General features: G+C 67.2%; 55 protein-coding genes and 2 tRNA genes (2 of these 57 only partly in view). 18 read left to right on the forward strand and 39 right to left on the reverse strand.

What is annotated here, in order from left to right; all coding sequences use genetic code 11:
• The 6 genes from TX76_RS17915 to TX76_RS01085 all read right to left on the reverse strand — a co-directional run.
• Nucleotides 1–626 carry the 5' portion of an ABC transporter ATP-binding protein gene (locus TX76_RS17915; RefSeq protein ID WP_049898430.1) on the reverse strand. Its footprint begins 193 nt before the window's first position, so the window shows 626 of its 819 coding nt (coding positions 1–626); it begins with the start codon at nt 624–626; its stop codon lies beyond the left edge, outside the window.
• Nucleotides 619–1,974, reverse strand: coding sequence for a branched-chain amino acid ABC transporter permease (locus TX76_RS01070; protein ID WP_079890711.1), 1,356 nt, complete (start codon nt 1,972–1,974; stop codon nt 619–621). The genes TX76_RS17915 and TX76_RS01070 overlap by 8 nt, the downstream gene beginning before the upstream one ends.
• Entirely contained in the window at nt 1,971–2,885 is a 915-nt protein-coding gene (locus TX76_RS01075; protein ID WP_049898432.1) for a branched-chain amino acid ABC transporter permease, read from the reverse strand. The genes TX76_RS01070 and TX76_RS01075 overlap by 4 nt, the downstream gene beginning before the upstream one ends.
• Before the next feature lie 9 nt (nt 2,886–2,894).
• Nucleotides 2,895–4,322: an ABC transporter substrate-binding protein gene (locus tag TX76_RS01080; protein ID WP_049898434.1), complete on the reverse strand. Its 1,428-nt coding sequence runs from the start codon at nt 4,320–4,322 to the stop codon at nt 2,895–2,897.
• Nucleotides 4,323–4,722: 400 nt separating this feature from the next.
• On the reverse strand, nt 4,723–4,869 hold the full coding sequence (locus TX76_RS17920; RefSeq protein WP_195155971.1) for a hypothetical protein: 147 nt from the start codon (nt 4,867–4,869) through the stop codon (nt 4,723–4,725).
• A gap of 309 nt (nt 4,870–5,178) precedes the next feature.
• Nucleotides 5,179–6,108, reverse strand: coding sequence for a DUF1028 domain-containing protein (locus TX76_RS01085; protein ID WP_049898435.1), 930 nt, complete (start codon nt 6,106–6,108; stop codon nt 5,179–5,181).
• Between the two features lie 385 nt (nt 6,109–6,493).
• Here TX76_RS01085 and TX76_RS01090 point away from each other — a divergent pair, with 385 nt between their 5' ends.
• Nucleotides 6,494–7,894 carry a hypothetical protein gene (locus TX76_RS01090; protein ID WP_049898436.1) on the forward strand — a complete coding sequence of 467 codons (1,401 nt, stop codon included), beginning with the start codon at nt 6,494–6,496 and terminating at the stop codon, nt 7,892–7,894.
• A 15-nt stretch (nt 7,895–7,909) separates the two neighbouring features.
• On the opposite strand, the gene TX76_RS01095 is transcribed toward TX76_RS01090, so the two are convergent.
• Entirely contained in the window at nt 7,910–8,296 is a 387-nt protein-coding gene (locus tag TX76_RS01095; RefSeq protein WP_049898439.1) for a DUF7528 family protein, read from the reverse strand.
• Between the two features lie 212 nt (nt 8,297–8,508).
• Between TX76_RS01095 and TX76_RS01100 the strand changes: the two genes are divergently transcribed.
• Complete coding sequence (locus tag TX76_RS01100) at nt 8,509–9,243, forward strand: DUF7117 family protein (protein ID WP_049898440.1); 735 nt, start codon at nt 8,509–8,511, stop codon at nt 9,241–9,243.
• A gap of 96 nt (nt 9,244–9,339) precedes the next feature.
• Nucleotides 9,340–10,293 carry a TIGR03557 family F420-dependent LLM class oxidoreductase gene (locus tag TX76_RS01105; RefSeq protein WP_049898578.1) on the forward strand — a complete coding sequence of 318 codons (954 nt, stop codon included), beginning with the start codon at nt 9,340–9,342 and terminating at the stop codon, nt 10,291–10,293.
• 32 nt (nt 10,294–10,325) lie between these two features.
• On the opposite strand, the gene TX76_RS01110 is transcribed toward TX76_RS01105, so the two are convergent.
• From TX76_RS01110 to glyA, 3 genes are all read right to left on the reverse strand, one after another.
• Nucleotides 10,326–10,832 (reverse strand): NUDIX hydrolase, encoded by a 507-nt coding sequence (locus tag TX76_RS01110; RefSeq protein ID WP_049898442.1) that lies wholly within the window; start codon nt 10,830–10,832, stop codon nt 10,326–10,328.
• A complete protein-coding gene (locus TX76_RS01115; RefSeq protein ID WP_049898443.1) occupies nt 10,832–11,770 on the reverse strand; it encodes a tetrahydrofolate dehydrogenase/cyclohydrolase catalytic domain-containing protein in 939 nt (312 codons plus the stop codon). The genes TX76_RS01110 and TX76_RS01115 overlap by 1 nt, the downstream gene beginning before the upstream one ends.
• Nucleotides 11,771–11,832: 62 nt before the next feature.
• Nucleotides 11,833–13,080, reverse strand: a complete 1,248-nt coding sequence (glyA, locus tag TX76_RS01120; protein ID WP_049898445.1) for a serine hydroxymethyltransferase — start codon at nt 13,078–13,080, stop codon at nt 11,833–11,835.
• Between the two features lie 198 nt (nt 13,081–13,278).
• On the opposite strand from glyA, the gene TX76_RS01125 reads away from it, so the two are divergent.
• Entirely contained in the window at nt 13,279–13,836 is a 558-nt protein-coding gene (locus TX76_RS01125) for a hypothetical protein (protein ID WP_049898446.1), read from the forward strand.
• Between the two features lie 34 nt (nt 13,837–13,870).
• Nucleotides 13,871–15,631: a YcaO-like family protein gene (locus tag TX76_RS01130; RefSeq protein WP_049898448.1), complete on the forward strand. Its 1,761-nt coding sequence runs from the start codon at nt 13,871–13,873 to the stop codon at nt 15,629–15,631.
• A 315-nt stretch (nt 15,632–15,946) separates the two neighbouring features.
• On the opposite strand, the gene TX76_RS01135 is transcribed toward TX76_RS01130, so the two are convergent.
• From TX76_RS01135 to TX76_RS01145, 3 genes are all read right to left on the reverse strand, one after another.
• Nucleotides 15,947–17,089, reverse strand: a complete 1,143-nt coding sequence (locus TX76_RS01135) for a DUF63 family protein (protein WP_049898450.1) — start codon at nt 17,087–17,089, stop codon at nt 15,947–15,949.
• A 147-nt stretch (nt 17,090–17,236) separates the two neighbouring features.
• Nucleotides 17,237–17,320: transfer RNA gene (locus tag TX76_RS01140), tRNA-Leu, on the reverse strand.
• Nucleotides 17,321–17,377: 57 nt separating this feature from the next.
• On the reverse strand, nt 17,378–18,034 hold the full coding sequence (locus tag TX76_RS01145) for a sulfite exporter TauE/SafE family protein (RefSeq protein ID WP_049898452.1): 657 nt from the start codon (nt 18,032–18,034) through the stop codon (nt 17,378–17,380).
• Between the two features lie 119 nt (nt 18,035–18,153).
• Between TX76_RS01145 and TX76_RS01150 the strand changes: the two genes are divergently transcribed.
• Nucleotides 18,154–18,678, forward strand: coding sequence for a DUF309 domain-containing protein (locus tag TX76_RS01150; RefSeq protein WP_049898454.1), 525 nt, complete (start codon nt 18,154–18,156; stop codon nt 18,676–18,678).
• Between the two features lie 2 nt (nt 18,679–18,680).
• Here TX76_RS01150 and TX76_RS01155 read toward each other — a convergent pair whose 3' ends face one another.
• Nucleotides 18,681–19,127 carry an NUDIX domain-containing protein gene (locus TX76_RS01155; RefSeq protein WP_049898580.1) on the reverse strand — a complete coding sequence of 149 codons (447 nt, stop codon included), beginning with the start codon at nt 19,125–19,127 and terminating at the stop codon, nt 18,681–18,683.
• Between the two features lie 96 nt (nt 19,128–19,223).
• On the opposite strand from TX76_RS01155, the gene TX76_RS01160 reads away from it, so the two are divergent.
• Entirely contained in the window at nt 19,224–20,066 is an 843-nt protein-coding gene (locus TX76_RS01160; protein WP_049898456.1) for a M14 family metallopeptidase, read from the forward strand.
• On the opposite strand, the gene TX76_RS01165 is transcribed toward TX76_RS01160, so the two are convergent.
• The gene (locus tag TX76_RS01165; protein ID WP_049898458.1) at nt 20,045–20,644 is read right to left on the reverse strand and encodes a cupin domain-containing protein; all 600 of its coding nucleotides are present in this window, start codon (nt 20,642–20,644) and stop codon (nt 20,045–20,047) included. The genes TX76_RS01160 and TX76_RS01165 overlap by 22 nt on opposite strands.
• Nucleotides 20,641–21,090: a UPF0179 family protein gene (locus tag TX76_RS01170; RefSeq protein ID WP_049898460.1), complete on the reverse strand. Its 450-nt coding sequence runs from the start codon at nt 21,088–21,090 to the stop codon at nt 20,641–20,643. The genes TX76_RS01165 and TX76_RS01170 overlap by 4 nt, the downstream gene beginning before the upstream one ends.
• Before the next feature lie 128 nt (nt 21,091–21,218).
• Here TX76_RS01170 and TX76_RS01175 point away from each other — a divergent pair, with 128 nt between their 5' ends.
• Nucleotides 21,219–21,560, forward strand: a complete 342-nt coding sequence (locus tag TX76_RS01175) for a 2Fe-2S iron-sulfur cluster-binding protein (RefSeq protein WP_049898461.1) — start codon at nt 21,219–21,221, stop codon at nt 21,558–21,560.
• 99 nt (nt 21,561–21,659) lie between these two features.
• Here the strand turns inward: TX76_RS01175 and TX76_RS01180 are convergent, their stop codons facing one another.
• The gene (locus TX76_RS01180; protein WP_195155972.1) at nt 21,660–22,073 is read right to left on the reverse strand and encodes a DUF5820 family protein; all 414 of its coding nucleotides are present in this window, start codon (nt 22,071–22,073) and stop codon (nt 21,660–21,662) included.
• Nucleotides 22,074–22,368: 295 nt separating this feature from the next.
• Between TX76_RS01180 and TX76_RS01185 the strand changes: the two genes are divergently transcribed.
• The 4 genes from TX76_RS01185 to TX76_RS01200 are packed head-to-tail and all read left to right on the forward strand — an operon-like array spanning nt 22,369 to nt 30,100.
• Nucleotides 22,369–24,441 carry a PrkA family serine protein kinase gene (locus TX76_RS01185; RefSeq protein ID WP_049898463.1) on the forward strand — a complete coding sequence of 691 codons (2,073 nt, stop codon included), beginning with the start codon at nt 22,369–22,371 and terminating at the stop codon, nt 24,439–24,441.
• Nucleotides 24,441–26,768: a PrkA family serine protein kinase gene (locus TX76_RS01190; RefSeq protein WP_049898465.1), complete on the forward strand. Its 2,328-nt coding sequence runs from the start codon at nt 24,441–24,443 to the stop codon at nt 26,766–26,768. Before TX76_RS01185 ends, TX76_RS01190 begins: the two co-directional genes overlap by 1 nt.
• 1 nt (nt 26,769) lies before the next feature.
• Nucleotides 26,770–28,086, forward strand: coding sequence for a YeaH/YhbH family protein (locus tag TX76_RS01195; RefSeq protein WP_049898467.1), 1,317 nt, complete (start codon nt 26,770–26,772; stop codon nt 28,084–28,086).
• A gap of 22 nt (nt 28,087–28,108) precedes the next feature.
• Nucleotides 28,109–30,100: a SpoVR family protein gene (locus TX76_RS01200; protein WP_049898468.1), complete on the forward strand. Its 1,992-nt coding sequence runs from the start codon at nt 28,109–28,111 to the stop codon at nt 30,098–30,100.
• 74 nt (nt 30,101–30,174) lie between these two features.
• Here the strand turns inward: TX76_RS01200 and TX76_RS01205 are convergent, their stop codons facing one another.
• From TX76_RS01205 to TX76_RS01235, 7 genes are all read right to left on the reverse strand, one after another.
• Entirely contained in the window at nt 30,175–31,602 is a 1,428-nt protein-coding gene (locus tag TX76_RS01205) for an MATE family efflux transporter (protein ID WP_049898470.1), read from the reverse strand.
• Nucleotides 31,599–32,198, reverse strand: coding sequence for a TetR/AcrR family transcriptional regulator (locus TX76_RS01210; RefSeq protein WP_049898471.1), 600 nt, complete (start codon nt 32,196–32,198; stop codon nt 31,599–31,601). The genes TX76_RS01205 and TX76_RS01210 overlap by 4 nt, the downstream gene beginning before the upstream one ends.
• 134 nt (nt 32,199–32,332) lie before the next feature.
• A complete protein-coding gene (locus TX76_RS01215; protein WP_049898473.1) occupies nt 32,333–32,803 on the reverse strand; it encodes a carotenoid biosynthesis protein in 471 nt (156 codons plus the stop codon).
• A gap of 158 nt (nt 32,804–32,961) precedes the next feature.
• The gene (locus tag TX76_RS01220) at nt 32,962–33,156 is read right to left on the reverse strand and encodes a cold-shock protein (protein ID WP_049898476.1); all 195 of its coding nucleotides are present in this window, start codon (nt 33,154–33,156) and stop codon (nt 32,962–32,964) included.
• Between the two features lie 173 nt (nt 33,157–33,329).
• A tRNA-Glu gene (locus TX76_RS01225) sits at nt 33,330–33,435 on the reverse strand.
• A 53-nt stretch (nt 33,436–33,488) separates the two neighbouring features.
• The gene (locus TX76_RS01230; RefSeq protein WP_049898478.1) at nt 33,489–34,208 is read right to left on the reverse strand and encodes an NUMOD3 domain-containing DNA-binding protein; all 720 of its coding nucleotides are present in this window, start codon (nt 34,206–34,208) and stop codon (nt 33,489–33,491) included.
• A gap of 111 nt (nt 34,209–34,319) precedes the next feature.
• The gene (locus TX76_RS01235) at nt 34,320–36,287 is read right to left on the reverse strand and encodes a 3-hydroxyacyl-CoA dehydrogenase/enoyl-CoA hydratase family protein (protein WP_049898480.1); all 1,968 of its coding nucleotides are present in this window, start codon (nt 36,285–36,287) and stop codon (nt 34,320–34,322) included.
• A gap of 165 nt (nt 36,288–36,452) precedes the next feature.
• Between TX76_RS01235 and TX76_RS01240 the strand changes: the two genes are divergently transcribed.
• Complete coding sequence (locus TX76_RS01240) at nt 36,453–37,607, forward strand: acyl-CoA dehydrogenase family protein (RefSeq protein WP_049898482.1); 1,155 nt, start codon at nt 36,453–36,455, stop codon at nt 37,605–37,607.
• Between the two features lie 229 nt (nt 37,608–37,836).
• On the opposite strand, the gene TX76_RS01245 is transcribed toward TX76_RS01240, so the two are convergent.
• Genes TX76_RS01245 through TX76_RS01280 form a run of 8 tightly spaced genes read right to left on the reverse strand, consistent with a single transcriptional unit; the run spans nt 37,837 to nt 42,974 of the window.
• Nucleotides 37,837–38,109, reverse strand: a complete 273-nt coding sequence (locus tag TX76_RS01245) for a DUF7314 family protein (protein WP_049898483.1) — start codon at nt 38,107–38,109, stop codon at nt 37,837–37,839.
• Nucleotides 38,102–38,479, reverse strand: coding sequence for a DUF7315 family membrane protein (locus tag TX76_RS01250; RefSeq protein ID WP_049898485.1), 378 nt, complete (start codon nt 38,477–38,479; stop codon nt 38,102–38,104). The genes TX76_RS01245 and TX76_RS01250 overlap by 8 nt, the downstream gene beginning before the upstream one ends.
• A 3-nt stretch (nt 38,480–38,482) precedes the next feature.
• Nucleotides 38,483–39,295 (reverse strand): cytochrome b family protein, encoded by an 813-nt coding sequence (locus TX76_RS01255; protein ID WP_049898487.1) that lies wholly within the window; start codon nt 39,293–39,295, stop codon nt 38,483–38,485.
• 4 nt (nt 39,296–39,299) lie between these two features.
• Nucleotides 39,300–40,112, reverse strand: a complete 813-nt coding sequence (locus TX76_RS01260) for a cytochrome b (protein ID WP_049898489.1) — start codon at nt 40,110–40,112, stop codon at nt 39,300–39,302.
• Nucleotides 40,113–40,115: 3 nt separating this feature from the next.
• Nucleotides 40,116–41,006 (reverse strand): Rieske (2Fe-2S) protein, encoded by an 891-nt coding sequence (locus TX76_RS01265; RefSeq protein ID WP_195155973.1) that lies wholly within the window; start codon nt 41,004–41,006, stop codon nt 40,116–40,118.
• Between the two features lie 2 nt (nt 41,007–41,008).
• Nucleotides 41,009–41,395: a DUF7318 family protein gene (locus TX76_RS01270; RefSeq protein ID WP_049898490.1), complete on the reverse strand. Its 387-nt coding sequence runs from the start codon at nt 41,393–41,395 to the stop codon at nt 41,009–41,011.
• Nucleotides 41,395–42,024 (reverse strand): plastocyanin/azurin family copper-binding protein, encoded by a 630-nt coding sequence (locus tag TX76_RS01275; protein WP_049898491.1) that lies wholly within the window; start codon nt 42,022–42,024, stop codon nt 41,395–41,397. The genes TX76_RS01270 and TX76_RS01275 overlap by 1 nt, the downstream gene beginning before the upstream one ends.
• A 59-nt stretch (nt 42,025–42,083) precedes the next feature.
• Complete coding sequence (locus tag TX76_RS01280) at nt 42,084–42,974, reverse strand: DUF7319 domain-containing protein (protein WP_049898492.1); 891 nt, start codon at nt 42,972–42,974, stop codon at nt 42,084–42,086.
• A 92-nt stretch (nt 42,975–43,066) separates the two neighbouring features.
• Between TX76_RS01280 and TX76_RS01285 the strand changes: the two genes are divergently transcribed.
• Nucleotides 43,067–43,555, forward strand: coding sequence for a DUF7321 family protein (locus tag TX76_RS01285; protein ID WP_049898494.1), 489 nt, complete (start codon nt 43,067–43,069; stop codon nt 43,553–43,555).
• Nucleotides 43,556–43,745: 190 nt separating this feature from the next.
• Here TX76_RS01285 and nth read toward each other — a convergent pair whose 3' ends face one another.
• A complete protein-coding gene (nth, locus tag TX76_RS01290) occupies nt 43,746–44,429 on the reverse strand; it encodes an endonuclease III (RefSeq protein WP_049898496.1) in 684 nt (227 codons plus the stop codon).
• 80 nt (nt 44,430–44,509) lie between these two features.
• On the reverse strand, nt 44,510–45,139 hold the full coding sequence (locus TX76_RS01295) for a DJ-1/PfpI family protein (protein WP_049898497.1): 630 nt from the start codon (nt 45,137–45,139) through the stop codon (nt 44,510–44,512).
• 370 nt (nt 45,140–45,509) lie between these two features.
• On the opposite strand from TX76_RS01295, the gene mvaD reads away from it, so the two are divergent.
• From mvaD to TX76_RS17925, 3 genes are all read left to right on the forward strand, one after another.
• The gene (gene mvaD, locus TX76_RS01300; RefSeq protein ID WP_049898499.1) at nt 45,510–46,481 is read left to right on the forward strand and encodes a phosphomevalonate decarboxylase MvaD; all 972 of its coding nucleotides are present in this window, start codon (nt 45,510–45,512) and stop codon (nt 46,479–46,481) included.
• 304 nt (nt 46,482–46,785) lie between these two features.
• Entirely contained in the window at nt 46,786–47,928 is a 1,143-nt protein-coding gene (locus TX76_RS01305) for an NAD(P)/FAD-dependent oxidoreductase (RefSeq protein ID WP_049898501.1), read from the forward strand.
• A 191-nt stretch (nt 47,929–48,119) separates the two neighbouring features.
• Complete coding sequence (locus TX76_RS17925; RefSeq protein ID WP_195155974.1) at nt 48,120–48,794, forward strand: hypothetical protein; 675 nt, start codon at nt 48,120–48,122, stop codon at nt 48,792–48,794.
• Between the two features lie 38 nt (nt 48,795–48,832).
• On the opposite strand, the gene TX76_RS01315 is transcribed toward TX76_RS17925, so the two are convergent.
• Nucleotides 48,833–49,609, reverse strand: a complete 777-nt coding sequence (locus tag TX76_RS01315) for an SDR family oxidoreductase (protein WP_049898503.1) — start codon at nt 49,607–49,609, stop codon at nt 48,833–48,835.
• Nucleotides 49,610–49,767: 158 nt separating this feature from the next.
• On the opposite strand from TX76_RS01315, the gene TX76_RS01320 reads away from it, so the two are divergent.
• A complete protein-coding gene (locus TX76_RS01320) occupies nt 49,768–50,985 on the forward strand; it encodes an acyl-CoA dehydrogenase family protein (RefSeq protein ID WP_049898504.1) in 1,218 nt (405 codons plus the stop codon).
• Between the two features lie 63 nt (nt 50,986–51,048).
• Here TX76_RS01320 and TX76_RS01325 read toward each other — a convergent pair whose 3' ends face one another.
• The 4 genes from TX76_RS01325 to TX76_RS01340 form a co-directional block, all read right to left on the reverse strand.
• On the reverse strand, nt 51,049–52,215 hold the full coding sequence (locus TX76_RS01325; protein WP_049898505.1) for a CaiB/BaiF CoA transferase family protein: 1,167 nt from the start codon (nt 52,213–52,215) through the stop codon (nt 51,049–51,051).
• A gap of 55 nt (nt 52,216–52,270) precedes the next feature.
• On the reverse strand, nt 52,271–53,422 hold the full coding sequence (locus TX76_RS01330; RefSeq protein WP_049898507.1) for a thiolase family protein: 1,152 nt from the start codon (nt 53,420–53,422) through the stop codon (nt 52,271–52,273).
• 136 nt (nt 53,423–53,558) lie between these two features.
• Nucleotides 53,559–54,731, reverse strand: a complete 1,173-nt coding sequence (locus TX76_RS01335; protein ID WP_049898508.1) for an acyl-CoA dehydrogenase family protein — start codon at nt 54,729–54,731, stop codon at nt 53,559–53,561.
• 107 nt (nt 54,732–54,838) lie between these two features.
• A protein-coding gene (locus TX76_RS01340; protein ID WP_049898510.1) for a class I adenylate-forming enzyme family protein crosses the window boundary here: on the reverse strand, nt 54,839–55,521 show its 3' end. 964 nt of this gene lie beyond the right edge of the window; 683 of the gene's 1,647 nt are visible here — the last part of the coding sequence; its start codon lies off the right edge, out of view — the gene reads right to left on this strand; it ends in the stop codon at nt 54,839–54,841.

Raw genomic sequence — 55,521 nt, forward strand, 5'->3', positions numbered from 1 at the left:
AGCTCGTTGGCGAGCGTGGGGTTGACGCCGGCGACCGGCTCGTCGAGCAGCAGGATCTCGGGCTCGGCGAGCATCGCGCGGGCGAGCTCGACCAGCTTCAGCTGCCCCCCGGAAAGCTCGGTCGCGGGCTGGGTCGCGAGGTGGCCGATCTCGAACTGTTCGAGGATGCGCTGGGCGTCGGCGAGCGTCGCGCGCTCCTGGTCGGTCACCCGATCCCCGGCGGTGAACAGCGCACGAAAGGACTCGCCGACCTGGGACTGGGCTCCGACCAGCATCGCCTCGCGGACGGTCATCCCCTCCAGCTTCCGTGGCGTCTGAAAGGTCCGAATGAGACCGTGGTCGGCGATCTCGTGGGGCTTGCGGTCGCTCACGTCCGTGCCATCGACCGCCACCGAGCCCCCATCCGCATCGTAGAATCCCGTGACGAGGTTGAACAGCGTCGACTTGCCCGCACCGTTCGGCCCGATCATCCCCGTGATCGTGCCGCGCTCGACGGTAAAGGAGGCGTCGTCGGCGGCCACGAGCCCCCCGAACGTCTTTCGCAGTCCCTCGACGTCGAGAACGACGTCCGACTTCTCGCGGTTCGCGCCGTCGTGGATCGCCCTCGATCCTTCGCTCTCACTCATCGCGGTCGTCCTCCGTACTCCGATCGTCCCCCGTTGCGTGCCGTTCGTCTCCCCCAGCGCTTCGATCGCCTCCCGTCGTGCTCGGCTCGTCCGCCTCCGCGTTCCCCCCGTCCGCCGGGGTTTCGGTCGGATGGGAGCCAGGCGCGGCGCGCCCGCCGGCCGGGGTGTCGTCGTCGAGCGCCGCCGGCCAGATGAGTTCGCGCTGTGGCGGAAGGATACCTTCGGGACGGAACCGCATCACGAGCACGATGAGCAGTCCGATGACGAGCAATCGCGTCGACGCGAAGTTGCCGACCACCGTGGCGTAGGTGGACTCGATCACGCCGAGCGCGCTCGGGAGGTCGACCGGCAGCGTCGCCGGGAAGGCGTTGCCGAGAAATCGGGTGCCTTCCTGGATAGCGACGATGACGAACCCGCCGAAGATCGCACCGCGGTTCGAGCCGCTGCCGCCGAGGATGACCGCGATCCAGACGTAGAAGGTGTTGATCGGTTCGAGGTCGCCGGGGCTCACGAACAGGTTGAGGTGGGTGTAGAACACGCCCGCGAGCGCCATGATCACGCTGCCGAGCACGAACGACTGCATCTTGAACGCGTAGGTGTTCTTCCCGAGCGCCTCCGCGAGGTCCTCGTCCGAGCGGATCGTCCGGAGGACCCGGCCCCACGGCGAGCGATGCACCCGGCGGAGGAGGAGGTAGGTGACGGCGACGAAGATCGTCACGAGCGCCACGTTGAGCGACGACTGCCAGAACGACTGGCCGAGCACGATCGGGCTTCCTGGAATGATTTCGATGCGGATGCCCGGCATCGCCTGGGGGAACGTTTCGAGCACGGGCCACCCCTCGAAGAACCCGGGAATCGATCGAACGCCCGCGCTCCCGTTGGTCCACTCGTTCTGGTTGAGCACGATCAGCCGGACGACCTCCGCGAGGCCGAGCGACGCGATGGCGAGGTAGTCCGCGCGGAGCCGGAGCGTCGGGATCCCGATGAGGACGGCGACGACCGCCGCGAGGGCGAGCCCGACGACGAGCCCGATCAGGGGGTTGAACCCGCCAGCGAGGGGCGAGGAGTCGGCGGTCAACAGTGCGGTTCCGTAGGCTCCGAGCCCGAAGAACGCGGCGACCGAGAAGTTGATCAGTCCCGTGTACCCCCACTGGGCGTTCAGGCCGAATGAAAGCAGCACGTACATCCCGACCAGTCCGAGGAGGTAGAGGAAGTACGCGGGCCCGAGCCCGCCCGAGAACAGTCCGTACAGCAGGAGGAGGGAGACGACGGCGATGAAGCCAGCGACGCCCCGTTCGGCGCGGGTCAGGTCGGCGACGGCGCTCCGTGGCCTGGTGAGTGCGCTCACGTCGCCGCCTCCCCGGCGATCCCGCTGGGACGGACGAGCAACACCGCGACCATGATGACGAACGCGAGCGCGTTCGCGTACTCGATCCCGATCGGGATGCCGACGTCGGTCAACAGCGGGGTGAGCTGATTCACCATGCCGATGAGGAACCCGCCGAGCATCGCCCCATAGACGGAGCCGATGCCGCCGAGGATGACCGCGGCGAACACCACGAGAAGGATGTTGAACCCCATCCGCGGCGAGAGCTGGTTGTAGAGGCCGAGGAAGACCCCACCCGCGCCCGCGAGCCCGGCCCCGATGATCCACGTCCAGAGCTTGACGCGGTTCGTCCGGATGCCGCTCACCCGCGCGAGGTTCGGGTTGTCGGCGGTGGCGCGCATCTTCCGACCGAGGTCGGTGTACTGGAGGAGAACGTGGAGCGTGCCGACGAGGATCGCCGCCGACGCGACGATGGCGACGTCGTGGAGCGTCACCCGGATCCCGTAATCGACGAGCGGGTCGATCGGTCGGAGGATCGGGACCCCGAACTCGGTGAAGTCGGTCCCGAACCCGAGCTGGACGACCGCCCGATAGACGAACGCCACCCCGATCGAGGTGATCAGCATACCGATCGAGCCGGCGTCGAGCGGTTCGTACACCAGCTTGTGGGTGAGGACCGCGACGACCGCGGCGACCGCAACGCCGACCGCCAGCGCGACGAAGAAGCCGAGCGGGAGCCCGAGCACCGCGATCCCCAGGCCGCCGACCGAGCCGAAGGTCACGAGCGCGGCGTAGGCCCCGATCGTCATGGTGTCGCCGTGGGCGAAGTTGGCGAAGTCCGCGATGGAGTACACCAGCGAGAGCCCGATGCTCGCGAGGACGATGATGCTGCTGAACACCAACCCGTTCGCGACGTATTCGAGGACCGACATCGACGGGGATCAGCCCTCGATGGTGCCCGTGGCGACGTACTCGTGGTTTTCGACCGTGAAGATCTGGAGGAACCCCACCGGATCGCCGTTCTCGTCGAAGTCGATCGGCCCGGAGACGCCCTGGTAGTCGATGTCGCTGGCGGAGCCGTCCTCGCCGAGGGCGTTCATCGCCGCCTCGAAGGTGAGGGCCTCCTCGCCCTCCGGGCGGGTCACGTCGCGAACGGTTTCGGAAAGCGCCGCGCCGGTGAACTCCTCGGCGGTCGCGATCGACAGCGCCGCGGTGATCACGCAGTCGTAGGCGTAGGCGGACCACGCGGTCGGCGACGCGTCGTACTCCGACTCGAAGTCCTCGGCGAACGCCTGGTAGTTCTCCTGATCGACCGCCGCCGAGGGGGCCACGATCTTCATTCCGGCGAGGCTCCCCTCGGGCGTGTTGCCGATGACGTCCGATCCCTTGACCGAGTCCGCACCGTAGAACTGCGCCTCGTAGCCGCTCGAGTACGCCTCCTGGGCCATCGACGTGAACTCCGGCTGGTAGGTGATGAACAGCCACGCGTCCGCGCCGGCGTCGGCCATCCCCGAGACGACCGACGAGTACGACGACTGGCCCTGGTCGTGGGACTGGTTGTAGGCGACGTCGCCCTCCCACGCGCTCGTGAACGCGTCGGTGATCCCCTGGCCGTAGTCGTTGTTGATCCACGTGATCGCGACGGAGTCGTAGCCGTCCTCGGCGATGATGTCCGCCAGCGCCGACGACTGGACGCGACCCGTCGGCGACATCCGGAGCAGGCCCGAGAACTCGGACAGATCGGGGCTCGTGGAGTTCTGGCTCAACTGGACCACGTCGGTGCCCTGGATCACCGACTCGTAGATGGCGAGCGACACCCCGGAGCCGACCGCACCGATCACGAACGGGACGCCGTTCTGGTTGACGAGTTTCTGTGCTGCGCTCACGCCCGACTGGGCCTCTGACTGGGAGTCCTCGACGATGATCTCGAGGTCGCGTCCGCCGATGCCGACCTCGTTGACCGCGGCGAGCGCGAGGTCCTTCCCGCGCTCGTTTCGCTGGCCGAACGCCGACAGCGAGCCGGTCTGTGAGTCCACCATGCCGATGGTGTACGGGCCGGAGCCCCCGGCACCGCCATCGCTCTCGTTCCCGGAACTCCCGTCGGTCTCGCCCGCCGCTTCGGTGTCCTCGCCGGTCGCGTTCCCGGCGTCTCCACCCGACCCTTCGCCGGTGCTCGCAGCGGTCGCCGTGTCGCCGCCGGCTCCGCCTTCGGTCTCCGTCGCGGTGTCGGCTCCGCCGCTGTCGTTGCTGTCGTTCCCGTCGCCACCGTCGGTCGTGCTGATGCACCCGGCAGTGAGGGCGAGCCCGGCAGTGCCGGCGAGCTTCAGCAGGTCCCGTCGTTTCGGATCGTATCGGTTCTTTCGTGACATACGAGCTATCGGTTTGGTATGGAGCGTGGTAACGTCTTGTATCTTCCGGGGGTGTCCGGGACACCGCGAACCTGGTGTCGGTCGTGGGGGCCGCGAAGCGTGCTTGCGACTCGTCCGCGACGGATCGTTTCTCTCCCCGTCACCCGAGTCACCGCGCGCCGAACCTGATGTTCATCGACGAACCCGAGAGCCGCCGCTGCTGGGATACCTGTCGCCTCGACTCCGGGGTGGATTCAGCCCCGGCTGATCGGTTCTGTTCGATGGAAAGCGGCCGACGCGGGAGAAAAGCCCACGTCGGCAGCTTGCCGCCCTGAATTGGTCCCCGCTGACGCTTCGGCCCTCCAAGCGAAGCGTCACTCATACCCAACGGTCAGTCACACTTAACGCTATCGGCCGGTGGCTACATGTGCTCCTCTTCGAGCGCCCACCCGAGGGCGCGGCGGTAGTAGGTGAACATCTGCCTGACGCCCTCGTGGTTCATCTCCTCGTCCGCCAGCTCCTCGGCGAGGAACTCGTACTGCTCGCGGATTTCCTCTTCGGAGCGCATACCTCGGTTACGGGCGAGCGCGTCATGAACCTTGACCCGTCGTCGGCAATCCGGATCGGCTGCCGTGGACAGATGTTCCTCTATCGACCGAATTTGATCGTCTTCGGATCGTCCCTATGTGCGGTGGCGCGCGGGAGCGCGTCGAAGACGCGCGACCCATGCGAGGGATGACTGAGCGAGTGAAGCGAGCGAAGGAGTCGGTTGGGGAGGGCGTGGCCTGCAGTCTCTCATTAGAGTCGGGGTCGTCCCGGAAGGGTCGGTACCGTCGCTAGAGACTACAGCGGCGTGTTTAGCCGCCGCCGGAGAATATCACGCCCGTTCGAGTCGCGAGAGTCCGTGCCAGACCGCGTTCACGAGCCTGGTCTCGCCGGAGCCCTCCGCGTCGTCCCAGCCGCGTGCGAGCGCGTCCTCGACGAGGTCAAGCGAGTGGTTCTCGAAGTTGTTCGCGCCCCGAAAGGCTTCGAGCGCCTCGCGGTCGGCGTCGTCGAACGAGCCGTCCGGCGTCGCGCCGTCGAACCCCGCCTGGCCGAGCGCCGCCGCGACCGCCTCGGCGGTTTCGCCGTCGAGGCTTTGGGTCTCGGCGGGCGGCTCGCGTTCGAGCAGCGTGACGTCGTAGAGCCGGAAGACGCGTTCGAGTTCGTCGATTGGACTGTGGTGATCGTCCACCCGGACGTCGATCCAGCGGTCGTTGCCGCCGTCGTAGCCGCCCTCGGGTTTCACGACGGAGAGTGCCGCGCTCTGCTCGCCGCGCTTGTCGCCGCCGGCCTCGTTGCCCGCCTGCAGCGCGGCGATGAGCTTCTCGGGCAGCCCGCCCTCGGTGGTTTCGTAGGTCTCGGCCATCGCTTCGAGCGTGTCGGGGTTTTCGAGGATGTTGCCCTGCACGGTGTAGTTCTCGCCCTGGATGTCGCCCGCGTACGCGAAGCAGTCCTCGCCCGTGAACGCCGCGATCGAGCCGTCCTGGCCGACGACGCCCACCTGACGGTCGGGCGCGTCGTCGTCGGCCTCGGTCAGCCGCTCGACGACCTCGCTCGCGGAGTGGCCCTCGCGCAGGAGATCGAGGCCGTCGGGGCCGTAGGCGACGTTCGCGAAGCTCTGGGTCGCGATCGCGCCCGCGTCGGCGCTCGCGAACGGGACCACCGAGCCCACGCTGACGAACTTCGACTGGACCGCGACGCCCACCGCGTCCTGGTCGGGGTCGCGCGCGACGATCGAGAACGTGCTCGGCCGGGGAGTCGGCATACCACCGCGAGGGGGGCCACCGGCAAAAGCGTTGATTCCACCGCAAAGTCCGCTTCCGAGCGAGGGTGGTCGGCGCGCGGCGGGCGCGTCGTGGTGCGGAGACGCGCCCGCTCGTGCGAGGGATGACTGAGTGGAGTGAGCGAATGCGAACGGAGCGAAGGAATCGGTTGGGGAGGAGCGTGGCGTGGTGCGGAACGGTTGCTGGGAAGGCTACTATCCGCGCGAGTGGAGCGAGCGCGGTTTACCGCGAGCGAACACAGTGAGCGAGCGGGTGTTTTTAGTCCAGGTTTTTGCGACGAGTGGTCGGCGAACGACGTGAGCCGATCCCGAGGAGTAAAAAAGTGGGTCGAAAGCGATTAACCGTCCCCGCGCACACCGCCGATCGATGGTCGGGAGCGTCGACGAGTCGGGATCGCTGTTCTCGGGGCGCGAGCTCCTCGCGATCGCCTGGATCGGGCTCACGACGGTCGTCGCATTGAACGTCATCGTTCGGTGGACGAACGGCGGGCTGATCGACAAGATCCAGGGTGCGACGCCCACCTACTGGCCGATCAGCATCTTCACGTTCCGGCTGGGGCGTCTTCGACCGGCGTGGGCGATCGGGGCGACGGCCGCCGCGATCTTCGTGTTCATGCTGGCGGGCGTGTACTGCTGTCGGCGGAAGAACCGGATCGCGCCGGTCGTCGTGGCGGGGCTCCTCTTGCTCGGTCTCTCGAACCTCGTCCACGGGTTCGATCACGGGTTCGTCGCCCCGCTCGCCACCCGCCAGGGGTACTACCAGCTGGCTCCCACTATTGCGGATCCGCTCGCGTTCGTCGGGAACTACGAGGCGAACCAGCTCTCGTACGTCGTCCACGCGCGAACCCATCCGCCGGGAGCGGTGCTCACGTTCACGCTGCTCGACCGGCTCTTCGGGTCGCGTGCCCTCGTTTCGGCCGCCATCGCGCTCGTCTCGCTGCCCGCCTCCTCGCTCCTGCTCTACCGACTCGTCGGGACGTACTACGACCGCGACGTCGCGTGGTACGTCACCGTTCTTTTCGTGCTTCTGCCCGCGGTGCAGATCTACTTCCTCGCCTCGCTTGACGCGATCATCGCCACGCTGATGCTCGGTGCGGTGTACTTTTTCACGCGCGAATCCCGACTCGCGCTCGTCGGTTCATTCGTCTGTCTGCTTGTCGTCTCGTCTCAGATGTTCCTGTTCGTCTTTCTCTTGCCCGTGCTGGCCGCCATCGCCGTTCGCCGCCGCGAGAAACGCGTCCCGTTCGCCGCGATCGTGCTCGGCCTCGTCGCGTTCTACGCATTCGTCGACGTCGCGCTCGGCTACGACTACCTCCACTCGTTCACGATCGCCTCGAACCAGCAGAACCCCGGCGGGTTCCTGCTGACGGCCAAGCCGGCGTGGTACGTCTACAGTCGGCTGGAGGACGTCGCCGAGCTCGCGCTCTTCTTCACCCCGTTTTGCTGCCTGCTCGCGGCCCGGGGCGCACGGGCGCTCCGGCGGGACGTGCTCGGCCGTGGTGGGTGGCTCCCCGAGAACGCACGCGAGCGCGACCCCCTCGTGATCGCCGGCACCGCGATCGGGTCGTTCGTCGCGCTGCTCGCCGCGGGGGTCTATCACACCGGCGAGACCGCCCGCGGCGCGATGTATCTCTACCCGTTCCTGTTGCTCCCGGTCGCGGCCGCCCTCCGGCGGATCGCCCCCGACGAGCGCGAGCGGTGGCTGCTCGCCGCGGCGGTGTTCGGGCAGTCGCTCCTGATGCAGCTCGTCGGCGGCTATCTCTGGTGAACCTCTCCGGCCGTCTCAACCCGCCTCCTCGGAACCGCGTTTTTCGGCCGTGAGCGGCTGACGAGCGGTGAGGGTGCAGTCGAAGGCGGGGTGTTCGACGACGTGGCGCACGAGCAGGTGCCGACGGCCCCCGGTCACGCCAGGCACGTCGACGTCCGCTGCGGTGAACGTCGCTGGCAGCGTCGCGTACCACTCGCGAAGGTCGGCGAACCCGTCGAACACTTTCCGGTGGCCCGACGAGTCCGCGCCGCGGCGCGAGACCACGTAGCTTCCGTCCGCCCGGTGAGTGCCGACCGTGTGGACGTACTCGCGGCGCTCGGTCAGCGCCTCGCCCAGCGCACCCCGGAGCGCGGCGGCCGCGTCCCTGTCGAGGGAATGTGCCTGCTCGGAGAGCGCGACCACGACCCGCTCGCCGTCGGACCGGACCGATACCTCATCGCCGGAGAATTTCTCGATCAGGAGCGTGGGTACTCCGTGACATACGATCCCTCATCCGGGTGCGTCCATGATAAATCCCCGTGCTCGCGCGGCGTTCGGAGCGTCGTCTCGCGCACGGCCGCCACGCAACGCGACGCGATGGTCCCGTTTTTGGGTCCGGCGGTCGAACGGTGGGTATGCGCATCCGCGGCGAACGGGAGTGCACCGAGTGTGGCGCGCGGTGGTCGTACTACGAGACCGGGAGCGTGAGCTGTCCCGACTGCGGGAGCCTCCGGAGCGTCGGCGTCGACGACCGCACCCGCCACACCGCGACCGCGGGAGCGCTCGACCTCTCGGCGGCGCGCGATCGGCTCGACGCGAGCAGCAACGACGACGCGGACACCCGCGAAGCGGCCGAGAACGCCGCCGAGGCGTGCCGGGAGTTCGTCCGCCAGCACGGGTTCATCGACTCGGGCGAGCTCGCACCGCTCGACGGAACCTATCTCGCGGCGCTCGAACTCCGCTACGTCGCCGAGGAGATCGGTCGCGCGATGCGGACCGACGACGCTGCGGAGCGGTACTTCCTCTCGCTGCTGGGTGGAGCCGACGAGGGCGAGCGCCCGCCGCCCGAGGAGGTCCCCGACTCGCTCCGGACGGCTCGCGGCCTGGCAGCAGCCGACGCAGTGGGGGAGTACCGCCGGGAGGCGGGCACGTATCTCGACGACCACCCCGACCCCGCGGCGAGCGCGGCGTTCGCCAGCCTGGCCGAGCACCGAAAGCGCGTCGCGGCGCTCGACGGCGACGTGGCCCCCGCGACGGCGGAGCGCCTGGTCCGGGCCGCACGCGATCTCGGTCGGTATCTCCGAGAGGACGACGAGGGAGCGCTCGTGACCGCGCGCGACCGGCTCGATCGGCTTCACGACGACGTCTGATACGCGACCCGGCAGGTGTCGGCAACAGCGTTTATTCGCTCGCCGTCGATCGTGCGAACGAATGATCCAGAAACGCACGGTCGGGAGGGACGGATCGTGACGCAGCTCGGCTACACCTTATCGAGCGAGGAATTCGGCCCGAACGAACTAGTGAATCAGGCCGAGCGCGCCGAGGAAGTCGGATTCGACTTCGTTAGCGTCTCGGATCACTACCATCCGTGGCTCGAAGCCCAGGGCGAGTCGCCGTTCGTCTGGAGCTCGCTCGGCGGGATCGCGGCGTCGGTCGAGGAGATCGACGTCGCAGTGGGTGTGACCTGTCCGACGATCAAGACCCACCCGGCGATCATCGCTCAGGCGGTCGCCACGACGGCGGCGATGGTTCCCGAAAAGTTTTACTTCGGCGTCGGCACCGGCGAGCTCCTGAACGAGCACGTGCTCGGCGATCACTGGCCCGAACACCGCGTCAGACTGGAGATGCTCGAAGAGGCCGTCGAGGTAATGAGAGAGCTCTGGACCGGCGAGCAGGTGAGCCACCACGGCGAGCACTACGACGTCCAGAACGCTCGCCTCTTCACCCTCCCCGACGAGATCCCCCCAGTCTGCGTCTCGGCGTTCGGCGAACGTGCCGCACAGGGGGCCGCCGAGTTCGGCGACGGGTTCTGGTCGGTCGGGCCCCAGGACGTCGTTGAGGACTGGGAGGACGCGGGCGGCGAGGGGCCCCGGCTCACGCAGCTCCACGCCTGCGTCGCCGACAGCGAGGACGCGGCGGTCGCGACCGCCCACGAGCAGTGGGCGAACTCCGGGCTCCCTGGAGAACTCGCCGCCGAACTCCCGACGACGGCGCACTTCGAGCAGGCCACGCGGATGGTGAGCGAGGAGGACATCCGCGAGGGGTCGATCATCACCGAGCAGAGCGCGGACGCCCACATCGAGAGCATTCAGGAGGCCATCGACACGGGCTACGATCACGTCTACATCCACCAGATCGGTGCCGACCAGGAGGCCGCGCTCGCCCTCTACGAGAACGAGATCCTCCCCAGCTTCGACTGAGTCGCGCTACGCAGCGGTCCCGGCGCTGACTCTCAGTCAAGTCTGCCGTCGAGCAGCCTGGCGTAGAGGTCCGGCTCGAACGTGTCCGCCGGGAGCGAGCCGTGCCACGCGGCCTCGGCGATCGCCTCGTCGGTGAGTCCGGGATCGTCGGTCAGAACCGTACTCTCGGGCGTCGCCTCGAACACCGCGAAGTGAAAGACGAACGCGTCGTCACCGTCGGTGAACGTCTGCTCGGCGATCGCCGCGAGCCCGTCGATCCGCACGTCGATCCCGGTTTCCTCGTGCGTTTCGCGGGCCGCCCCTTCCCCCGGCGTCTCGCCCGATTCGAGCATCCCACCCGGGAGAAGCCACTGATCGTCGTGACGAACGAGCAGCACCCGGCCGTCGTGGACCGCGAGCGCGCCGACGCCCCAGCCCCGCTCGGCACGATCGCGTGCCGATTCCAGACTTTCCGTATCGATCTCGAAGGTGTTCTCGCTCCGGAGCACGTCGTCGTGGTCGGCGGCCAGCGCCTCGGGAACGGGATCGGGGTCGGTCATCAGGGGAGGTCGACCGTGACGCCTTCCTGTTCGCTCGCTGCGCGCACCGCGTTGTAGAGGAGCATTGCGCGAGTCATCGGGCCGACGCCGCCCGGAACAGGAGTGATGGCGCTCGCCTTCTCCGTCGCGCTCTCGAAGTCGACGTCGCCGACGATCTCGTAGCCCCGTTCGTTGTCCGACTGGCCGGACTCCGTCCGGCTGTCCTCCGAACGTCGTTCGGAGACTTCGACGCGGTTGTAGCCGACGTCGATGACGGCGACACCGTCCGAAAGCATGTCGCCGGTGACGAGCTCGGGGACGCCGCAGGCGGTGACGACGATGTCCGCACCGTGGGTTTTCGCCGCGAGGTCCTCGGTGCGGGAGTGACAGACGGTGACGGTGGCGTTCCCGTCGTCGGCCCGCCGGAGGAAGAGGTTCGCCAGCGGCTTGCCGACGAGGTTCGAGCGGCCGACGATCACGGCGTCGGCTCCCTCGATCTCGACGCCAGCGTGTTCGAGGAGTTTCTGCACGCCGTGTGGCGTACACGGGCGAAAGCGCGGCGTGCCCCGGACGAACCGGCCGACGTTTGCGAAGTGAAACCCGTCGACGTCCTTTTCGGGAGCGACCGCCTGGAGTGCGCGTTCGGCCTCGACGTGTTCGGGCAGCGGCGTCTGCACCAGCACGCCGTGGACTTCCGGGCGCTCGTTCAGATCCTCGACGACGCTCACGAGCTCCTCGGTCGGGGCGTTGGCGTCGACGTCCTCGTGGAAATCCTCGATGCCGACCTCGCGACAGTCCTCGTGCTTCCGTGTGACGTACGTCTCGCTCGCCGCGTCGTCACTCATCAGCACGGTCGCGAGACCGGGCCGAGCGTCGGCGTCCGCGAGCGTCTCGATGGCGTCCCGCAGATCGTCACGGAGGGACTGTGCGACCGCGTCGCCGTCGATCACGTTCGTCATGCAGGAGCGGGATGGGGCGCGCTAATCAACGGTCCGGATTCGGTCGCCCGCCGGATTCTGGATCACTCGTACAGCGGGTGGCGGTCGGTGAGCGCGTCGACATCGGCCGCGACCTCCTCGCGCACGCTCTCGTCGTCCGGGGCGTCAACGACGCGCGCGATGCAGTCGGCGACCTCCCGGCACGCGTCCTCGTCGAACCCGCGGGTCGTGAGGCCGGGCGTCCCGGCGCGGATGCCGCTCGCGACGAACGGCGAGCGCGTCTCGCCCGGCACGGTGTTCGCGTTCAGCACGATGCCGGCCTCCTCCAGGGCCTCCTCGACTTCCTTACCCGTGGTGTCGGGATGGGAGTCGCGGAGATCACAGAGCACGAGATGGGTGTCGGTGCCGCCCGACACCAGCGAAAGACCGTGCTCCTGGAGGCGGTCGCCGAGCGCCGCGGCGTTGTCGACGACCTGCTCGGCGTACTCCTCGAACGCGGGCTGGAGTGCTTCCTCGAACCCGACCGCCTTCCCGGCGATATTGTGCATCAGCGGGCCGCCCTGCATCCCCGGGATGATCGCGGCGTCGATCGCCGAGGCGTGCTCGTCGCTCGACATGATGATCCCGCCCCGACCTGCTCGAATGGTCTTGTGCGTCGAGCCGGTGACGAAGTCGGTGATCCCCACGGGAGAGGGGTGGACGCCAGCCGCGACGAGGCCCGTGATGTGGGCGATGTCCGCGAGGTGGTACGCGCCGACCGATTCGGCGGTGTCCTGGATGCGCTGCCACTCCACCTCACGGGGGTACGCCGAGTAGCCCGAGACGATCATGTCGGGCTCGAACTCCTCGGCGTGGTCGGCGAGCGCCTCGTAGTCGATGTACCCGGTTTCGGGGTCGGCCTCGTAGTTCTCGACCTCGTAGACCTGGCCAGCGAAGTTCTTCGGGTGGCCGTGGGAGAGATGGCCGCCGTGAGTCAGATCGAGCGAGAGAATTTTGTCGCCGGGATCGAGGGTGGCGAGGTACACCCCCATGTTGGCCTGGGAGCCGCTGTGGGGCTGGACGTTGACGTACTCGGCCCCCCAGAGCTCCTTCGCCCGGTCGATGGCGAGCCCCTCGACGTCGTCGGCGTACTCACAGCCACCGTAATACCGCTCGCCGGGATACCCCTCGGCGTACTTGTTGGTGAGTTCGCTACTCTGGGCCTCCATCACCGCCTCGCTGACGTGGTTCTCGCTCGCGATCATCATCAGCGTCTCGCGCTGGCGATCGAGTTCGCCGTCGAGCGCGTCGGCGACCGACGGATCGACCTCCCGAACACGGTCGTAGTCCATGACCGCACTCTCACCCCCAGGGTCAATATACTGTCGAAGGGGACAAGATTCAGCCTCTTCCGACGGTCCCACAGTCGATGAGGATTCGACACTCTCCGCGATTTCTGCCGGCGAATTCGCGGTTACGCCGAGACGGACGAGCCCCGTGACGTCGCCGCTATCACGTCGCTTATTCGGGCCGCGATCGTACGTCGCACGATGGCCGAACTGAACGAGGACGTCTTCGCGGCGGCCCGACAGCGAGGGCGCACCCTGCTGACCGAGGAGCTCGTCGCGCTGATCGAACGCCACCATCCGCACGACCGGCCAGGCGTCGCGCGCGAGGTCGTGACGCGGTACGCCGACGGCCTCCGTGACGAGACGTCGTACGATTTCGACCGCGACGCGTTCGTGGAGGAGGTCGACGCCCGCCTCGTCGACACCGAGACGTGGCAGGGGACCGACGCGCTCTACGCGCTCGGGGACGACCGGGTGAGCCGGTACCCCGCGCGATGGCACGACGCGCTCGGCGGCTCGACGGACGCCCGAGAGTACGTCGACTTCCTGCTGAACGAGACCGAGGGCTACCTCGACGATCTCGATTCGGGCGCGGCGGGCCGGGGCGTGCCCGAGGACGAACTGCTCGACGTCGTGAGCGTGGTCGGTCGGACCGACCGCGAGACCGCGAAGGCCGAGGTCGAGAAGGCGCGGGAGGCCGGCGATCTCGCCGAGGATGCCGACCAGCATCCCGATGCCCGCGTCCGCCCCGCCGAATAGGGAATCTTTTGCGCCGGGGGCCGCTGGACCGCGCATGAACGTCGGTATCGTCGGGAGTGGACCCGCCGCGGACGCGGTTCGCGCGGCGCTCGCCGAGGCGGATGCGACTGTGGAATCGATCGATCCCGTGGCGATCGACACGGTCGATCTCGGGATCGTGGTCGACGATTCGGGAGCCGAGTGCTTCGAGCGCGCGAACGATCACGCCCGCGAGAGCGCGACACCGTGGCTGGCGATCGAGCGCGGCGGTGTCGGTGGCCGGGCCGTCTGCGAGGCGTCCATCACGGGGTTTGGCCCAGAGACGGCGTGTTACGAGTGTCTGTCTCTGCGTGTCGCGGCGAACGCCGACAGCGACGGCGACTCCCCCGAAGACGATCCTGATGGGGGCGAGGCGGACGAGTCCGGCATCGATGCCACGGCGGCGTGGCTCGCGGGCGCGCTCGCGGGCACGGAGGCACGCCGGCTGTGCGCGGGCGAGCCCTCGCGGGTGCTCGGCGGCGTGATCGAACTGCCCCACGCCGAGCGCCGCGTGCTTCCGGTGCCGAACTGCGAGTGCGCGAGCGACGAAGAGCAGGACCGGTCGCTCGCGCGTGACTTCGAGGAACGCGACCTCGACGACGCGCTGGCGCGTGCCGAGCGCGCGCTCGACGATCGAGTGGGGATCGTCCGCGAGGTCGGTGAGGCCGCCTCCTATCCCGCGCCGTACTACCTCGCACGCACCGGCGACACGGCGGAGTTCAGCGACGCGAGCGCCGCGGGCGAGGCGGCGGGCGTCGCTGGCGACTGGAACGCCGCGTTCATGAAGGCGCTCGGCGAGGCGCTCGAACGCTACAGCGCCGGCATCTACCGCGACGCGAGGTTCACGCACGCGACGGCGAGCGATCTCGACGGCGCGATTCCACCGGGTGCGTTCGTCCTGCCCGGAAGCGCCGAACCGGCCACCGATGAAAGCGAGAGGCCGACGATCCCGTGGGTGCCGGGCGAGGAGATAGTAAGTGGCGCGTCGGTCCACCTGCCGGCGGAGCTCGTCCAGTTCCCGCCGCCCGAACGCCGTCACGGACCACCGATCACCACGGGATTGGGGCTGGGGAGTTCGGGAGCCGAAGCGCTGTGCTCGGGGCTGTACGAGGCCATCGAGCGCGACGCCGCGATGGTGTCGTGGTACTCGACGTTCGACCCGCTCGGCCTCGTGGTCGACGACGAGGGCTTTTCGACGCTCGCCGCACGGGCGCGCTCGGAGGGGCTGCGCGTGCACCCTGTCTTGTTGACCCAGGACGTCGACATCCCGGTGGTGGCGGTCGCTGTCGAGCGCGACGAGTGGCCGCGCTTCGCGGTCGGTTCCGCCGCGGACCTCGACCCCACCGCGGCCGCACGGTCGGCGCTCGCCGAGGCGCTCCAGAACTGGATGGAGCTGCGCGCGATGGGGCCCGAGGCCGCAGCGGCCGCCGAGGGTGCGATCGGGGAGTACGCCGAAACGCCGGGCGATGCGGCGACCTTCTTCGGGAGCGACGCCGGCGTTCCGGCCGCGAGCGTCGGTCCCGATCCGACCCCCACCGGAGCCGACGAACTCGACTCGCTCGCGGGGCGCGTGACCGACGCGGGGCTCGACGCCTACGCCGCGCGACTCACCCCGCGCGACGTCGAAGAACTCGGCTTCGAGGCGGTTCGCGTGCTCGTTCCCGCGGCCCAGCCCCTCTTTACCGACGAGCCGTACTTCGGCGAGCGTGCGGAGCGGGTGCCGCGCGAGTCGGGCTTCGAGCCGCGACTCGACCGCGAGTTCCATCCCTATCCCTGAGTCGAGCGGCGGCTGCGGGGCGGCGGTGGCGGTGCGGGCCTGGTGGATGAAGGGCGAGGGCGCGACCGGAGGGAGCGCCCGAGGGCTTCGGCGGTGCTGTGCGGTCGCGGTGTGGTTGCGGGAAAGCGCCAGCGACGATACCGCGAGCGAACGAAGTCGTTCGAGAGAGCTACGCTCTCTCGTGATGACGAGAGACGCGAAGCGTCTTTCGAACCATGAGTGAGCGGGTGTTTTTAGTCCAGGTTTTTGCGGGGAGGGGTACCCGCAGCGCGAGCGCAGCGAGCGCGACCCCCCGCAGTAAAAAAGTGGGGTTCGTTAGATCCCGAACGTCGCCCGGAGCATGTCCCGGGTCCCGGGCCCGAGGCCGACGACGATGACCGCGAGCAGGAGGAGCAGCGAGTAGCGCGGGCTCTCCTCGATGATCCGGTCGTCGAACAGCCAGAGGATGCCGACCGCGAGCGCGACCTTCACCACGAGGAATGGCCACGAGTCGCCGACCGCCGCGACGAACGACGGCGGGAAGACCGTCTCGGTGAAACCGACGATGATCGCGTTGGCCGGGTGTTTCGCGGTGTACTGGAAGGGGAGGCCGATGGCGTCCCACCAGTCGGAGGCGAGGACGTTCGCCACGCCGTCGATCGCCTGGGCCCAGATCACCGCGAGGCCGACGAACCCGGTGCCGGCGTTGATCGCGGGCTCGATCCGCTCGATCGCGAGATAGACCCCGCCGGCGATGGCCGAGGCGATCCCGAGCGTGAGCACGAGCATCTGTGGGTAAAAGCCCAGCGCCTCGGTCGAGATCGAGAGGAAGGTGAGATAGCCGAGCGTGGCCACAAGCGCGAGCGTGCCGAAGGCCGCGAGCGCTCCGTAGTACTCCGCGACCATCCCGCGGCGGGCGAGCCGGAGCGCCACGAGTAGCGCGACGAGCGTGACCACGAACACGGTCAGGTAGATGACGGGGCTGATGATGAGCGCGTTCGCGGGGTAGGAGATCGCGGCGGTCGCGGAGTCGGGAACGGCGTCGTTCGCGTCCTCGACCACCCGGAGCGCGCCGCCGAACAGCGCGAACGGGAGCAGTGCGTACAGGAGTCGCCGATCGGTCCCGACGCCGAGACGTTCGATCAACAGGAGGACGCCGATCAGCATGAACAGCAGGGTGAGCGCGTAGCCGACCTCGGAGACGATCGTGTAGCCGGGCCTCGCGACGACCGCCCCCTGCGCCGCGGCGGCCTGGCACGCACTCTCCTCGGCGAATCGCCGCACGACGCCGTCCGTCCGGACCGCACACGCCGCGTTGTGCGCGTCTGCGTCGATCGGTCCCCAGAAGTACCGCCAGAGAAAGCCCGAGTACACCCGCTGTGGGAACGCGACCGCGCTTCCCGCGACGACGATCACCGCCGCGATCGCTGCCGCGAGCCATCCCCGAACGGGGTCGACCCGGTCCGCTATCGCTGCCATACCCGAGAGGGACCCCGCCGGCGGTTTCACGGTTCCGGTTGCGCGCGTGGCGGACGCACAGCTTATCGAGATATCTTCGACAGCAATGTTGCGAGGGCAAGACTCCGTTCTTGCCCGCACTTTCGTGCCGCGCGAGGCGGCACGGAGTGCGAGGGACAGGATTTGAACCCGTGGACCTCTACAGGAGCGGAGCTTGAATCCGCCGCCGTTTCCAGACTTGGCTACCCTCGCACGCGCTCGTTTCTCGCCCGGCCGCGCGCTAAAGCGTTGCGGACCGATCACGCCGGCTCAGAGAACAGCGAGCCCGGTGAACTGCTCGGCGAGCAAGAGGAGACCGACACCGATGCCGAGAACGGCGGCTCCGGTTTCGAGATACCGCCGGAACCCTCGCGCGAGCGCGTGATTCCAGAGCATCGAGACACCGCCCATCGTCAGGATCGAGAGGAGACTGAACGCACCCAGAAAGGCGAGTCCGGTGTCGGTCGCGGGAGCCGTCGAGACCATCGCGACGACCAGCGCGCCGCTCCCCGCGAACCCGTGAACGACGCCGACGAGCAACGAGTCCCCGTCGAGGTGGTGGTGAGCGCCGAGTCGAACGGGACCGACCCTGAAATGTGAGTGGACCTGCTCGTCGTGCTCGTGCGTTTCCGTCCCGAACACCCCGACGAGCATCCGAACTCCGAGACCGACGAGAACCACCCCGACGACGATCTCGAACAGCTTCGTCACCTGCTCGGGAAACGTGACGCCGAGCAGCAGGAAGCCGACGCCGAGCGCGACGACGGGGATCGTGTGACCGACACCCCACGAGACGCCGACGACGCCGGAATGACGGTCTCGCCCGTCGTCCTCGACGAGCGTCGCGACGGCGGCGAGGTGATCGGCTTCGAGCGCGTGATACACCCCGAGCGCGCCGCCGGTGAGGGCGGCCGCGGTGAGTGACATACGCCGGGGTCTCGGGTCGTCGTCATATAACCGCCGGATGTCGGCCGATCGCAGTCGGTCGAAAACGTCGAGCCCACACCCGGCGCTGGCTTCAAACGGGCGGCGTTCGTCGATCGAGTATGGACGAGCACACCCGCGACCCGACCGTGGGACCGCCAAAAGGCGATCCGGAGGGCTGGCGGGCTGACAGGGCGGCTACTGCCGACGACGAGCGGGCCGAAGGGCCCGCGAGTGGCCAGTGGGAGCATGCCACCTGCCGGCGGGCGGTCGTCCACGGCGTCAGGCTCTACAACACCGGGAAATATCACGCCTCACACGACTGTTTCGAGGACGAGTGGTACAACTACGGGCGAGGGAACACCGAATCGAAGTTCTGCCACGGGATGGTCCAGGTCGCGGCCGGCGCGTACAAGCACTTCGACTTCCACGACGATGCAGGGATGCGCTCGCTCTTTCGCACCGCACTCGATTACTTCCGAGGCGTCCCTCGGGACTTCTACGGCGTCGATCTGCTCGACGTGCGGACCACCCTGACCAACGCGCTCGACGACCCGACGGCGCTCCACGGCTGGGCGATCCGACTCGACGGGGAATCGCCAGAAGCGCGCCCGGAGGACGTCGCGTACGCGGCAGCGCTCGACTGAGTTCACCAATCGAGTGCCGCGCGGCGCTCGTCGGCCATCGTCAGGAACTCCGCGGTCCACGGCGACAGCGCCGGTCGATCGAGCGCTGCCCCGACCGACAGCCACTCCACGGCGGCGACCTCCTCGGGGGCGGCGATCCGCGCCTCGCCCTCGTCGTGCCGACAGAGAAACACGACGTTCACGCAGGGCGTCCCGTCGTCGGTCGTGAACGCGTTGCTCTGGACGTACCGTGGATCCGTGATTCCGATGTCGACCTCCTCGCGAACCTCGCGCCGGAGCGCGCTTTCGAGGACGTCACCAGTGTCGATCGCCTCGACCGTCCCGCCGACGAGCGCGAGCGCCCCGGCGGCGTGGTCCTCGGTCGTCGCACGTTCGATAAAGAGGTACTCGCCGTCGCGGTGGATCGCGGCCTCGACGTTCACGGCGTAGCGGTCGTCGGTTCCGGTCATTCGACAGCCGTCGATCGAGGGGAGCGGATCGTGCTCACGGTGCGTTCCGGCCCAGTACCGGACCACTCAAAAAGGCGGGCACGTTAGGGAGGGTAGATGCGAATCGAGCAGTTGGGCGACGGTGAGCCCGAAATCGCCGTCGTCGGCGGGATTCACGGCGACGAGCCGTGCGGCGTGCGCGCGGTCGAGCACCTCCTCGACGCCAGGCCGGACGTCGACCGGCCGGTGAAGTGTATCGTGGCGAACGAGGAAGCGCTGGCTCGCGAAACCAGATACGTCGACGACGACCTGAACCGGGTGTTCCCCGGCGACCCCGACAGCGACTCGCACGAACGACGGCTCGCCAGCCGGCTCCTTCAGGAGCTCCGGGGCTGTACGACCCTCTCGATGCACTCGACCCAGTCGTATCCGGGGCCGTTCGCGGTCGTCGCCGACGACGAACTCGCGCTCACCCAGTCGGTCTGCCCGTATCTCACGCTCGACGCGGTGATCGACGCGGGCGCGTTCACCGAGGGGCGGCTCGTGGGGTACGCCGACGTGATCGAGGTCGAGTGTGGCTATCAGGGCACCGAGGACGCCGCGACGAACGCGATCGCGCTCACCGAGGCGTTCCTCGCCGCGGTCGGCGCGCTGCCTGGCGGCGAGACACGCGCCGACGGCGTTCCGCTCTACCGCCTCCAGCACCTCATCCCGAAGGGCCAGGCGTCGGGCTACGAGGTGTTCGTCACCAACTTCGAGCGCGTCGCGGCGGGGGAGACCTACGCCGCCGCGGGCGACGAGCGACTCGTCGCCGAGAAACCGTTCTACCCCGTCCTGATGTCGCCGTACGGCTACGAGGACGAGTTCGGCTACGCCGCCGAACTCGCTGGCAAGCTCGGTGGTGACCCGGTGAAGGACGCTGGCGAGGAGCGTCGCGGTCAGTCGAGATACTCCGGGTAGCGGTCGTCGTAGCCGACGCGTCGTCCCAGCGGTTCGAGCGCTCGGATGCCGAGCCGCTGCAACTCGGTGGGAACCCGGGCGAGATAGAGCATATCGTCGTACTCGTCCAAGAGCACCGCGAGTCGGAGGGCGTTGAGCGGCATCCCCGAGGGAGTCGTGGGTGCGCCGTCGCGGGCGATCCCGTAGGTGATCCGCATGAACGCCTCGGTCCGCAGGCCTGGCGTGACGCTCCCGTCGAGACGGAGTTCGTCCTCGCCCGCGTTCCAGAACCGGTGGGGCGTGTCGGCGGGGATGGTGACGGCCTCGCCGGGCCCGAGCACGCGCTCTTCGTCGCTGCAGCGCTCGCCCGATCCGTCGGCCGACGCGAACCGTGCCTCGTTCGCGAACACCCCGAGTCGACCCGCCGCGACGGCGAGGCGCTCGTCCTGTTCGGGATGGACGTGGAGCATCGGCCCGTGACCGTCGGGTGCGAGCGTCATCACGAACCGCAGCGGGTCGGTCGCGGGGTCGTCCGGCCGGTCCACGAACCGGACGCGCTTGCCGCTGACCGGCGTCGTGACCACGTCGTCGCGGGTCATCCGTCCGGCGGTGCGAACTCGACGAGCGTCAGCTCGCGGTCGAGATGGCAGTAGTCGTGTGGCGGGTCGCCGATCACCTCCTGGATCCGGTACTCGGCGTCGAAGTCGGCCCCGGCGGGCTCGCAGTACTCGTGGCTCGGGCACTCGGTGTGTGGACAGGGACCCTCCAGACGGGCCTTGCTGCCGGCGTACGCGCTCTTGGGGGAGACGTTCGCCATCACGGGTGCGGGCTCGACGTCGACCGCCCGGACGCCGGTGTCGTGGACGCCACATTCGAGCGTCTGGGTGTTCTCCCGGACGCCGGTGATGCGGTACTTCACCCCCTCGCGCAGGTTGAGACACTGATCGCGGTAGGGACAGCCCTCGCAGGCGCTCGCCTCACCCCGATAGACGAACTCGGTGCCGACCTCCGCGAGCCGCGTGCCGACGAGCGTGATCTGTGACATACCAGACACCACGCCGCGAGTCCGAATAAAAACACGGCTTCGACGGTGGTCGCCGGTGAGTCCCACGGACGAGTCGTGACACACCGATCCGCCGGTGGAATCAGGGATGCCGAGACCGTACGGCCCACATGAACGAGCGGATCCCGGTGAGGGTCGTCACGGAGTGCGAGGAAATCACGATCGAGGTCGAGCGCGGTGTCGTGCTCCGGGACGCGCTGCTCGACCACGGGTTCTCGGTGTACGGCACGGTCTCGCAGTACGCCAACTGCGGCGGCCGCGGGCTGTGTGCGACCTGCACTGTCGAGGTCGACCCCGCACCGGAGCCGACTCACTGGCACGACGCCGCGGCCGTTCGGTTCGGGTACCCGCGGCTCTCGTGCTGTATCGAAGTCGAGGAGCCGCTGACGGTCCGCCTCCTCGACAAACACGTCTGGGGCCAGGTGCTTCCGCGTCAGGCGACGCCGGAGTAGGCCACCATTGCGGTCGCAGTCGATCGCCTTCGTCCGTCCATCCGTTCGAGCGGGTCCACGATCGATACCGGCTGGAACCCGATACCAGCGCTGCGATCACTACTCTCGTCCGGTCAGCTCGTCGAGTTTCGCGAAGTACTCCTCGCGTGGGACCTGGTACAGCCCCCGATAGTCGATCGCACCAGCGGCGAACCGTTCCGCGAGATCGATCGCGCCCGTGACGGCCGCCTCGCGCGCCTCGAACCGGTCGGCGTCGCGGTCGACGTCGGGTTCGAGGTACAGCGTGACGTACCACGAGTCACCAGTGGTGGAGCGCTCAGTTCCGGGACGGCGCGACCGCCGGCCGTGGGTGAGGTAGATCGTCGGCAGACACGGGGCCGGATAGTCATGTGTGTCGAACACGTCCGGCCGGTAGACCAGCACGCACCGCTCTTCGGACTCGTTCCAGACGGTCCATCCGGCGGGGAGCGAATCGAAGTCGGTCACGCGTGGCCGTCGGGGCCCGGTTCCCATAGCCCTCGCGGTCGGCCGACAGTCCACCGGAACGGAGTTTCTGGCGAGAGTAGGGACAACGGTTTTACGCATCCAACCCCTCCTATATGGTAGTATCGGTGGGACGTCCTACCATGCTACGCCGCCCCGAACCGCTCCGCGGACCGGCTGTCCCGACACCGACCGTCGACCGCGTCGTTCCCCGACGAGAGCGTCACGCGTGAACACATGACACGACAACGGCGCGCGCCGGTCCCCACCGGTGTGCATGCGCAGCCAGCAGCCCCCCGCGCGAGCGGGGCGACGAGGTGACACAATGTCAGGCGACACCGAAACACTCGAAAGCCTCAGCGAGGAGTACCGGGCATCGATTCCGACGGACCTCCGCACGACCCGGCCGTTCCAGTGGTATCTCGACGAAGTCCACGACGAGCCACGCGTCGCGCGCAACGCCCACCAGCGCGTCGCGGACATGTTCGACTTCTACGGAACCGAATACGACGAGGACGACGGCGTCGTGGAGTATCACCTCGCGAGCGAGGACCCGCTCTCGGACGGCGAGAACACCTTCTACGGCCGGGAGATCCACGAGGCGATCCACGAGTTCGTCAACAAGGTCAAATCCGGCGCGCGCGGGCTCGGTCCCGAGCGCCGGATCAAGCTCCTCCTCGGCCCTGTCGGCTCGGGCAAATCCGACTTCGACAGGCAAGTGCGGCGGTACTTCGAGGACTACACCGCACGCGAGGAGGGACGGCTGTACACCTTCCGGTGGACCAACCTGTGTGATGTCATTCCGGATCAGGACCCCGCCGACGACGTCGTTCGCTCGCCGATGAACCAGGACCCGCTGGTGCTCCTGCCGCTCGATCAGCGCACCCAGGTCGTCGAAACGCTGAACGACCACCTCGACGCCCCCTACTCCATCCGGAACGAGCAGGCACTCGATCCCGCCTCGGAGTTCTACATGGATCGCCTTCTCGAATACTACGACGACGACCTCCAGCAGGTGCTGGAGAACCACGTTGAGGTCGTCCGCCTGGTGATCGACGAGAACAAGCGCCGCGGGATCGAGACGTTCGAGCCCAAAGACAAGAAAAACCAGGACGAGACCGAACTCACCGGGGACGTCAACTACTCGAAGATCGCGGTCTACGGGGAAAGCGATCCCCGTGCGTTCGACTATTCGGGGGCGTTCTGTAACGCCAACCGGGGAATCTTCTCGGGCGAGGAACTCCTCAAACTCCAGCGGGAGTTCCTCTACGACTTCCTCCACGCGACCCAGGAGATGACGATCAAGCCGAAGAACAACCCCCGGATGGACATCGACCAGGTGATCGTCGGCCGGACGAACATGCCCGAGTACAAGGAGAAGAAGGGCGACGAGAAGATGGAGGCGTTCAACGATAGAACGAAACGGATCGACTTCCCCTACGTCCTCCAGTACGGCGAGGAGGCCAACATCTACCGGAAGATGCTCCAGAACGCCGACGTGCCCGACGTCAACGTCGAGCCACACACCCTGGAGATGGCGGGTCTCTTCGGCGTGCTCACCAGGATCGAGGAGCCCGACTCCGGGACAGTGGACCTCCTTCAGAAGGCGAAGGCGTACAACGGCGAGATCGACGAGGCCGAGGACGTCGACGTGAAGAAACTGCGGGAGGAGGCGACCGAGACCGCCGAGATCGGTGAGGGGATGGAAGGAGTGAGTCCCCGATTCATCGGCGACGAGATCGCGGAGGCGATCATGGACTCGATGCACCGGGAGCGAAACTTCCTCTCGCCGCTCACCACGTTCAACCACCTCGAAGCGAACCTCGAAAACCACGGCTCGATCGCGGCCGACCTCTTCGACACGTACTACCGCTACCTCGAACTCGTGCGCGAGGAGTACAGGGAGCGTGCGATCGAGGACGTCCGGCACGCACTGGCGTACGATCTCGACGAGATCCAGCGCCAGGGCGAGAAGTACATGGACCACGTGATGGCGTACATCGACGACGACACCGTGGAGGACGAGTTGACCGGGCGCGAGCAGGGCCCCGACGAGACGTTCCTCCGATCGGTGGAGGAGAAACTCGACGTGCCGGAGGACCGGAAGGACGACTTCCGTCAGGAGGTCTCGAACTGGGTCTCCAGGAGAGCGCGCGAGGGTGACACGTTCAGTCCCCAGGACAACGACCGACTCCGGCGCGCCCTCGAACGGAAGCTCTGGGAGGACAAGAAACACAACATCAACTTCTCGGCGCTGGTCTCCTCGGGCGAGATGGACGACGACGAGCGGAGCGCGTGGATCGACGCGCTGCGCGAGCAGGGCTACTCCCGCGGGGGAGCGAAGGAGGTGCTCGAGTTCGCCGGCGCGGAGGTCGCCAAAGCCGAGATGGAGGAGTGATGACCGACCACGACCCGTCCAGTGAGGAGCCAATCACGACGGACGGAGCGGCGGGCGAGGACTACGTTACGGCTGCCGACCGCACGCTCCGGGCGACCTACGAGGAGCCGATGAGCCTCGCGGAGTACGTGGACAGAGCGCTCGAAGAGCCCGCGATCGCCGCCCACGCCGCGAAGTACCTCGTGAGCGCGATCGAATCGGGCGGAACGCGGACCGTGATCGAGGAGGGCGAGGAGAAGGAGCGCTATCGCTTCTTCGACGACCCGCACAACGACGGCGAGCACGCGATCCTCGGGAACACCGAGCTCCTGAACGCGTTCGTCGACGACCTCCGATCGATCGCGGCCAGACGCGGGAAGGAGGAGAAGATCATCTGGTTCGCGGGGCCGACCGCGACCGGGAAGTCCGAACTCAAGCGGTGTCTCATCAACGGCCTGCGCGAATACTCGAAGACCGATTCGGGCCGGCGCTACACCGTCGAGTGGAACGTCGCGGGGGCCGGCGACGGGCCAGGCCTGACCTACGGCGACGAGTACCAGGACGACGAGGACGACTGGTATCAGAGTCCGGTCCAGTCCCATCCACTCTCGGTGTTCCCGCCCGAGATCCGCGCGGAGATCGTCGCCGCGATCAACGACCGCCGTGACGACCACATCCCGGTCGTGGCCGAGGGACGGCTCGATCCGTTCTGCCGGGAGGCCTACGAGTTCTTGGAGGACCGGTATCGCCGCGAGGGCGTCGACGATCGGTTCTCGGCGGTCACGGACCCGCGCCACCTCCGGGTGAAGAACTACGTCGTGGACGTCGGCCGCGGGATCGGCGTGCTCCACTCGGAGGACTCGGGCAGCCCGAAGGAACGCCTCGTGGGGTCGTGGATGGCGGGAATGCTCCGCGAGCTCGAATCGCGCGGGCGGAAAAACCCCCAGGCGTTCAGCTACGACGGCGTGCTCAGCCAGGGCAACGGCCTCCTCACGATCGTGGAGGATGCGGCCCAGCACGCCGATCTCCTCCGAAAACTGCTGAACGTGCCCGACGAGGGGAGCGTGAAGCTCGACAAGGGGATCGGGATGGACGTCGACACCCAGCTGATGATCATCTCGAACCCCGACCTCGAAGCCCAGCTGAACCAGCACGCCGAACGCAACGGCGAGGACCCGCTGAAGGCGCTCAAGCGCCGGCTCGACCGGCGGGAGTTTCGCTACCTGACGAACCTCTCGCTCGAAGCCGAGCTGATCCGGCGCGAGCTCACGAACGAGACCGCGATCTGGCGAGCCGAGTCGGCCGCCGAACTCGAAACGAAGATCCGCGAGCCGCTCACCGTCGACGTACGCGACGAACACCGGGTCAAGACGGTGGAGCTCGCGCCGCACACCGTGTCGGCGGCGGCGCTGTACAGCGTCGTGACGCGGCTCGACGACGATCTTCCCGCGGGATTGGATCTCGTCGACAAGGCGCTCCTGTTCGATCAGGGCTACCTCCAGCGCGGCGACGAGCGCGTCGAGGGCGACGAGTTCGACTTCGACGACGGGGCGGATGGCGAGGCCGGTATTCCGGTCACGTACACCCGGGACGTGCTCGCGGACCTGTTCTACGCCGACCGCGACCGTCACCATCCCGATCTCGCCGTGGAGGACGTCGTCCTACCTCAGGACGTGCTCGACGCGATGGCCGAAGGGCTCGCGGACGCACCGGTGTTCTCGGCGGACGAGCGCGGCGAGTTCGAGAGCCGGGTCGTGACAGTGAAAAACGAAGTGTTCGACCGCCAGGAGGAGGACGTGCTCGACGCGATGATGCGAGACAAGCGCGTCGACGAGGACACCGTCGCGGAGTACGTCGAGCACGTCTACGCGTGGGCGACCGACGAGCAAGTCGCAAACGACCGTGGCGAGCGCGTCGATCCCGATCCGCTGAAGATGAAGATATTCGAGACCGAGCATCTGGGGCGGTTCGATCCCGAGAGTTACGACGGCAACGAGCCTTCGCCGGCCGTCCGGGAGTTCCGCACGGAGAACATCATCACCGCGCTGAATCGCCACGCGTGGCACAGTCGCGACGAGGAGTTCCGGGCGAGCGATGTCGCGCTCACCGAGATCCCCGTGATCGATTCGGTGCTCGGGAGCTACGACTGGGACGACGTCCGTCGCACCTTCGAGGACTTCGACCCCCGTCAGTGGGACGACCCGCCGAGCGGCACCGAGACCGCGCGCTGCAAGGAGGAGACGATCGACAACATGATCGACCTGTTCGGCTACACCGAGGCCTCGGCGGAGCTGACGAGCCGCCACGTCATGAGCCAGGTGAGCTATCAGTGGTCACGGAGGGGCTGAGATGGGACTTCAGGACGACCTCGAACGGTATCGTGAAGTCGGCGAGGAGCGCCGCGAGGACTTAGCGGAGTTCATCCAATACGGGGACCTCGGCGGAAGCCGCCCCGACTCGGTCCGGATCCCGATCAAGATCGTCGACCTGCCGGGCTTCGAGTACGACCAGCGCGACCAGGGCGGCGTGGGCCAGGGCGACGGCGACACGCCCGAGCCGGGCCAGCCGGTCGGCGAGCCACAGCCCCAGCCAGGCGACGAGGACGGCGATCCCGGCGAGGAGGGTGGCGAGCACGAGTACTACGAGATGGACCCCGAGGAGTTCGCTCAAGAACTCGACGAGCGCCTCGGCCTCGACCTCGAACCCAAGGGCAAGCAGGTCGCGGAGGAGGTCGAGGGCGATTACACCGACATCACGAACACCGGCCCGGACTCCACGCTCGACTTCGAGCGACTGTTCAAAACGGGATTGAAGCGGAAGCTCGCGATGGACTTCGACGAGGAGTACGTCCGCGAGGCGCTCCGGGTCGACGGGATGGGGCCACAGGCGGTCTTCGAGTGGGCGCGCGCGAAGCACCTCCCGGTCTCGCGGGCGTGGATCGACGACGCCTACGCGAGCCTGCCGGCGGCCGAGCGCACGAGATGGACGAGCATCGAGGAGATGGAGGCCAACGTCGAACAGACCGACACCGCGACCCGGATTCGCCGAGAGGGGATCGATCACGTCCCGTTCCGCCGGGAGGACGAGCGCTACCGCTACCCCGAGATAATCGAGGAGTACGAGAAGAACGTCGTCGTCGTCAACATCCGGGACGTCTCGGGCTCGATGCGCGAGGGCAAACGCGAGCTGGTCGAGCGAACCTTCACACCGCTCGACTGGTATCTCACCGGGAAGTACGACCACGCGGAGTTCGTCTACATCGCCCACGACGCCGACGCGTGGCGGGTCGATCGCGACGACTTCTTCGGCATTCGATCGGGTGGCGGAACCAAGATCTCCTCGGCGTACGAACTCGCGAAGGAGGTTCTGGAGGAGGAGTACCCGTGGAGCGACTGGAATCGGTACGTGTTCGCGGCGGGCGACTCCGAAAATTCGAGCAACGACACCGAGGAGCGGGTCGTTCCGCTGATGGAGGAGATTCCGGCGAACCTCCACGCGTACGTCGAGACACAGCCCTCGGGCAACGCGATCAACGCGACTCACGCCGAGGAGATCGAGCGGAGCTTTGCGGATGCGGGAGACGTCGTGGTGGCGTACGTCTCCTCGCCCGACGACGTGGTGGACGCGATCTACCGCGTTCTCAGCACGGAGGACGACGACGAATGAGGACGACAGGAGGAGGACGATCATGAGTGACCGCATCACCGCCCAGCGCATCGCGCGCGAACTCGAAGCACCGGTCGAGGAGGCCGCGAACCTCGCGAAGAAGCTCGGGCTCGATCCCTACCCGGTGAACTACTGGATCGTCGATCACGACGAGATGAACGAGTTGATCGCCTACGACGGGTTCCAGACCCGGTACCCCCACTGGCGATGGGGGATGAAGTACGACCGCCAGCAGAAACAGACCCAGTTCCTCGGCGGGAAGGCCTTCGAGATCGTCAACAACGACGATCCCGCCCACGCCTTCCTCCAGGAGTCGAACGCGCTGGCCGACCAGAAGGCGGTCATCACCCACGTCGAGGCCCACGCCGACTTCTTCGCACACAACCAGTGGTTCGGCCTGTTTACGGGGGGCGAAACCCCGAACGCCGCGGCGATGCTCGCACGCCACGCCGACACCATCGACGAGTACATGTCCGATCCCGAGATCGACCGCGAGGACGTCGAGAAGTGGATCGACACGATCCAGTGTCTCGACACGAACATCGATCGCCACGAGGCGTTTTCGAGCGCGACCGAGGAGGAAGCCGAAACCGCCGAGCTCGACGATATCGCCGACCAGCTCGACGAGCTCGATCTCGAAGGAGAGGTCGTCGACGAGGTGTTCGACGAGGAGTGGCTCGAATCACAGCGCGACGACGAGGAGTCGGCGACGATCCCGGCTGAGCCCGAACAGGACCTCCTCGCCTTTTTCTGGCGACACGGGATGGCGTACGACGACGAGGCCGGCAAGGCCGTCGAGATGACCGAGTGGCAGCGCGACGTGCTCGAAATCCTCCGACGGGAGGCGTACTATTTCGCGGCCCAGCGGATGACCAAGGTGATGAACGAGGGCTGGGCGGCGTACTGGGAGTCGATGATGATGGGCGAGGAGACCTTCGCAGGGGCCGACGAGTTCCTGAACTACGCCGACCACCAGGCGCGCGTGCTCGGCTCCCCCGGACTCAACCCCTACAAGCTCGGCAAGGAGCTCTGGGAGTACATCGAGAACTCCGTCAATCGCCGCGAGGTGATCGAGCGCCTGCTCCGCGTCGAGGGGATCACGTGGCGGAACTTCCACGACGTGATCGATTTCGATTCGGTTCAGGAGCGTCTCGCACCCGATCCGATGGTCGACGTGATTTCGTCGGAGCGACTCGCTTCGCTCGATCCCGACGATCCTCGGATCGACGCCGCGGCGCTCGAACGCGCACGTGAAGGCGAGATCGATGTCGAACGCTATCCCTGGAAGGTGTTGGCCGAGGCGGGGATGGCCGAGCGGCACTACTCGCTCGCCAAACCCCAGAATCGCGGATTCGTCAGGCGGACGAGTCGCGAGGAACTCGAACGGGTCTCGCGGTACCTCTTCGACGGGGAGCGCTACGCGAGCGTCGAGGATGCGCTCGCCGAGGTCGACCGCTCGGCGGGCTGGGACCGGATGTTCGAGATCCGCGAGAGCCACAACGACGTCACCTTCATCGACGAGTTCCTGACCCAGGAGTTCGTCGACGACAACGACTACTTCACTTACGAGTACACCCAGGCGACGCGGGATTTCCGCGCGACCTCGACCGACTACGAGGACGTCAAGAAGAAACTCCTGCTCCAGTTCACCAACTTCGGCAAGCCCACGATCACCGTTCACGACGGCAACTACAACAACCGCAACGAACTCCTGCTCGCCCATCACTACAACGGCGTGATGCTCGACGTCGAGCAGGCGAAACAGACCTTGGAACGGGTGTACGACCTCTGGGGTCGGCCCGTGAACCTCAAGACCGTCGTGAAGGAGATCGACGAGCACGATCTCGAGGTCGCGAAGCGCCGCGAGCGCGAACCAGACCCCGAGGAGCGTGGGAAGCTGATCCGCTACGACGGCGAGAGCTTCACCACGGAGGACCTGCCGTGGGAGGCAGTCGAGGAGATCGCCGCGACGGACGTCGACTACGACACGAAACCCGACGAGTGGCTGGCGTGAGCGGGCCAACTCCCGGAATCACGCGATCGGATTCGCGACGCCAGTAGTTGACAACAGTCGGACCAGTGATAGCCCTAGTCGTCCGCCGCACTCGTGGCTGCGTCCGCGCGACCATGGCTTCGGGTGAGGTCGGCCGAACGCCACCCGCCGCGGCGGAACCACAGGTACGCGATCGTCGCGCCGGCGACGTTCGAGATCCCGAAGGAGAGCCAGACGCCAGGCGGGCCGAGCGGCTCCGCGACGAGCCACGCGAACGGAACCCGGATCAGCCCGAGCATCAGGATGGAGATCGCGGCGGCGACGGTGGTCTGGCCGGTGCCGCGAAAGCCCCCGGTGTAGGCGTACATGATCCCGATGAACCCGAACGTCGGTGCGACGTACCGGAGGAACCGTGCGCCGATGTCGATCACCGCTGGGTCGGACGTGAACACCGCCACGATCGGGTCGGCCGCGATCCACGAGACGATCCCGAGGACGGTGAGCGCAACGAACATCGCCCTCGCTGCGAGGCGATTGGTCTGTGCAGCGCGGTCCGGCTTACCAGCGCCCACGTTCTGTCCCGTCATCGTCTCGACGCCCTGCGAGAGCGCGATCGCGGGCAGGAACACCACCGAGAACACCCGCGTCCCGATGCCGTAGGCGGCGACCACCGAGGTCGAGAACGTCGCGATGATCACCAGCATCAGGTTGATCGAGATCGCCCGGCCGGTGCCCTCGATCGACGCCGGGATACCGATCCGGAACAGCGTCCTGGCGAACTCCGGGTCGGGAACCATGTCGCGGAGGTTGATCGTCACGCCGCGCGAGCCACGGACCATGATCGCGAGCCCGACGACGAACGCGATCGCGCGCGAGAACACCGTCGCGATCGCCGCGCCCTCGACGCCGAGTTCGGGGACCGGTCCCCAGCCGAGGATCAAGACCGGATCGATCGCGACGTTGAGGACGACCGTCCCGGCCATCACGAGCATCGGCGTGATCGTGTCGCCGTAGCCCCTCATCAGCGAGACGAACATGAAGAAGCCGAACACGAACACGAGCCCGAGAGCGTAGACCCGCATGTACTCGGTCACGAGCACCGCGACGGCGGGCGACGCGCCGAGCAGCCGAACGAACTCGTCGACGAACGGGTAGCTGAGCACGCCCAGCACGATCGAGCCGATGATCGCGATCGAAACCGTCTGGGAGGCGGCGTAGGCCGCGCGCTCCTCGTTGCCAGCGCCGGTGTGCTGGGCAACGAGGACGCTACCGGCGACCGACAGCCCGAGCGCGAGCGAGATGAGGAAAAAGACCATCGGGAACGCGAAGCTGATCGCGGCGAGCGCGTCCGTGCTGTACTGGCCGAGCCAGAACGTGTCCGCGAGGTTGTAGGCAGTCTGGAGCAGGTTCGTGATCACGAGCGGCAGCGAGAGGTAGAAGAGGGGTTTCGCGATCCCGCCCGAGGTGAGATCGAACTCCTCCTGGGACTTGAACAGTCCCGACAGCCGATCGAGAACACTCATTCTGCGGCGACCTCCGAGCCGTCGTCGGCGAGTAGCTGGCTCCGCACGTACTCGACGAACAGCTCCCGCGTGACCTCGGCCGACTGGCCCTCGGTCACCCAGCGGACGTGTGCGCCGTTGAACAGCGTCACGAGGAAGGTCGCGACCCTGTCGGGATCGACGTCGTGGAAGACACCTTGCTCGATCCCCTCGGCGACGATCGATCGGCACTGGTCGTGGACGAACGCGTCGAACTCCCCGATCCGCTCGCCGAACGCGTCGTCGTAGGGCACCTGCGCCTTGATCGCGAGGATCGCGGTCTGGAACGCGCGCTGGTCGTCGCGCGCCGGCGGGGTGAGCGCCCGGTCGACGAACGCCACGAGCCGCTCGGCGGGGTCGTCGCCCTCGGGTTCTCGAAGTCGTGCGGTGAAGTCCTCGTAGAGGGCCGCGAGAAACGCCAGCAGGAGGTCCTGTTTGGTGTCGTAGTGGTAGTGAAGCGCGGCCTTGCTCTTGGTCGACTCGTCCGCGATGTCCTGCATCGTGAGATCCGCGTAACCGTGTCTGCAGAGCGCGGCGTAGGTCGCGTTGATGAGTTCGTCGGTGGTGTCGTCGGTCATCGCTCGTTGCCCTAACTGGCTGGTCAGTCAGGTAAAGGGTTTCGGAACGTGTCGTTCCACACGATCGAACGCTCGGTATCAGGTTCCGGTTCGATCCCCGATCCGGAAGAGGACGTCCACAGTCTGATTTTCCCTCAGAGAAACGGAAGGGCGAGCGTCGCTGTGATGGCACTGATCGCGAACCAGCCGGCGAAGTTCCACCACGGCACGCCGCGATAGTGCGGGCCGGGCAGGCCGCCGGTGTACGTCCAGTAACCCTCGGCGACGCCCCGGTGGTCGGTGAACAGGTCGTACGTCGTGGCGAGCACGGCGGCAGCCACGACCGCCGTCCAGCCGTCGGCCACGAGCAGCGCGAGCCGGAACGCGACGTAGACCGCGGCCATCCACCCGAAGAGAACGTAGAGCGGGACGCCGAGAACCTCCGGATCGAGGTGGTGTTCGAGCCAGCCGAGGTCGACGACGACCGCCTCGGCGACGAACGCCACGAGCGCACCCCCGGCGAAGAGGGCGACCGTCGCGCCCAGTGGCCACGTGAGGAGCGCGTGAACGAGCGCACCGAGGCCGAGCACGACGGTAGTTACGGCGAAGCGGCGACTGCTGGGCATATAGGGTCGTCTCTCGCCCGGAAGAAAACGTTTCAGTCGACCCGCTACGCTTTCGTGTATTTTTCCTGGGCCGACGAGTTCGGGATCGTCGTGACTACCGGACGAGTGAAAGAAAAATCGGCTGTGAGTTGTTTGCTGTTCCGATGACCGCGAGCGACTTACTGTCGGGTGAGGTTGGTCGCTCGGGGTCCCTTGTCTGCCTGTTCGATGTCGAATTCGACTTCGGTGTCCTCTTCGAGATCCGGGCCGCCAACGTCTTCCATGTGGAAGAACACGTCCTCCTCGGAGTCCTCAGAGTCGATGAAACCGTAGCCGCCAGTGTCGTTGAAGAAGTCGACCGTACCTGTTGCCATTGCGAGTAAACACAACCCCCCTGCGGGGATAAGGGTTCCGCGAGGGGCGGTATCACGGATCTTCGAGTGGGTTCATCGTTCCAGTAGGGTGCCGTCGCTCCTCCATCAGCGGACTCCGTCGGTGGATCTCTCGAAGAAATGTAGATCGCTCTTCGGACTGATTCGGTCGAAAATGCTCGGTCGGGGATTTGAACCCCGGTCATCGGCTCTCTTCCAAAACGGGACGGACCCTATCTTGTCGAAAGGCCGAAATGATTGGCCGGACTACACCAACCGAGCGTGGCTGAATCTCGGTGTCGGCACCTAATAAGCGCTGTCGTTTGCGCTTGCACTCAGTCGGTATCGTTCGAGTCGGATGGATTCGCCAGACACTCCTCCAGAGAGAAGCCGCCGCTCGGTTGAACGTCGATCTGACCGTGTTCGGCCCTACTGTGACATCGCTTGCAGAGGAGAACGAGGTTTCGATCGTCGTGAGCGGCTTCGAGCGCGACTCCCTCCGTCTCTCGGAACAGTCGGACGGGAACGATGTGGTGAACATCGAGCGTTCGCTTCGCACCCTCGTGACCACAGTGCTGGCACACGCTGTCACGTCGCCATACTCGTTCACGTGCCTCCGCCCATCCGACCCCGTACCGTCTGCTGTATCCGCCACTCCAGTTCGGGTTCCGTTCTCCGGCCGTGGAACGACTCATCTTCCGACGTGTCTCCCTCGATCGAGAGATTCCCTGCAACGAACGCGAGATTTTCTGCCGGACGTCGGTCGGTAGTTCGCTACCCCGCTGCGCTTCGGCGATCCGTTCACGTGTTTCGTCGGAAAACGATCGTCCCTCCATCGTGCTGGAGATTTTCGCTTTCACCTCCTCGGTACGCTCCCGGCCGTACAGGGGATGATCCTCGCCGGCCATGTCACGGGTCGGAACCCCGAGCCGCTTCATTTGCTTGCGGACCGTGCTGGCGGAGACGCCGCACTCCTCGCCGATCTCCCGCTGTGTCAGCCCTTCGTCCCAGTACTTGATTTCGAGCCACCAGCCGTTTCGGTACCGTCGTGCCATCGGCTATCGTCTATTCGCCTCGGTTTACTACCTAAAGCCTCGGGTCGGGCCGCTTCACACGCTACCGATCGCAGTCGTCGCGCAATCGTCGAAATCGGCCGTCGAGTTCGCTTACTTCCCCTCGAACTCGGGCTCGGAGTCGCCCATAAAGGCCGTGACGCCCTCCATCAGGTCGTCGGTGTTGACGAGGTGGCCGAACGCCTGGGATTCGATTTCGAGCCCCGCATCGGTGTCCTCCCAGCCCCGGAGCATGGCGCGTTTCGTGAACTTCTGGGCGATCGGCGGGCCGGCGGCGAGGGCGGCCGCCTGATCGAACGCCGTGGATTCGAGGTCCCCCTCGACCACCTCGTTCACGAACCCGAACTCCGCCATCTCGCTCGCCTCGTAGCGCTCGGCGGTCAGAATGATCTCCTTCGCCCGCCCCATCCCCACGATCTGCTGGAGGCGCTGCGTACCGCCCCAGCCCGGCAGGAGCCCGAGGTCGAGTTCGGGCTGGCCGAACTCCGCGCGCTCGGTGGCGATCCGGAGGTCCGCACACGTCGCCAGCTCCATCCCCCCGCCGAGACAGTAGCCGTCGATGCCCGCCACGACCGGCATATCGCACTCTTGGAGCTTGCCGAACGTCTGCTGGCCCTTTCGTGAGAGTTCGATCGCGTCGAGCGGGGCGGCGCTCGCGGCCATCGACTGGACGTCCGCGCCCGCCGAGAACGCCTGGTCGCCAGCGCCGACGAGCAAGATCGCGCGCACGTCGTCGTCGGCTTCTAACTGATCGACCGCAGTCCCGAGCTCGTCGAGCAGATCGAGATCGATGGTGTTCATCCGGTGGGTCCGATCGAGCGCGATCCTCCCCACCTGCTCACCGGGGTAGCTGACCTCGATGTTCTCGAAGGCGACGTCGTCGGTGTCGCCGTTGCGGTCGTAGAACCCGCCCGATTCGGCTGCCTCGCCGAGGTAGTCGGCGGGTTCGTACCGCGCCGCACCGGTCTCGTCGTGGAGCTCGTCGAGCGTGGCGTGGAGATCGTCGAGTCCGCGTTCGTCCGCGAGCTTCGCCGGCCCGTTCGGGAAGCCCGCGCCGAGCATCACCGCTTCGTCGATGTCGCTCGCCGGCGCGACGTCGCCGCCGATGAGCTTCGCGACCTCGTTCGCCATCACCGCAAGCAGTCGGGACTCGATCTCCTCGGTGCCGGCATCCGTCGGAATATCGGCACCCTCGCCGTCATCGTAGTCGTAGAATCCCTTCCCTGTCTTCTTCCCGAGTTCCTCCGCCTCGACCTTCTCGGCGAGCAGCGGACTCGGCTCGTAGGCCTCACCGAGGGTCTCGTGCATGTATTCGAGGACGTGATAGCCCACGTCGATCCCGACCTGGTCCGCGAGTTCGAAGCTCCCCATCGGGAGGCCCATGTCGAACTTGGTCGCGCTGTCGACTTCGGCGATCGTCGCCACATCGTCCTCGACCAGCCACGCGGCCTCGTTCATCAGCGGCACGAGGACTCGGTTGACGATGAAGCCCGGACTGTCCTTCCGGACGCGCACGGGCGTCTTGCCGAACCCCTCGGCGAGCGCCTCGACGGTGTCGAGGGTCTCGTCGGCGGTTTCGGCTCCAGCAATCACCTCGACGAGCTGCATTCGCACGGGAGGATTGAAGAAGTGCATCCCGCAGAACCGCTCGGGCCGGTCGGTGACCTCCGCGAGGTCGGTAATGGAAAGCGAGGAGGTGTTCGTGACGAACAGCGCCTCATCGGGGGCGTACTCTTCGACCTCCCGGTAGACGTCCTGCTTGATGTCCATCTTCTCGGGCACGACCTCGATCACGAAGTCCACCTCGGAAACCGCGTCCTCGAGTTCGACCACCGGCGTCACGCGGTCGAGCGCGGCGTCGGCCTCCTCTTCGCTCAGTTGATCTCGCTCTTCGAGCTTGCCGAGGCTCCACTCGATGTCGTCGTAGCCGCTTTCAACCAGCTCCTCGTTGATGTCACGCAGCCTGACTTCGTACCCCGCGAGCGCCGCGACCTCGGCGATGCCGTGCCCCATGTTCCCTGCCCCCAGCACCGCGATGGTTTCGATGTCCTCGGCGTTCATGACTCACTAGTCGGTCTCGCCCGCGTGGTTTCAACGTTTCCCTCCCGTCGCTTCGTCGTGGAACGACGCCGTCTATCGAGGTGACGAGCGCCGATCTCGAAAACTATTCGTGAGTTTATTTCCGGGTGCGAAGCTACTTGTCGTCGGAGTCTGTAATGGCCGATCATGGACTACGGCCTCTCGGACGAGCAACGACAGATCCGCGACGAGGTCCGGCGGTTCGCAGAGAACGAGATCGCGCCGATCGCGAGCGAGTACGATCGCGAGGAGAAGTACCCTCACGACCTGATCGACACCGCCGCCGAGATGGGGATGCTCGGTGCGAGTATCCCGGTGGAGTACGGCGGCGCTGGCTACTCCACCCTCGAAACCGCCCTCGTCATCGAGGAGCTGTTCGCCGTCGATCCGGGGATCGGCCTCTGCGTGTCGAGCACCGGGTTCGGCAGCGAGGCGATCCGGGAGTTCGGCACCGACGAGCAGAAAGCGGAGTATCTGCGGCCGCTCGCGAACGGCGAGGCGATCATGGGCGCGGCGATCTCCGAGCCCGACACCGGCTCCGACGTCTCCTCGGTCTCGACCCGTGCCGAGAAGGAGGGCGACGAGTGGGTGATCGACGGCAACAAGATGTGGATCACCAACGGCTCCGTCGGCGATTTCTTCGTCGTGCTCTGCAAGACCGACCCCGACGCCGAGGGCCGGTACAACGGGTTCAGCCAGATCATCGTCGAAGCCGACAGAGAGGGATTCACCGCCGAGAAGATCACCGGCAAGCTCGGGATTCGGGCCTCCGATACCGCCGAACTCCTCCTCGATGGGGTTCGCGTTCCCGAAGAGAACCTCCTCGGCACCCGCGGCGCGGGCTTCCTCCAGCAGATGCAGTTCTTCGACGAGACCCGTACTGGTGTCGCCGCCCAGGGCGTCGGCATCGCCAAGGGCGCACTGGAGCGCGCGCTTGAGTACGCCCAGGAGCGCGAGCAGTTCGGCCGGCCGATCGGCGACTTCCAGGCGATCCAGCACAAGCTCGCCGACATGCACACCACGACCGAGGCCGCCCGCCAGCTCACCTACAAGTCGGCGTGGAGCGTCGAGAACACCGACGAACAGCTCACCACGCTCGCCTCGATGGCGAAGGAGTACACCTCGAGGATCGCGGTCGAGGTCGCGGACGAAGCAGTACAAATTCACGGCGGGTCGGGTTACGTCGACGACTTCGACGTCGAGCGGTTCTACCGCGACGCCAAGATCACCCAGATCTACGAGGGCACGAGCGAGATCCAGAAAAACGTGATCGCGCGCGAACTCCTCGGGAAGGGCTTCTGAAACCCACTTTTTTACAGAGGGCCCTCAGTCGCTCGCGTTGCTCGCTCCTTCGAACCCTCTCCAAAAACCTGTCTCCGTGAGCGAAGCTCGACGATGACGAAAACCGAAGGTTTCCGAACCACGAACGCAGGCCGCCCAGTCCCGCACCGCCGCTGCATCGCCACCGCTGTGTGACCATCCGTCCATCGATCGGGGTTCCGAGACGACGAGCGTTCGTCGAAAAGGGGCGTCAGTTCGACTGGCGTTCGTTCCACGCGATGCGCGCCTGGCGGCCCGCCGGGATGAACACCCAGAAGACGAGCGCACCGACGATGGCGAACCAGAACAGCGCCTCCCGGAGGGTGAGCGCGAGCGTCCCGAACAGTTCGAGGCCCTCGGGCGCTTCGGCGATGAGCTGGATGGGCGACTCGAAGCTCTCGGTGGTGTACCACCCCGAGAGCACCATCCATCCGAGCAGCCCGCCGGTGAGCATCGCCAGGCCCTTGGCGAATTCGTCACTCATTGCCCGAGGGTTCGTCGCTGTCGTCTTGAGCGTTCCGCATCCCCGTGGTGCGAAAGCGGGTGCCGAGCACGTACACGGCCGCTCCGAGCCCGATGAGCGCGAGACCGAGCAGCACGAGAACGAGGCCGGCGGCGTCGGGACCGAACGGGAGCGGAACGTCGAGAAGGTCGAACAACACCGGTAGCGGCCCGGCCTCGGCGGTGGCGGCGTCGAGAAAGGCGAAGCCGAGCAGCACGCTGACGATCGCGATCAGCGTCGAGAACACCGTGACCGCCTTGTAGGTCCGCAGCGGAACGACCACCTCGCGACCGCCGCGACGGCCGTCGTCGTCGCCGTCAGCCTCGGTTCCGGACCCCGCGTCGGACCCCACGGGTTAGCGCGGCGGCCGGAGTCGGTAGTACCGCCGGTTCAGGTCGAACATGTACCCCTCGCGCATCGCGCGCAGCACGCCGTAGGTGATGAACCCGGCGACGAGCGGCAGCAGGAACGTGAGATCGAAGAGGAGATGCGGGTCGATCCACGTCGGCGTGAGGTTCTTGATCGAGAGCGCGCTGATCATCGCGGCGAACACCACGCCGAACACGCCCACGGCCGCCCAGAACGGCTGCTCGACCGGCCGTCGCGCGCTCCCCTTGTTGAGGAACGGCACGATCGCGATGAACCCGACCACGACGAGGTTCGCGAGCACGCCGTACGTGGAGTCCTGGAGCAGCTTCTTGCCACCCAGAACGGCGAGCTCGGGGTTCAGCGGCCCGAGTTTCAACAGTCCAAACGACCAGTAGAGATACCAGTCCGGCAGGATGATCGCGGGCGTCTGGCTCGGGTTCGCCGGCGCGCCGAGGTGTGGCGGCAGCGTCGCCGAGAGGAAGAGGATCAGCCCGACGAAGAAGCTCGTCAGCGCGAGATTGCGGACCATCTCGTGGGGCCACGTCGGAAAGGCGAGCACGTCGCGTTCGACGTAGCTCGAATCGTTCCGGAGGTCTTGGTCCTCGCGGCGCGAGCGCTCGAAGTACTCGTAGGTCAGCCGCGAGAGCCCCTGCTTTCGTTCCTTCCGTTCGCGCCACGTCGGGGTCTCGTCGTCGGGCGCGACGATGCCGGTGCCGTCGGCGGCGACTTCTTTGTCCTCACCGCCGTCGGTCATGGTTTCAGTCGGTTCGTCCGTGTCGGTGGAGTTGTCTCGGGTCATTGATCTAGTGGGGTTCCGCGATGCCCTGCATCCAGACGATGCCGATGTGGACGGCGATGAGCGACGTCACCACGAACGGGAGGAAGAACACGTGGAGGATGTACATCCGCATCAGGGTGGCCTGGCCGAGCGAGAACCCGCCGAAGATGAGCTGGGCGACCCACTCGCCGATGAGCGGGATCGAGAGGCTCATCTCGACGCCGATCTGGCCGGCCCAGTAGGCGAGCTGGTCCCACGTCAGCAGGTAGCCGGTGTAGCCAAAGACCATCGTGAGCGAGATGAGCACGATGCCGAGGATCCAGTTGAGCTCCCGGGGCTCCTTGTACGACCCGGTGAAGTACACCCGGAGCATGTGGAGGAACACGGCAGCGGTCATCACCTGGGCCGACCACCGGTGGATCGAGCGGAGCATGAACCCGAAGTTGATGTCGGTCATGATCGCGGTGAGCGAACAGTACGCCACCGACGCGCTCTCGATCGAACAGGTCCCCGCGGCCGCCGCCGGCGAGTAGTAAAAGCCGAGCAGCGCGCCCGAGATCGCGGCGACGACGTACGCGATCGTCGAGAAGCTCCCGAGCGCGTAGAGGGGGTACCAGTACCAGAACTTGTTGTCGAGGTTGTACTGCTCGGTGTGGCTCTTCGGCATCTGGAGGTTGACCTTGTAGTAGAGGTTCTCCAGCACTTCGAGGTAATCGACGATCCGCAGCCGCTTGTCGAGCCAGAGCAGGACGGTGAGGTACGCCCCCTCGATCGGGGTCAGGTCCTTTCGCTCCATCCAGCTCTCGTGATCGTGATCGTCGCTCCGTTCGAGACTCATGAGCTACTCACCACCCTCGCTGGAGCCACCGCCCCCGCCGGTGTCCTCCGGACGGGGCAGCGACGTGAACTGCCGGCGAACGATGCTGAACGGGCTGTACACCGACTGGTGGCATGGACAGTACACCGAGTTCGCCGCGCCGAAGTCCGCCGTCGCCTTGAAGCCAGGCACACAGCAGAAGTGGGTGCACTTGTTCAGCCACGCGATGAATCCCTGCGACGTGCTCGCCTGCAGCCACTCCCGCACCGCTGGATCGTCCGCGTTCTGAGCGAGGTCCTCGATCCGCGTGCTCCGCATTACTTGTACTGGGACCGTCTCCTGAGGTGAGAGGTCCTGTGAGCGCCACGTCGCCGACGCGGGCTTGCCGATCCCGGCCGTCCCGATCTCGTTGCCCCACGTCTCCCAGTCGTCGAACATGTCGACGGTGAGCACATCGCCGGGACTGAGGTCGCTCTGCCACTCGTAGCCCGGCTGGGGGGCCGACTTGAACGTGTTGCTCTGGTCGGCGTCGGGCCGGATGCCGGGGTACGTCTGGACGCCGCAGTACTGGAACCACTCGCTGGAGTAGGTGGTGCCTCCGAGCTGCATCTCGGCGACCTGGACCTCCTCGTTGTCGACCGTCCGCGTCTCGACTTCGGGCCAGACGCCCTTGATCTCCCCACTGTCGGTGATCTCGATGGGGATCTGGGGCATCGCCCGCGGGGCTGGCCCGTCGGTGTTCTCGATGCCGTAGTACTGGATCGCCCCGCCACCCTGGCCGGCGGAGGTGGTGGTGAGGTTGGCCCCGACTGCGGTCGTGATGCCCGTCGCGCCGAGCGCGGAGGCACCGACGACACCCTTGACGAACCGTCGGCGGCCCGATTCGGCTGGATACCTGTCTTCGTTTTCCGGCATGGTTATCGTTTGTAGTACGGATACACGGCTCGTTTCACGGAGTCCCACGCGCCGTCGGTGGCGCTCGTCCCCGTCTGCTGTTCCTCGCGGATGTAGAGGTCCTCCCACTTGCGGCGGCGCTTCTTCACGATCATCACGTCGGGGAGGAACTCCTTGCGGTAGAGCATCAGGATGAAGGCGAGATCGACGAACACGACCGCGAGCGCCGCGCCGAGATACATGTTGCCGAGTTCGTCGCCGCCCCAGCCGCTGACGAGGCCGAAGGCGAACAGCCCGACGAACACCACCTCCACGACCGTGAGGAGGACGATCGCGATCGCGGCCGCGGTGCTCTCTCTGGCCGGCTCGTACCGGTGGATGTCGCCGTAGGTGCTTCCCGAAGAGCTCATCAGTTGTTGCCTCCCTTCGCGTTCGGCGATTCACCGTACTTCACGGTGAAGAACGTGTAGATCAGCGAGACCACCATCATCAGGATGGTGGCGATCCCGACGAAGTGGGCCTGGAAGGGGACGCCCATCTCCTCGGGGTCGACCTCCTCCTCGCCGCCCCCACCGCTGCTCTCGCCGACGGTGATGGTTCCGACCATGCCGGCAGGCTCGTGGGGATCACAGACGTAGCCGAACGAGCCGGTCTCGGTGAACGGCGGCGTCGTGAAGCTGAAGCCCGCGTCCTCGATCGGCTGGTGGCCCCAGTCGCCGTCGTCGGGGTTGACGTTGTGGCCGCCCGAATCCCAGACGAACTTCACCGCCGTCCCCGGCGAGATGGAGAGTTCGGCCGGCTCGAACACCAAACTCCCGCTCGGTCCGACCGTTACCTCCTCGGTGCTCCCTCCGCTACCGCCGCCCGTCTGGTTGCCACTAGATTCGTTGCCACCGGTCATGTTTCCGCTGCCGGTCGCGTTTCCACCCCCGGACTGGTTGCCGCCGGAGGCGTTGCCCTCCTGTGCGGCGGCCGCCCCGCTGGCGGCTGTGCCGCCGGCCGCGGCACTTGCTGCCAGCAGAAAATCCCGCCTGTTCATGTGTGTTTGCGTTCGGGACCGGCTCCGCATAAGTCCACCGGATGCGGGGTCCGCGGCCGCTACGCCGACGGCCGAGAGTCCTCGGTTTCGCGCGTTTCGGACTCCCGCTCGGATCGCCCCGACTCCTGCGTTTCCCGATCCGAACCCGCGATCTCACCGGCCGGCTGTTCGCCCCCGGTGTCGCGGTACTTCTCGGGGAGGATTTCGGGGCGCTCGTCCGAGCCGACGCCGACCGCACGCAGCCGGTCGCGGTACTCCGCTGCCCGGAACGTATCCGAGAGCCGTGCGTTCGCCACCTGGAGGAACAGCAGCAACGAGAACAGGACGAACAACAGTCCGAGCACGGGAACGGCGATCGTGGTCACGCCCGCGAGTCCGACATACGCCGCGATCAGCCCGAGACCGGCGAGGAGCTGGGCGGCGGCGACGGCCTGCAGCATCCAGTTGCCGAGCTCGCCGCCACCTTCGGGCACCGCTGCGGGATCGGGGAGCGGCTCTCCGTCCGGTGGTTCCGGCACGTCGTAGTCGTCCATCGAGCAGAGCGCGACCGTGGGTTTCACGTCGCGCAGCACGGTCCCTCGCCCCTCGACGCTCCCATCAGGAGCGACGTGGGCGTACCCCTCGTCGGAGTACGCGAGCAGGCCGTCGTCGACGCGTTCGATCCTCGCGAACACCTCTCGGTTGGCAACCCGACTCAGGAGGTCGGCCTCGACGCGATCGAGGAGTTCCGTGCCCGTGATCCACGCCTCCTCGTCGAAGGCGGCGTCCCACTCCTCGGGGCTCATGTCGGCCATGTCCTGCGGGCCGAACGCCTCGAAGTCGTAGGTCTCCTCGACTTGTCTGCGGAGGTCGGCGGTCTCGTCGTCGGTAGCGTCCGCTCGGTCCGCCGGACGGTCGTCCGCATCCGCGGTCCCGTCGTCGTTCGGCGACGAGGATCGGGGATCGGCCATCACCTCGCTTACGCCACGGGCCGGGTTAGGCTTTCCGACCGCCCACGGACGGGTTTCGGCAGTCTTTAGCGCCCACGACGACCAGTTCGGTCATGTTCGGGCTGGACGACGCGACGGTGGCGACGATCGTCGCGGCGCTGGTCACGGTCAGTTTCCCCTGTTTTCTCTACGGTGCGTGGATCATGATCGACACCGAGGCCGTAACCTGGAGCGTCCTCACCTACCACCTCAAGTTCATCGTCACCGGGCTCGCGCTCACCACGATTCCTCTTCTCGTGTGGATGCTCCCCCGCCTGTTCCAGCAGCTCGGCGGTGCGTCGGCGCTCCACGCGTTCTTGGGGCTTCAGGCCTACGCGATGCTCGCCTTCGCCTTCACGGGGATCGTCAGGATCTTCCGCGCGAAGCGCCAGCACGACCTGTATCACGACTACGACGAGGACGTGCTCCTCAACGAGATCGGCTCCGATCGGATGGATCACTGGCGGAGCCGGCTCCGCATCGGCGTGTTCGGCTACGTGATCTTCTGGCTGCTGGCGTACGTCGTGGGGATCGCCCGGTACGCGCTCCGCTATCTGTTTTGAGCCGACGTGTCAGCGAAAACCGCCGGTCCCGGTCCAGGACCGGCCGGCTGATGCCACGCACAGCAGTGCAGCCCGGGGGTGACTGCACGCGAGCCTTCGGCGAGCATCACAAAAGTCCCCACCGGCCGTTCATCCGTTTCACGTCGAAACGGCACGGAACCGTTCGAAACGAACGATCCTCGCTCGTCGCTCACCACGCCTGGCCGCTCGCGCGATCCACCTCGCTGTCGAGTTTCGAGGACGGACAGACGTCCTCCAGCACGCAGTCGGCACAGTCGGGGTTCCGCGCGGTGCAGGTCGCCCGGCCGTGGCTGATGAAAAGATGAGTGAGCGCCTGCCACTCGCTCTCCGGTACGAGCTCCATCAGGTCTTCCTCGATCTTCGCGGGACGTTCCTCGTCGGTGAGGTCGACTCGCCGCGTGATCCGCTGGACGTGCGTATCGACGACGATCCCTTCGACGACGTCGTGGCCGTGCTGGAGGACGACGTTCGCGGTCTTGCGACCAACCCCTGGGAGCTCGGTGAGGTCGCCCATCGTGTCCGGCACCGCGCCATCGTGTTCGTCCACCACCAGCTGGGCCGACTCGCGGATGTAGCTCGCCTTGTTGTTGTAGTAGGTGATCGAGTTCAGCGCCTCGGCGAGTTCCTCCTGGGGTGCGTTCGCGAACGCTTCCGGCGATGGGTACGTTTCGAACAGTTCAGCGGTCGTTTCGTTCACCCGCTCGTCGGTACACTGCGCCGAGAGGATCACCGCGACGAGGAGTTCGAACCGCGTCGAGAAATCGAGCGAGATGGTCGTGTCGGGGTACTCGACCGCGAGGCGGTCGACGACTTCCGCGGCCTGGTCCGCGCGCGAATCGAGCGACGTTCCCATACGAACCGCTCGACCGAGCCCGGTTTGAGCCGTTCGGTTCCGGTGGCACGCGCCTGGCGCGCTCGCCGGTCGAACCCCCTTCAGTCGCTTCGGTACACCTCACCACGCCGCTCGTACTCCATCTCGCGGGCGACCGTCTCGACGACATCGGCACCCAGCTCCCGCTCGACGAGCCAGAGTGCGAGATCGAGCCCCGAGGTGACGCCGCCGGCGGTGAGCACGTCGCCGTCGTCGACTACTCTGGCGTCGACCACGTTCGCTGCCGTCTCGCGGAGGTCGTCGATCGCTCCGTGGTGGGTGGTCGCCGGGCGGCCGTCGAGGACGCCGGCCGCGGCGAGGATCATTCCGCCGGTACAGACCGACGCGACGGCCGTGCCGTCGCGGTATCGCTCCGCGACCGCATCGGGGAGCGCGCCGCGCTCGACCTCGGCCCGCGCGCCGTGCTCGGCCCCATCCGTCCAGCCGCCGCCAGGCACCACGACGAGGTCGGGGTCGCCAGCGAGGTCGTCGAGCGAACCATCGGGTTCGACGACGAGCCCGTGGCTCGCCGTCACCCGGTCGGCGGGTTCGAGCGTGGCGAGCGCGACATCGAGATCGGCCCCGGCTTCGGCGGCGTTTTCGAGCACCTCGTAGGGACCGATGGCGTCGAGTTCGTCGAACCCCTCGTAGAGCGCGATCGCCACGGATTCGATCGGGCGTGTTTCGGTCATGCTATCGGCTCGTCGGCCCGAGTGAAAAGCGTTGAGCAGCCCGGTGTTCCGCCGATCGCTCACGCCAGCGTGAGAACATGGTGAAACGAAGCCGAAACGAGGGAGTCGAAACGGGATACGGACCGCGAATGCCGAATGCGTATGAGAGACCGCTACCGCTCCGCAAACCGCACCGTGCCACACGCCTCCCCAACCGATTCCTTCGCTCGGGCTTCGTCCTCGCTCAGTCATCCCTCGCACGAGTCGTGCGCCTTCGGCGCACTCCCGCGCGCCACCGCCGTCAAGGATGGACGGAGTTCCCACCGACAGCACCCGTCCGCGTGGAGCGCGGTTCCGGGACGTTTATTCGCGTGTCGGCCGCCTCGCAGGTATGAAAGCCACCGCGCGCGCCCACCCGATCCAGGGGCTCGTCAAGTACCACGGCATGGTCGACCAGGAGCTCCGGCTGCCGTACCACGACTCGATCAGCGTCTGCACCGCGCCGAGCAACACCACCACCACCGTGGCGTTCAACGACACGCTCGACGAGGATCGGTACGTCGTCGATGGCGAGAGGGTGGAGGGACGGGGCCGCGAGCGCATCGAAAGCGTCGTCTCGCACGTCCGATCGCTTTCCGGCGTCGACAGTCCGGTTCGCTTCGAGAGTGCGAACGACTTCCCGACGAACGTGGGCTTCGGCTCGTCGTCGTCGGGGTTCGCGGCGGCGGCGACGGCCCTGACCGCGGCGGCAGATCTCGACCTCTCGCTGCCCGAGATCTCGACGGTCGCGCGGCGCGGGTCGGCGTCGGCGGCGCGAGCGGTCACGGGCGGGTTTTCGGACCTCCACGCGGGGCGCAACGACCACGACTGCCGCTCGGAGCGGATCGAGAGCGACCTCGAAGACGACCTCCGGATCGTGGCGGCGCTCGTGCCCGCGTACAAGGAAACCGAGGAAGCCCACCGCGAGGCCGAAGACAGCCACATGTTCGAGGCACGACTCGCGCACGTCCACGGCCAGCTCGCCGCAATGCGCGACGCACTCCGCGAGGGCGATTTCGACCGAACCTTCGAACTCGCCGAGCACGACTCGCTCTCGCTCGCCGCGACCACGATGACCGGGCCCGCGGGCTGGGTTTACTGGCGGCCCGAAACCCTCGAAATCTTCGCCACGGTCCGCGACCTCCGGGAATCGGGCATCCCAGTGTATTTCTCGACCGACACGGGCGCGAGCGTCTACGTCAACACCACGGCCGAGTACGTCGAGCGCGTCGAGGAGCGCGTCGCCGACTGCGGCGTCGATACCCGCGTCTGGGAGGTCGGCGGCCCCGCACGGGTGCTCGACGAGTCCGAAGCGCTGTTCTGAGACTCGGACTCCCCACCGAATCGAGTGACGAACCGGCTGCCGGTGCTGTGCTGTGCGGATGGCGCGTGCTGCGCGCCGTTTATCGGCGCGCAACACCGCGCGAGGGATGACTGAGCCGAACGGAGTGAGGCGAAGGAGTCGGCTGGGGAGGTGTGTGGCTTGCGGTTCTCATTCGCCTCGTGTGAGTAGTGTTGCTGTTTCGTCGATGCTCACCGAGTCGAGACGAACTGGATACATCACGTCCGATCCCACATAGCGTCGACGTTCTCAACGCATTTAACCGACGAACCCCTACGGAGCATCGATGCGAATCGTCGTCCTCGGAGCCGGTTACGCCGGTCTCACGCTCGCCAGGCAGCTCGAAAAGCGCCTCCCCGAGTCGGTCGCAATCGTCGTCGTCAACGACCGCCCGGACCACCTCGTCCAGCACGAACTCCACCGCGTCGTCCGCCGGCCGTCGCTCGCCGACGGGATCACGGTCGATCTCGCGGACGCGCTCGACCGGGCGAGCCTCCGCGTCGCGCGGGTCACGGACGTCGATCACGGGGCGAACGTCGCCACGCTCGACGAGGAGGAGGAACTGTCCTACGACGTCGGCGCGGTGTGTCTCGGGGCCGAAACCGCGTTTTACGACCTGCCGGGCGTCGAGGAGCACGCCACGCCGCTGAAGCGCCTGCCCGACGCCGCCCGGACCCGCGAGGAGTACCTCGGACTCGACGCGGGCGAGCGAAGCGTGGTCGGCGGGGCGGGGCTCTCGGGCGTCCAGATCGCGGGCGAACTGGCCGCGCTCGCGCTCGAAGAGGCGCTCGACCGCGAGATCGTGCTGCTCGAACAGCGTGACGACGTCGCGCCGAACTTCCCCGCGAACTTCCAGGAAGCGGTGCGCGAGGAGCTCGAAGCCCGCGACGTCGCCGTCAGAACGGGCACAGCGGTCGAGCGAGCGACCGACGACACCGTGGAACTCGACGGCGAGGACCTCCCGTATGGGCAGTTCGTCTGGACCGGCGGCATCCGGGGACCGGACGCGCTCGCCGGCGAGCGCCCGACCGTGCCCGACACCCTCCGGCTCGGCGGGGACACGTTCGTCGTCGGGGACGCCGCGCGGGTGACCGACGCCGACGGCGAAGCGGTGCCGGCGAGCGCCGCGGCCGCCGTCCGCGAGGCACGCAGCGTCGCCGACTCCATCGCCGGGATCGTCTCTCACCGACAGGACGGCGGCGGCGGAAACGAGGCGCTGTTCGAGCCACGGCCAGAGCGATTCAGATTCGACGCTCCGGGATGGTTGGTCAGCGTCGGCGACGGTGCGGTGGCCCAGGTCGGCCCCACCGTGTTCCGGGGGACGGCGGCGAAGGCGCTCAAGACGAGCGTCGGCGCGGGCTACCTCTCCTCGGTCGGCGCGATCGAGAACGCGGCGGGTCTCGTTCGCGAAGAGCTCGCCGGCGACTGACGGCGAGTGCCGGCGACGCCCGCCTGACGTCGGGATCGATTCATTCCACCTGTGTTCACGTTCACTCATCCGCCCACGATCGACCGTCGAGAGCCCGTTTCGTCGCCGTTTCGGTATGAAACGGTGCCGAAACGGTGCTCGAACGGAAAACCGACCGAGGGAGTTATACTCCGGACGCGACCCGATGGGGTATGACCGGACGATTCGCGCCCGTTCTCCTCGCGGCCCTGCTCGTGCTCTCGGGGTGTTCCCAGCTCGCATCGGCACCGAACGAACTGACCGAGACGACGACCGTCGAAACGACCACGAGCAGTCCGACGACGACCCCCACACCGACCGGGACGGCGACCACGACCGAGACCACAACGACGACCACGAGCGAGACCGCAACGACGACTGCCACGGCGACGACCGCGGGAGGTCCTCTGAGGACGAGCGCCAGCGACACACCCGCCTCGACCGCGACGCGAACGGCGACATCGACCGCGACGCGAACGGCGACACCGACCACAACGCCGACGGCGACCGCGACGCCCTCCCCGACCGCCACGCCGACGCCCGCGCTCGAATCACGGTTCGTCGTCATCATCGGCGGCAGCCCCGACGACAAGGTCACCTACGAGTTCTCGGTCACGGGGACGATCGAGCGTCGCGGCCAGAGCTACGGTGCGCCGATCGAGGACGGGAGCGTGACGCGTGACCCCGACATCGACGTCATCGCGGCGGACGGATCGAGCGTCGAGGGACGCCTCGGCGGCGGCGGCGACGCCTACCGGATCACCGGCGAGATCACCGAGTTCGAGGCCGCCGACGAGGACGCGATCGAGGTGTACGTCGACGGCGAGCGGATCGAGATCGACGAGTGACTCGGGGGCGGCCGCGTGTGGAGTGACGGCCTCTCCGATCAAAACGAGAACAGGTCGATGCCGCCGGTGACGCCGACCACCTGGCCGGTGATGTAGCTCGCTTGCTCGCTGGCGAGGAACGCGACCGTGTTCGCCACGTCGGCCTCGCGACCCAGCCGACGCATCGGCGTCGCCTTCGCGATCCGCGCGAAGTACGAGTCGACGTCTTCGAGCTCTTCGAGCGGCATGTCGGCGAGCGCCTCGACGACGATGCTCGGGGCGACGACGTTGCTCGTGACGCCCTGCTGTGCGCCTTCGAGCGCGAGCGTCTTGCCGAAGCCGATGATGGCCGCCTTCGTCGCGGCGTAGGAAAGCTGGCCGAACCCGCCCTGCCAGCCCGCCATCGACGACATGCTGACGACCCGTCCCCAGCCCCGTTCGCACATCGCGGGGAACACCTCGCGGGTGATGTTGTACGTCCCGGTGAGGTTGATGGCGACGTCGCGATCCCAGATCTCGTCGTCGTACTCTCCGACCCGCGACCGGGCGTCCACCATCGCGGCGTTGTTCACCAGCACGTCGATCCCGCCGGTCTCCTCGCGCAGCGTCTCGACCGTCGAGGCGACCGCCTCGCGGTCGGTGAGATCACAGCCGACCGCCCGCGCCGACCCGCTCTCGGTGTCGGTCTCCGTGGCGACGGTCCCGGCAGCCTCCCTATCGACGTCGAGCACCACGACCTCCGCGCCCTCCGCCGCGAACACCCGACAGTCCTCGCTCCCGATCCGTCCGGCACCGCCGGTGATCAGTACTGTCCGATCCCCCAGTCCGAGATCCATACCGGCCGTCGATACAGCGGAGACGATCTTAATGGTTCGTGTGGGATGGGTCCGTGTCGCCGGCTCGGTGTCGGGGTCGGGCTGGTCGGCTCGCCTGGGGTCGAGTTCGCCGATGGAGCGGGTATTATGTGTGTCGTTGTGTAACGTGGAAGACGACCATGGCGCAATCAGGGAAGGGTTCTGGAGTCTCGTTCGACACCACCGAGGAGACCCGTCTCGTCCTCCGGAACCTCGATACGTTCGTGGAGCGAGAGGTCGCGCCGATCGCCGAAGAACTGGGTGAGACGCTCACGAACCCGCGGCTCGGCCACGAGCCGAACGGCCGCCTGACCGACGAGGTGCTCGACGCGATCGGTCGCGTTCGTCGGAAGAGCGCCGAGGCGGGCTACTACGCGATGAACATGCCGACCGACGTCGGCGGCGAGGACGTCTCGGCGGTGACGTGGTATCGCGCGAACAGACACCTCGCGAACTCCGACGTCCCGCTCTCGAACGAGGTGCTCGCCGGGCCGGCGGGGCCGAAACCGTTGCTCACGGGGGCCGAGGGCGAACAGATCGAGCGGTATCTCGAACCGGCGATGCGCGCCGAGAAGACCACCGCGTTCGCCCAGACCGAACCGGGCGCGGGCTCCGATTCGCCGAACATGAGTACGCGCGCCGAGAAGGACGGCGACGAGTGGGTGCTCGACGGCACGAAACAGTGGATCACGAACGCGCCCTACGCCGACTTCGTCCAGGTGTTCGCGCGGACGACCTCCCAGGAGGAGGCCGGACGCCACGGCGGGATCACCTGCTTCATCGTCGAGGACGACGAGTTCGAGATCGGGTCGCTCGACAACGCCGTCGGTGCTGTGGGCCGCCAGGCCGAGATTCACCTCGACGACGTGCGGATTCCCGACGACCGAGTTCTCGGCGACGTCGATACGGCGTTTTACGACGCGATGGGTTTCCTCGCGCTCGGCCGGCTCGAAATCGGGGCCCAGGCGGTCGGCAGCGCCGAGTGGCTGCTCGATCGGGCCACCGAGTTCGCGAACGGGCGCGAGGCGTTCGGCCGATCGATCGGTGACTTCCAGTCGATCTCGCACAAGATCGCCCGCGGACGGGCAACCGTCCACGCCGCCGACGCCGCGGGCCTGCGGTGTGCGTGGACGCTCGACCAGGGTGACGCCGCGATCGCCGACTCGTCGATCCTGAAGTGGGTCGCGACGACGGCGTTCTGGGATGTCGCCGACGACGTGGTACAGGTCCACGGCAGCGGCGGGCTCGCGGAGGACAACCCGTTCATGGACCGGCTGCACCAGGCGCGCATCTTCCGGATCGTCGAGGGAACCGACGAAATCCAGCTCAACACCATCGCGAGCCAGTACGGGCTCTGAGTCGTCTACGGCTCCGCGCTCTCGGCATGGACTGCTCGTCGAGAGCGTCGTCCGCCCCGAGCCTCAGACGATCACGCCGTCGTCCCGGAGTCGCTCGATGGCGGCCCCGAACCCGTGTTCGCGGAGCACCGCTTCCGTGTGCTCGCCGTGTGCGGGAACCGATGCGGGAACGTCGTCGTTCGGTGCGGAGCTCCGGACGGGAAACCCGATTCGCGGGGCCGCATCCGCGGGGGTTTCGATCAGGCCACGTGCGTCGATCTGTGGCGAATCGACCGCTTCGGCGGGCGTGTTCACCGGGCCGACCGTCGCGTCAATGGCTCCGAGCTCGGCCTCCCACTCCGCCTGCGTTCTGGCCGCAAAGACCTCTTCGAGAGTCTCGCGGAGCGCCTCGCGCGTGGCGGGGTCGTCGGTGCCGTGCTCGTCGATCAGTTCGTCGCGATCCACGGCCGTGCAGAAGGCGGCCCAGAACTTCGGCTCCAGCGCCGCGAGCGTGACGTACCGGCCGTCGGCGGTCTCGTACACGTCGTACCACGGCAGCCCACCGGTGAGCGGGGTCTCGCCCGGTCGTGGCGATTCGCCGGTCAGCGCGCCGTGGGCGATCGACTGTGAGAACGAGAGCACGGCGTCCGTCATGGAGACGTCGAGGTGCTCGCCCGCGGTGTTGCCGAGTTCGCGCGAGCAGAGCGCTCCTAGAATTCCGAGCGCGGCGAACGTCCCGCCGGCCATGTCGCCGATCGGATAGCCGGGGATCCGCGGTGCTTCGTCCCGACTCCGTCGGGTCATGTCGAGCAGCCCCGCGGCCCCGACGTAGTTCAGGTCGTGACCGGCGCGGTCGGCGTCCGGGCCGGTCTGACCGTACCCGGTGAGCGAACAGTACACGATGTCGTCGTTGTGCTCTCGTACTGTGTCGTCGTCGATCCCGAGGCGTTCCGTGACGCCGGGCCGGAACCCCTCGACGAGAACGTCGGCCTCACGGACGAGTTCGTGGATCACGTCCCGACCCGCCGAGGTCTTGAGGTCGAGCGCGACGCTTCGCTTGCCCCGGTTGACCGTGTCGAACAGCGCGCTGACGCCACGTTCGGTGTGTGGTGGCAACGCCCGACCGTAATCGCCGACGTCCGTGTCCTCGATCTTGACGACGTCGGCACCGTTGTCGGCGAGCAGCTGTGTCGCGTACGGGCCGGGGAGCAGTCGCGTGAAGTCGAGGACGCGGATTCCGTCGAGTTGCATCGTCGATCCGGTTCACGGACCGCCGCCATTTAACGCTACGCGCCGATCCGGCCGCTCACACGCGCTCGACGAGCGTGGCGATCCCCTGTCCGAAGCCGATACACATCGCACAGAGTCCGTATCTCCCACCGCACGCGTCGAGCTGATACGGGAGTTTGCCAAGCAGCGCCGCCCCGGTCGCGCCGAGCGGATGGCCGTGGGCGATCGCGCCGCCCCACACGTTCGTCCGCTCCCACGCGGCGTCGGTCTCGTCGAGCCACGCCGCGACGACCGACGCGAACGCCTCGTTGACCTCAAACCGGTCGATGTCGCCGATCGTCACGTCGTTGTCCGCGAGGAGCTCGTTCGTGGCCGGGATCGGCCCCGTGAGCATCGTCACCGGATCGACGCCGACGACGTGCGTGTCCACGATCCGGGCCATCGGCTCCCAGCCGTGTGCCGCACACGCCTCGCCGCTGGCGATCAGCGTCGCGGCCGCCCCGTCCACGATCCCCGAGGAGTTGCCGGCGTGGATCACGCCCTCTCCTGCCTCGCGGAACGCCAACGGAAGCCCCCCGAGCGTCTCCGCGTCCGTCTCCGGGCGGGGGTGTTCGTCCTCTTCGACCCGCGTCGTCTCGCCGTCCAGCTCCACCTCGACGGGGATCACCTGGTCGTCGTGGCGACCGGCCGCCGCGGCGTCGGCCCATCGCTGTTGAGAATCGACGGCGATCTCGTCGAGCTCGCGCCGGGAGAACCTCCACTCCTCGGCGATCCGCTCGGCCCCTTCGCCCTGGGTCGTGAGCTCGTCGAACTCCTCGAAGTAGCTGTCGGTGATGCTGCTGCCGGCGGAGCCCATCGGCACTCGCGTCATATGCTCGGTGCCGCCCGCGACGAGGACGTCGTGAAACCCCGCGCGGATCTGGCCCGCCGCGAAGTCGATCGCCTGCTGACCCGACCCGCACATCCGGTCGAGCTGGACGCCTGGCACGCTCTCGCCCCACCCGGCGATCATCGGCGCGAGCCGCGCGATGTTGTTCGCCTGCTCGTCCACCGGGTCCACACAGCCGTAGATCACGTCCTCGATGTCGTCGGCCCCGGAAAAGCCGTTGCGCTCTTCGAGGGCCGTCAGCGGCATCGCCGCGAGGTCCTGTGGATGGGTGTCCCGGAACGACCCTCCCTGCTTCCCGAACGGCGTCCGAACGGCGTCGACGATGTACGCGTCCTGCATGGTACCACATCGCGCTCGACGCGCTTACCGTTTCGTGTGAACGACACTCGTGTTCGGGAGCGACGGGTTCGGTCATCCTGTTCCCCTCGCGACCGGGAGCGGCGTGCACACCGGACAGCGGGCGTCGGTGCCTGACTCAGTACGAGCGGGGGAGTCCGAGGTGGTGTTCGGCGAGGAAGTTCTTCGCCATCTCGTTCGTGACCGGCGCGGTCTGTGTCAGGCGCATGTTCTGCCAGATGTCGTACACCTCGTACTCGCGGGTGAACCCGTTGCCGCCGTGGGTCTGGATCGCGCGGTCGGCCGCCTCGGTGCCCGCCTCGCTCGTCAGGAGCTTGGCGATGTTCGCCTCCGCACCGCAGTCCTCGCCCGCATCCCACTTCCTCGCGGCCTTGTACATGATCTCACGGGCGGCCATGAGCTTGGCGTACGAGTCGGCGAGGGGGTGCTGGATCGCCTGATGCGCGCCGATCGGCTGGCCGAACACCTCCCGGTCGTTCGCATACTCAACGGCGAGGTCGACGGCCCGGAGTCCGCCGCCGAGCGAACTCGCCGCGCCGCCGATGCGCTCGGTGTTGAGCGTGTCCCAGAGCATGTAGAGCCCGCCGTCCTCCTGGCCGAGGATCCGGTCCTCGTGGACCCGGAGCCCGTCGATGTCGACCTGGTACTGGGTCTCGAACCACGGCAGGGCGACGTCGATCGGCGTCAGGTCGATCGCGTCCTGCTCGGCGGGCTCGGGAACCAGAAACATCGATACCCCATGAGTGGGGTTCGAGCGATCGAATGCGGACGTGCGGGCGACCAGCAGCATCGCGTCGGCGTTCTCGACGCCGGAGATCCACATCTTCTGTCCCGAGAGGACGAACTCCTCGCCGTCCCGCGTGCGCTCGGCGCGGGTCTCGATGTTGAGCGTGTTCGTCCCGGCGTTGGCCTCCGTCAGCCCCATACAGAAGCGCATCTCGCCGTTCGCGATCTTCGGGAGGTACTGTGATTTCTGCTCTTCGGTGCCGTGACGGCTGATGCCGATGCCGCCGAACACGGGGGTGAGCACGAAGATGATCCCGCCCTGTCCGCCGCCGCGCGAGAGCTCCTCGATGACGATCGCCATCTCCAACATCCCCATCCCCTCGCCGCCGTACTCCTCGGGGATGGCGACGCCGAGCCAGCCGTTGTCCGCGAGGTCCTGCCAGTACGCCTCGGGGAACGCCTTCTCGTCGACGTGGGTGCGCCAGTACTCGCTGTCGTACTCGTCGGCGATCTCCCGCGTCCCCTCCCGGATCATCCCGTGCAGCTCCGTTTCGTCGGCTCCCATGCCCCGTGTGAGTCACGAACACGCATAGCGGTTGTGCCGATGGTCGTTTCCGCCGCTTCGTTCGAAGCGATCGGCCGACACGCCACGCTTCGAGGTCCGTGACCCCCTCAGAGCTCTTCGCCGGTCGACTCCAGGGGTTCGTCGAGTCGGCTCGCAGCGTCCTCTTCGAGCTTGTACCGCTGGACCTTCTGCGTCGCGCTCCGGGGGAGTTCGTCCACGAAGAACACGCGGCGCGGGTGGGCGTAGGTGGCGACGCGATCGAGCGCGAACCGCCGGAGCTCCTCGGCCGTGGGGTCGGCGTCCGCCTCCCTGACAACGAACGCGACCGGGGCCTCGCCCTTCACGTCGTGATCGGCGGCGACCACCGCCGCCTCCGCGACGTCGGGGTGGGCGTACAGCGCGTCCTCGACTTCGGCGGGATAGACGTTCTCGCCACCGACGAGCAGCATGTCGTCGGCGCGGTCGACGATCCAGAAGTAGCCGTCACTGTCGACGCGCGCGATGTCCTCGGTGTAGAACCAGCCCTCGTCGTCGAACGCCGCGGCGGTCGCCTCAGGGCGCTCGTGATACCCCGCGAACACCTGTGGCCCGCGAACCGCGATCTCGCCGGTGACGCGCTCCTCGTCCGCGAAGTCGATCCCGGGATCGACGAACGGTGTGAGGTCTTCCGGTGCGACGAGGGTCTCGCGGGTCGCGGGGTCGGCGAGCTTGAGTTCGATGTTCGGGACGGGTGGGCCGATGCAGCCCGCCTCCTTGCGCACGCCCCGCGACGGCTCGGTGGTGCCGGCGG

Origin of the sequence: Halococcus agarilyticus, from assembly GCF_000334895.1 — an archaeon.
GTDB lineage: Archaea > Halobacteriota > Halobacteria > Halobacteriales > Halococcaceae > Halococcus > Halococcus agarilyticus.

Excerpts from the sequence above, each read along its gene's own strand:
- TX76_RS01075 (WP_049898432.1), bottom strand. The coding sequence starts at position 2,885 with ATGTCGGTCCTCGAATACGTCGCGAACGGGTTGGTGTTCAGCAGCATC.
- TX76_RS01080 (WP_049898434.1), bottom strand. The coding sequence starts at position 4,322 with ATGTCACGAAAGAACCGATACGATCCGAAACGACGGGACCTGCTGAAG.
- TX76_RS17920 (WP_195155971.1), bottom strand. The coding sequence starts at position 4,869 with ATGCGCTCCGAAGAGGAAATCCGCGAGCAGTACGAGTTCCTCGCCGAG.
- TX76_RS01085 (WP_049898435.1), bottom strand. The coding sequence starts at position 6,108 with ATGCCGACTCCCCGGCCGAGCACGTTCTCGATCGTCGCGCGCGACCCC.
- TX76_RS01090 (WP_049898436.1), top strand. The coding sequence starts at position 6,494 with ATGGTCGGGAGCGTCGACGAGTCGGGATCGCTGTTCTCGGGGCGCGAG.
- TX76_RS01100 (WP_049898440.1), top strand. The coding sequence starts at position 8,509 with ATGCGCATCCGCGGCGAACGGGAGTGCACCGAGTGTGGCGCGCGGTGG.
- TX76_RS01110 (WP_049898442.1), bottom strand. The coding sequence starts at position 10,832 with ATGACCGACCCCGATCCCGTTCCCGAGGCGCTGGCCGCCGACCACGAC.
- TX76_RS01115 (WP_049898443.1), bottom strand. The coding sequence starts at position 11,770 with ATGACGAACGTGATCGACGGCGACGCGGTCGCACAGTCCCTCCGTGAC.
- glyA (WP_049898445.1), bottom strand. The coding sequence starts at position 13,080 with ATGGACTACGACCGTGTTCGGGAGGTCGATCCGTCGGTCGCCGACGCG.
- TX76_RS01125 (WP_049898446.1), top strand. The coding sequence starts at position 13,279 with ATGGCCGAACTGAACGAGGACGTCTTCGCGGCGGCCCGACAGCGAGGG.
- TX76_RS01130 (WP_049898448.1), top strand. The coding sequence starts at position 13,871 with ATGAACGTCGGTATCGTCGGGAGTGGACCCGCCGCGGACGCGGTTCGC.
- TX76_RS01135 (WP_049898450.1), bottom strand. The coding sequence starts at position 17,089 with ATGGCAGCGATAGCGGACCGGGTCGACCCCGTTCGGGGATGGCTCGCG.
- TX76_RS01145 (WP_049898452.1), bottom strand. The coding sequence starts at position 18,034 with ATGTCACTCACCGCGGCCGCCCTCACCGGCGGCGCGCTCGGGGTGTAT.
- TX76_RS01150 (WP_049898454.1), top strand. The coding sequence starts at position 18,154 with ATGGACGAGCACACCCGCGACCCGACCGTGGGACCGCCAAAAGGCGAT.
- TX76_RS01155 (WP_049898580.1), bottom strand. The coding sequence starts at position 19,127 with ATGACCGGAACCGACGACCGCTACGCCGTGAACGTCGAGGCCGCGATC.
- TX76_RS01160 (WP_049898456.1), top strand. The coding sequence starts at position 19,224 with ATGCGAATCGAGCAGTTGGGCGACGGTGAGCCCGAAATCGCCGTCGTC.
- TX76_RS01165 (WP_049898458.1), bottom strand. The coding sequence starts at position 20,644 with ATGACCCGCGACGACGTGGTCACGACGCCGGTCAGCGGCAAGCGCGTC.
- TX76_RS01170 (WP_049898460.1), bottom strand. The coding sequence starts at position 21,090 with ATGTCACAGATCACGCTCGTCGGCACGCGGCTCGCGGAGGTCGGCACC.
- TX76_RS01175 (WP_049898461.1), top strand. The coding sequence starts at position 21,219 with ATGAACGAGCGGATCCCGGTGAGGGTCGTCACGGAGTGCGAGGAAATC.
- TX76_RS01180 (WP_195155972.1), bottom strand. The coding sequence starts at position 22,073 with ATGGGAACCGGGCCCCGACGGCCACGCGTGACCGACTTCGATTCGCTC.
- TX76_RS01185 (WP_049898463.1), top strand. The coding sequence starts at position 22,369 with ATGTCAGGCGACACCGAAACACTCGAAAGCCTCAGCGAGGAGTACCGG.
- TX76_RS01190 (WP_049898465.1), top strand. The coding sequence starts at position 24,441 with ATGACCGACCACGACCCGTCCAGTGAGGAGCCAATCACGACGGACGGA.
- TX76_RS01195 (WP_049898467.1), top strand. The coding sequence starts at position 26,770 with ATGGGACTTCAGGACGACCTCGAACGGTATCGTGAAGTCGGCGAGGAG.
- TX76_RS01200 (WP_049898468.1), top strand. The coding sequence starts at position 28,109 with ATGAGTGACCGCATCACCGCCCAGCGCATCGCGCGCGAACTCGAAGCA.
- TX76_RS01205 (WP_049898470.1), bottom strand. The coding sequence starts at position 31,602 with ATGAGTGTTCTCGATCGGCTGTCGGGACTGTTCAAGTCCCAGGAGGAG.
- TX76_RS01210 (WP_049898471.1), bottom strand. The coding sequence starts at position 32,198 with ATGACCGACGACACCACCGACGAACTCATCAACGCGACCTACGCCGCG.
- TX76_RS01215 (WP_049898473.1), bottom strand. The coding sequence starts at position 32,803 with ATGCCCAGCAGTCGCCGCTTCGCCGTAACTACCGTCGTGCTCGGCCTC.
- TX76_RS01220 (WP_049898476.1), bottom strand. The coding sequence starts at position 33,156 with ATGGCAACAGGTACGGTCGACTTCTTCAACGACACTGGCGGCTACGGT.
- TX76_RS01230 (WP_049898478.1), bottom strand. The coding sequence starts at position 34,208 with ATGGCACGACGGTACCGAAACGGCTGGTGGCTCGAAATCAAGTACTGG.
- TX76_RS01235 (WP_049898480.1), bottom strand. The coding sequence starts at position 36,287 with ATGAACGCCGAGGACATCGAAACCATCGCGGTGCTGGGGGCAGGGAAC.
- TX76_RS01240 (WP_049898482.1), top strand. The coding sequence starts at position 36,453 with ATGGACTACGGCCTCTCGGACGAGCAACGACAGATCCGCGACGAGGTC.
- TX76_RS01245 (WP_049898483.1), bottom strand. The coding sequence starts at position 38,109 with ATGAGTGACGAATTCGCCAAGGGCCTGGCGATGCTCACCGGCGGGCTG.
- TX76_RS01255 (WP_049898487.1), bottom strand. The coding sequence starts at position 39,295 with ATGACCCGAGACAACTCCACCGACACGGACGAACCGACTGAAACCATG.
- TX76_RS01260 (WP_049898489.1), bottom strand. The coding sequence starts at position 40,112 with ATGAGTCTCGAACGGAGCGACGATCACGATCACGAGAGCTGGATGGAG.
- TX76_RS01265 (WP_195155973.1), bottom strand. The coding sequence starts at position 41,006 with ATGCCGGAAAACGAAGACAGGTATCCAGCCGAATCGGGCCGCCGACGG.
- TX76_RS01270 (WP_049898490.1), bottom strand. The coding sequence starts at position 41,395 with ATGAGCTCTTCGGGAAGCACCTACGGCGACATCCACCGGTACGAGCCG.
- TX76_RS01275 (WP_049898491.1), bottom strand. The coding sequence starts at position 42,024 with ATGAACAGGCGGGATTTTCTGCTGGCAGCAAGTGCCGCGGCCGGCGGC.
- TX76_RS01280 (WP_049898492.1), bottom strand. The coding sequence starts at position 42,974 with ATGGCCGATCCCCGATCCTCGTCGCCGAACGACGACGGGACCGCGGAT.
- TX76_RS01285 (WP_049898494.1), top strand. The coding sequence starts at position 43,067 with ATGTTCGGGCTGGACGACGCGACGGTGGCGACGATCGTCGCGGCGCTG.
- nth (WP_049898496.1), bottom strand. The coding sequence starts at position 44,429 with ATGGGAACGTCGCTCGATTCGCGCGCGGACCAGGCCGCGGAAGTCGTC.
- TX76_RS01295 (WP_049898497.1), bottom strand. The coding sequence starts at position 45,139 with ATGACCGAAACACGCCCGATCGAATCCGTGGCGATCGCGCTCTACGAG.
- mvaD (WP_049898499.1), top strand. The coding sequence starts at position 45,510 with ATGAAAGCCACCGCGCGCGCCCACCCGATCCAGGGGCTCGTCAAGTAC.
- TX76_RS01305 (WP_049898501.1), top strand. The coding sequence starts at position 46,786 with ATGCGAATCGTCGTCCTCGGAGCCGGTTACGCCGGTCTCACGCTCGCC.
- TX76_RS17925 (WP_195155974.1), top strand. The coding sequence starts at position 48,120 with ATGACCGGACGATTCGCGCCCGTTCTCCTCGCGGCCCTGCTCGTGCTC.
- TX76_RS01315 (WP_049898503.1), bottom strand. The coding sequence starts at position 49,609 with ATGGATCTCGGACTGGGGGATCGGACAGTACTGATCACCGGCGGTGCC.
- TX76_RS01320 (WP_049898504.1), top strand. The coding sequence starts at position 49,768 with ATGGCGCAATCAGGGAAGGGTTCTGGAGTCTCGTTCGACACCACCGAG.
- TX76_RS01325 (WP_049898505.1), bottom strand. The coding sequence starts at position 52,215 with ATGCAACTCGACGGAATCCGCGTCCTCGACTTCACGCGACTGCTCCCC.
- TX76_RS01330 (WP_049898507.1), bottom strand. The coding sequence starts at position 53,422 with ATGCAGGACGCGTACATCGTCGACGCCGTTCGGACGCCGTTCGGGAAG.
- TX76_RS01335 (WP_049898508.1), bottom strand. The coding sequence starts at position 54,731 with ATGGGAGCCGACGAAACGGAGCTGCACGGGATGATCCGGGAGGGGACG.